General features: G+C 48.9%; 43 protein-coding genes and 1 tRNA gene (1 of these 44 running past the window's edge). 14 read left to right on the top strand and 30 right to left on the bottom strand.

Annotated elements, in window-relative coordinates:
- Nucleotides 1-1,592, bottom strand: the 5' portion of a protein-coding gene (locus tag QL223_RS19650) for a calcium-binding protein (protein WP_002541071.1). The gene continues 175 nt to the left of window position 1, outside the view; the window shows 1,592 of its 1,767 coding nt (coding positions 1-1,592); its start codon is at nt 1,590-1,592; its stop codon lies beyond the left edge, outside the window.
- Between the two features lie 438 nt (nt 1,593-2,030).
- On the opposite strand from QL223_RS19650, the gene QL223_RS19645 reads away from it, so the two are divergent.
- Nucleotides 2,031-2,315: a DUF1315 family protein gene (locus tag QL223_RS19645; protein WP_281545704.1), complete on the top strand. Its 285-nt coding sequence runs from the start codon at nt 2,031-2,033 to the stop codon at nt 2,313-2,315.
- 62 nt (nt 2,316-2,377) lie between these two features.
- Here the strand turns inward: QL223_RS19645 and QL223_RS19640 are convergent, their stop codons facing one another.
- From QL223_RS19640 to sppA, 3 genes are all read right to left on the bottom strand, one after another.
- Complete coding sequence (locus QL223_RS19640; protein WP_281545703.1) at nt 2,378-4,540, bottom strand: DUF4114 domain-containing protein; 2,163 nt, start codon at nt 4,538-4,540, stop codon at nt 2,378-2,380.
- A gap of 262 nt (nt 4,541-4,802) precedes the next feature.
- A complete protein-coding gene (gene ansA, locus QL223_RS19635) occupies nt 4,803-5,813 on the bottom strand; it encodes an asparaginase (RefSeq protein WP_002541077.1) in 1,011 nt (336 codons plus the stop codon).
- 95 nt (nt 5,814-5,908) lie between these two features.
- The gene (gene sppA / locus QL223_RS19630; RefSeq protein WP_281545702.1) at nt 5,909-7,765 is read right to left on the bottom strand and encodes a signal peptide peptidase SppA; all 1,857 of its coding nucleotides are present in this window, start codon (nt 7,763-7,765) and stop codon (nt 5,909-5,911) included.
- Between the two features lie 161 nt (nt 7,766-7,926).
- Between sppA and QL223_RS19625 the strand changes: the two genes are divergently transcribed.
- The 3 genes from QL223_RS19625 (at nt 7,927) to QL223_RS19615 (ending at nt 12,637) form a co-directional block, all read left to right on the top strand.
- Complete coding sequence (locus QL223_RS19625; protein WP_281545701.1) at nt 7,927-9,936, top strand: NADPH-dependent 2,4-dienoyl-CoA reductase; 2,010 nt, start codon at nt 7,927-7,929, stop codon at nt 9,934-9,936.
- Nucleotides 9,937-10,033: 97 nt separating this feature from the next.
- Entirely contained in the window at nt 10,034-10,582 is a 549-nt protein-coding gene (locus tag QL223_RS19620) for an NAD(P)H nitroreductase (RefSeq protein WP_002541081.1), read from the top strand.
- Nucleotides 10,583-10,693: 111 nt separating this feature from the next.
- Complete coding sequence (locus QL223_RS19615; protein WP_281545700.1) at nt 10,694-12,637, top strand: DNA topoisomerase III; 1,944 nt, start codon at nt 10,694-10,696, stop codon at nt 12,635-12,637.
- Here QL223_RS19615 and QL223_RS19610 read toward each other — a convergent pair.
- From QL223_RS19610 to QL223_RS19590, 5 genes are all read right to left on the bottom strand, one after another.
- Complete coding sequence (locus QL223_RS19610; RefSeq protein WP_281545699.1) at nt 12,619-14,214, bottom strand: diguanylate cyclase; 1,596 nt, start codon at nt 14,212-14,214, stop codon at nt 12,619-12,621. The genes QL223_RS19615 and QL223_RS19610 overlap by 19 nt on opposite strands.
- 218 nt (nt 14,215-14,432) lie before the next feature.
- Entirely contained in the window at nt 14,433-15,191 is a 759-nt protein-coding gene (locus QL223_RS19605) for a sulfite exporter TauE/SafE family protein (protein ID WP_281545698.1), read from the bottom strand.
- A gap of 96 nt (nt 15,192-15,287) precedes the next feature.
- Nucleotides 15,288-15,364 (bottom strand) — tRNA-Pro (locus QL223_RS19600).
- 116 nt (nt 15,365-15,480) lie between these two features.
- Nucleotides 15,481-17,355: a DUF3413 domain-containing protein gene (locus QL223_RS19595; protein ID WP_281545697.1), complete on the bottom strand. Its 1,875-nt coding sequence runs from the start codon at nt 17,353-17,355 to the stop codon at nt 15,481-15,483.
- A gap of 53 nt (nt 17,356-17,408) precedes the next feature.
- Nucleotides 17,409-17,627 (bottom strand): DUF1414 domain-containing protein, encoded by a 219-nt coding sequence (locus tag QL223_RS19590; protein WP_002541087.1) that lies wholly within the window; start codon nt 17,625-17,627, stop codon nt 17,409-17,411.
- 76 nt (nt 17,628-17,703) lie between these two features.
- On the opposite strand from QL223_RS19590, the gene yejK reads away from it, so the two are divergent.
- From yejK to QL223_RS19555, 7 genes are all read left to right on the top strand, one after another.
- Nucleotides 17,704-18,717 carry a nucleoid-associated protein YejK gene (yejK, locus tag QL223_RS19585; RefSeq protein WP_002541089.1) on the top strand — a complete coding sequence of 338 codons (1,014 nt, stop codon included), beginning with the start codon at nt 17,704-17,706 and terminating at the stop codon, nt 18,715-18,717.
- A 184-nt stretch (nt 18,718-18,901) separates the two neighbouring features.
- Entirely contained in the window at nt 18,902-20,200 is a 1,299-nt protein-coding gene (locus QL223_RS19580) for an Hpt domain-containing protein (protein WP_281545696.1), read from the top strand.
- A 42-nt stretch (nt 20,201-20,242) separates the two neighbouring features.
- On the top strand, nt 20,243-22,705 hold the full coding sequence (locus QL223_RS19575; RefSeq protein ID WP_281545695.1) for an ATP-binding protein: 2,463 nt from the start codon (nt 20,243-20,245) through the stop codon (nt 22,703-22,705).
- A gap of 133 nt (nt 22,706-22,838) precedes the next feature.
- On the top strand, nt 22,839-23,162 hold the full coding sequence (locus tag QL223_RS19570) for a nitrous oxide-stimulated promoter family protein (protein WP_039850388.1): 324 nt from the start codon (nt 22,839-22,841) through the stop codon (nt 23,160-23,162).
- A 298-nt stretch (nt 23,163-23,460) separates the two neighbouring features.
- Nucleotides 23,461-24,447, top strand: a complete 987-nt coding sequence (locus QL223_RS19565; protein WP_002541093.1) for a TRAP transporter substrate-binding protein — start codon at nt 23,461-23,463, stop codon at nt 24,445-24,447.
- Between the two features lie 55 nt (nt 24,448-24,502).
- Complete coding sequence (locus tag QL223_RS19560; RefSeq protein WP_002541094.1) at nt 24,503-25,060, top strand: TRAP transporter small permease; 558 nt, start codon at nt 24,503-24,505, stop codon at nt 25,058-25,060.
- Nucleotides 25,057-26,460, top strand: coding sequence for a TRAP transporter large permease subunit (locus QL223_RS19555; RefSeq protein WP_281545694.1), 1,404 nt, complete (start codon nt 25,057-25,059; stop codon nt 26,458-26,460). Before QL223_RS19560 ends, QL223_RS19555 begins: the two co-directional genes overlap by 4 nt.
- A 74-nt stretch (nt 26,461-26,534) precedes the next feature.
- Here the strand turns inward: QL223_RS19555 and QL223_RS19550 are convergent, their stop codons facing one another.
- From QL223_RS19550 to nhaC, 4 genes are all read right to left on the bottom strand, one after another.
- The gene (locus QL223_RS19550; RefSeq protein WP_281545693.1) at nt 26,535-27,659 is read right to left on the bottom strand and encodes a M20 family metallopeptidase; all 1,125 of its coding nucleotides are present in this window, start codon (nt 27,657-27,659) and stop codon (nt 26,535-26,537) included.
- 73 nt (nt 27,660-27,732) lie between these two features.
- Nucleotides 27,733-28,194, bottom strand: a complete 462-nt coding sequence (locus tag QL223_RS19545) for a YjiG family protein (RefSeq protein WP_002541098.1) — start codon at nt 28,192-28,194, stop codon at nt 27,733-27,735.
- Nucleotides 28,194-28,919, bottom strand: coding sequence for a nucleoside recognition domain-containing protein (locus QL223_RS19540; RefSeq protein WP_281545692.1), 726 nt, complete (start codon nt 28,917-28,919; stop codon nt 28,194-28,196). Before QL223_RS19540 ends, QL223_RS19545 begins: the two co-directional genes overlap by 1 nt.
- Before the next feature lie 299 nt (nt 28,920-29,218).
- Complete coding sequence (nhaC, locus tag QL223_RS19535) at nt 29,219-30,661, bottom strand: Na+/H+ antiporter NhaC (protein WP_281545691.1); 1,443 nt, start codon at nt 30,659-30,661, stop codon at nt 29,219-29,221.
- A 577-nt stretch (nt 30,662-31,238) separates the two neighbouring features.
- Between nhaC and asd the strand changes: the two genes are divergently transcribed.
- Nucleotides 31,239-32,357 (top strand): aspartate-semialdehyde dehydrogenase, encoded by a 1,119-nt coding sequence (gene asd, locus QL223_RS19530; protein ID WP_039850385.1) that lies wholly within the window; start codon nt 31,239-31,241, stop codon nt 32,355-32,357.
- Nucleotides 32,358-32,485: 128 nt separating this feature from the next.
- On the opposite strand, the gene sodB is transcribed toward asd, so the two are convergent.
- Nucleotides 32,486-33,070, bottom strand: a complete 585-nt coding sequence (gene sodB, locus QL223_RS19525) for a superoxide dismutase [Fe] (protein WP_002541102.1) — start codon at nt 33,068-33,070, stop codon at nt 32,486-32,488.
- A gap of 261 nt (nt 33,071-33,331) precedes the next feature.
- Here sodB and QL223_RS19520 point away from each other — a divergent pair, with 261 nt between their 5' ends.
- Nucleotides 33,332-33,670, top strand: a complete 339-nt coding sequence (locus tag QL223_RS19520) for a Grx4 family monothiol glutaredoxin (protein WP_046302831.1) — start codon at nt 33,332-33,334, stop codon at nt 33,668-33,670.
- Nucleotides 33,671-33,734: 64 nt separating this feature from the next.
- Here the strand turns inward: QL223_RS19520 and QL223_RS19515 are convergent, their stop codons facing one another.
- From QL223_RS19515 to rnt, 5 genes are all read right to left on the bottom strand, one after another.
- On the bottom strand, nt 33,735-35,057 hold the full coding sequence (locus QL223_RS19515) for a Na+/H+ antiporter family protein (RefSeq protein ID WP_281545690.1): 1,323 nt from the start codon (nt 35,055-35,057) through the stop codon (nt 33,735-33,737).
- A gap of 167 nt (nt 35,058-35,224) precedes the next feature.
- A complete protein-coding gene (locus QL223_RS19510; protein WP_281545689.1) occupies nt 35,225-37,528 on the bottom strand; it encodes a VolA/Pla-1 family phospholipase in 2,304 nt (767 codons plus the stop codon).
- Nucleotides 37,529-37,563: 35 nt separating this feature from the next.
- Nucleotides 37,564-38,814, bottom strand: a complete 1,251-nt coding sequence (locus QL223_RS19505) for an outer membrane protein transport protein (protein ID WP_281545688.1) — start codon at nt 38,812-38,814, stop codon at nt 37,564-37,566.
- A 443-nt stretch (nt 38,815-39,257) separates the two neighbouring features.
- Entirely contained in the window at nt 39,258-40,574 is a 1,317-nt protein-coding gene (locus tag QL223_RS19500; protein WP_002541107.1) for a porin, read from the bottom strand.
- A gap of 291 nt (nt 40,575-40,865) precedes the next feature.
- Nucleotides 40,866-41,534 carry a ribonuclease T gene (gene rnt / locus QL223_RS19495; protein ID WP_281545687.1) on the bottom strand — a complete coding sequence of 223 codons (669 nt, stop codon included), beginning with the start codon at nt 41,532-41,534 and terminating at the stop codon, nt 40,866-40,868.
- A 164-nt stretch (nt 41,535-41,698) separates the two neighbouring features.
- Between rnt and QL223_RS19490 the strand changes: the two genes are divergently transcribed.
- Nucleotides 41,699-42,577 (top strand): OmpA family protein, encoded by an 879-nt coding sequence (locus QL223_RS19490; protein WP_046302836.1) that lies wholly within the window; start codon nt 41,699-41,701, stop codon nt 42,575-42,577.
- Between the two features lie 61 nt (nt 42,578-42,638).
- Here the strand turns inward: QL223_RS19490 and QL223_RS19485 are convergent, their stop codons facing one another.
- The 11 genes from QL223_RS19485 to rsxA all read right to left on the bottom strand — a co-directional run bounded on the left by QL223_RS19485 (nt 42,639) and on the right by rsxA (nt 57,373).
- The gene (locus QL223_RS19485) at nt 42,639-45,536 is read right to left on the bottom strand and encodes an HD domain-containing phosphohydrolase (protein ID WP_281545686.1); all 2,898 of its coding nucleotides are present in this window, start codon (nt 45,534-45,536) and stop codon (nt 42,639-42,641) included.
- Between the two features lie 138 nt (nt 45,537-45,674).
- Nucleotides 45,675-48,578: an HD domain-containing phosphohydrolase gene (locus QL223_RS19480; RefSeq protein WP_281545685.1), complete on the bottom strand. Its 2,904-nt coding sequence runs from the start codon at nt 48,576-48,578 to the stop codon at nt 45,675-45,677.
- 150 nt (nt 48,579-48,728) lie between these two features.
- Nucleotides 48,729-49,145, bottom strand: a complete 417-nt coding sequence (gene gloA, locus QL223_RS19475) for a lactoylglutathione lyase (RefSeq protein WP_281545684.1) — start codon at nt 49,143-49,145, stop codon at nt 48,729-48,731.
- A gap of 91 nt (nt 49,146-49,236) precedes the next feature.
- A complete protein-coding gene (locus tag QL223_RS19470) occupies nt 49,237-50,151 on the bottom strand; it encodes a LysR substrate-binding domain-containing protein (RefSeq protein WP_281545683.1) in 915 nt (304 codons plus the stop codon).
- 320 nt (nt 50,152-50,471) lie between these two features.
- Nucleotides 50,472-51,113, bottom strand: a complete 642-nt coding sequence (nth, locus tag QL223_RS19465; protein WP_002541119.1) for an endonuclease III — start codon at nt 51,111-51,113, stop codon at nt 50,472-50,474.
- A 25-nt stretch (nt 51,114-51,138) separates the two neighbouring features.
- Complete coding sequence (locus QL223_RS19460; protein ID WP_002541120.1) at nt 51,139-51,831, bottom strand: electron transport complex subunit E; 693 nt, start codon at nt 51,829-51,831, stop codon at nt 51,139-51,141.
- Nucleotides 51,828-52,460 carry an electron transport complex subunit RsxG gene (gene rsxG / locus QL223_RS19455; protein WP_281545682.1) on the bottom strand — a complete coding sequence of 211 codons (633 nt, stop codon included), beginning with the start codon at nt 52,458-52,460 and terminating at the stop codon, nt 51,828-51,830. The genes QL223_RS19460 and rsxG overlap by 4 nt, the downstream gene beginning before the upstream one ends.
- Nucleotides 52,457-53,518: an electron transport complex subunit RsxD gene (gene rsxD, locus QL223_RS19450; RefSeq protein ID WP_281545681.1), complete on the bottom strand. Its 1,062-nt coding sequence runs from the start codon at nt 53,516-53,518 to the stop codon at nt 52,457-52,459. Before rsxD ends, rsxG begins: the two co-directional genes overlap by 4 nt.
- 5 nt (nt 53,519-53,523) lie before the next feature.
- Complete coding sequence (rsxC, locus tag QL223_RS19445; protein WP_281545680.1) at nt 53,524-56,211, bottom strand: electron transport complex subunit RsxC; 2,688 nt, start codon at nt 56,209-56,211, stop codon at nt 53,524-53,526.
- Nucleotides 56,208-56,792, bottom strand: coding sequence for an electron transport complex subunit RsxB (gene rsxB / locus QL223_RS19440; protein WP_046302845.1), 585 nt, complete (start codon nt 56,790-56,792; stop codon nt 56,208-56,210). The genes rsxC and rsxB overlap by 4 nt, the downstream gene beginning before the upstream one ends.
- Nucleotides 56,792-57,373 (bottom strand): electron transport complex subunit RsxA, encoded by a 582-nt coding sequence (gene rsxA, locus QL223_RS19435; RefSeq protein ID WP_002541126.1) that lies wholly within the window; start codon nt 57,371-57,373, stop codon nt 56,792-56,794. Before rsxA ends, rsxB begins: the two co-directional genes overlap by 1 nt.
- Between the last annotated feature and the right edge of the window lie 298 nt (nt 57,374-57,671).

Raw genomic sequence — 57,671 nt, 5'->3', positions numbered from 1 at the left:
GCTTCGTACTGCCAATGCACCCCAGTGAGATTCAGGGTGTCGTCACCTTCTCCCAGCCAAGCCACAAAACCCTGCCAATCGTCCCGATCGGTGGTGTCTGACTGCGCATCAGTCTCATGGATATTAATGGTAACAGTTTGGTTGCCATTGCCACCAATAGCGGCTTCAACACCGGCGATGACGTTACCCGTCACACCGGGTGTGGTTTGGTAGGCAGCACCCGTAAAATCGGCATGCACTGAGCCTGAAATCTTCAAGACATCAAAGCCTGTTGCGGCATCATAGATGTGCTTGTTGACTTCTTTTCCGTTAGAAAGCGTGCGGATTTGTCCTTGGAAATCATTAACATCGAAAATCAAGGTGTCGGAATTGGTTCCGCCCCTCAGAATATCTTCGCCGACGCCACCATCCAGTACATTGTCGAAGCTGTTCCAGCCAGAAAACAGATAGTCGTTGCCTTCACGGCCAAGTAGGGTGTTACTGCCCAAGTTGCCGTAGAGGGTGTCATTACCGACGCCACCGTCTAGATAGTCATTCCCACCATTACCGCGCAGGAAGTCATCGCCTTCTTCGCCGTAGATGACATCATTGCCACCATTTCCTCGAAGGTCATCATTGCCTGTGGCACCATAGATTTCATCGTCACCGTTACCGCCAAAAATCTGGTCGTCACCGGTTCCGCCGTCGATGTAATCGGCACCTTCATCGGCACGAATAGTGTCGTTTCCTGCATCGCCCCAAATTTCGTCGTCACCACTGCCGCCGCGGATATAGTCGTCACCATTTTCACCAAAGACGAGGTCAGCGCCTTCACCTGCCAATAACTCGTCGTTACCCTGACCACCATACAGCGTGTCATCACCTGCACCGCCTTCCAGTTTGTCGGTGCCATTTTGTCCGCGTAACGTATCATTACCGTTGCCACCGTGAAGATGGTCATCATCATTTCCACCCCAAAGGGTGTCGTTACCATCGCCACCGGAAAGTACGTCATTACCGTCAGCGCCAACGAGAAAATCATCGCCACCTTCGCCAAACAGGCGATCATCACCTTCATAGCCATACAGGCTGTCATTGCCATGCGTACTGGTGTCGCTGCTGATTTCTTCAACTTCGATGGTGACGCTTGATGATGGGATGTTGGTGTCTACGTCATTAAGGTCGAGTGGGCGCCATTCAAAGTTGTTTAATTGACTGGCAGGCATGGTGAAGAAAACCAGTGCTGCGCCACCAGGTACGTTGATATCGAGCGCCGAGCCGCGCTCCGCCAAGCTGACATAATCTACAATGATGTCACGGCTGATGATGGTTCCGGATGCGTCCAAAATGGCGTAGCCCAAGCTTTTCTCTTCACCAGCTGGGAAGCTAAATTGTGACAAAGTCACGCTGATGAATGTCTCTTCTTGAATGGCATATGAACCATTAGCGTCTGGAGATAGGGTGGCGATATCTTCAGGCGATGAGTCGCCATAAGCCTTATCGTTACCCTCATAACCACGCAGGGTGTCGTTACCTAGTAGACCGTATATTTCGTCATCGTCGCTGGTGCCGACGAGATTGTCATTTGTATTTGTGCCAGAAATGGATGCCATGTGGCGTACCTTGCTCGAAATTAAGTATTTTCTTGCGACCACGGATACGGCTTCGTGTGTCGGTGTATTAAACGGGCGGGACAGATTTCACGACATGGTGTCTGGTTTTTTGTTCAATTGGTTTTAGTGAAACCAGTTTCTGTTGGCCGAGCGTCGTCACATAAAGTGGCAAAAGGTCTGCGATCTCTCAAGCTGCGAGGTGCGTATTCAGATTAAAATCAGTACTATTGCGGGCGTAGTAAAATAGGAATTCGCACTAAAGTGCTATAAAAAACTGAAAATCAGCATGGGAAATGACTGATTTCTTGGCTTGTTTGCCTTTTCAGTCAAGGTATCTCAGTGTGTTAGACACACGAGCATCTTTGGTCGAAAACCGGCGTTTTTACTCTCTGATTGTGTTGTGGCACCTTTGGGTGACCAAAGAAGAAAGGAAGTATCATGGATATCGAGCAGTTGCTGTCCACCATCACCCCAGACGCTTATGAACGCTTGTTGTATGCGGTAGAAACCGGTAAATGGCCTGAAGGCACGACACTGACACCGGAGCAACGCGACAATGCTGTCCAGGTTGTGATGCTCTATCAATCTCGCCACAACACGGAGCCGCAACATATGACGGTTGCGGCAGGTGGTGATATTACAATGAAGTCGAAAGCGCAGTTAAAACGAGAGTTTGCGCCGAATCAGGAAACGATTGTTCAGACCAAGCTGAGCGAAGAATAAAAAAGCGCCGACGTGAAGTCGGCGTTTTTCTTTAGGTTATTTGGAAGACCGAGAGCACCTCTTTAGAAGATGTCATTACCTGCCTGAGTGATGTTTTCTGCATCTGTCCAAAGGGTGATTTGCTCACCAGAGATGTCAGACGAGAACACATAAGCCTTAAGTGTCGAGGCTTGGTCTTCCGTTAATCCCATTTGCTGGATCATTGCCGGTGTGAGTTCTGCATTCGCTGTTGCATCTGCTTCATAAGTCCAGCGAGGGCCGGCAAAGTCAAAGGTATCGTCACCACCACCTAAATAAGCAACAAATCCATCCCAATCACCACGTTCTGTATCGTCTGATTGCGCCAAGATTGAATGCTCTTTTATCGTCACCGTTTGATTGCCATCATCACCGACAATTGCCTCAACGCCTGCGATCACATTGCCGTTAACTGTGGTGTCAGATTGATAAGCCGCACCTGTGAAGTCAACATGCACATCGCCGGACACTTCCAAAACATCAAATCCCGTTGCTGCATTGTAGACTTGGTCATTTACAACGCGTCCATTAGAGAGTGTTTTGGTTTCACCAGCAAAATCTTCAATGTCGAATACCAGAATGTCGGAGCCGATGCCGCCTGTGTAGGTATCTATGCCTTCCCCGCCATCCAGTCGGTTATTTGTACCGTTACCGGCGTAAAGCTCATCGTTACCCGCTCCACCAAGAAGGGTGTTGCTACCTGCGTTGCCGAAAAGCTTGTCGTTACCCGCGCCGCCGTCAAGCGTATCGTTCCCTGCTTTGCCATAGAGCACGTCGTCGCCTTCACCACCGTGCACGGTGTCGTTGCCGTGACCACCTCGAATGTCATCGGCACCTTCATCGCCGTAAAGAGTGTCGTCACCCTTTCCGCCAAAGATTTTGTCATCACCTTCACCGCCGTGAACGATATCTGCATCATCCCCAGCATGGATCGTGTCGTTACCGGTTCCACCGTCAATCGTATCTTTGTCACTGACTTCTTTTTCTGCGGTGACTTCGACAGTGAATACCGTGTCATTGAAATCTTTATCGCCCAGACCGCGTAGGTCTTCCCAAGCTGAAATATCGCCTGAGTTTCTCTCGTGATCCAGATTCCCAGTATTTTCAGTGGCCTGCGATACAAAAACATCGCTGGTTACTGAGCCTTGTGACACTGTTGGTGTGCCATCAAGAGTGAGGATGACTTCGCCTTTATCAAATCCTGCACGATCACCATCGGGGATCAGGAAAAGGCCCATTTTCTCGCCGCCTGTGGTGTCGATGTCGATCTTCAGCGAAGACACATGCTTAACGTTGTCGGCGACGATAACAGCGCGAATCACGTTTCCGTTACTGTCGAGAATGTAGTAGCCCAAGCTGTTATTGTATGCGGCACTATGGCTGAAGCTGCTTAAATCCAAACGCGCCTTTTCAGTACCAGAAATATCAAACAGTGCATCAGAGTCACGGCCAATCTGCACAGTTTCTTTGCTGATTCGACCGCCGAAAATCAGGTCATCGCCTGCACCACCGTTGATGGTGTCGTCGCCTTCATCACCGAAAATAGTGTCGTTGTCTGGGAGTTTGGAGCGAGGTTGGGTCACGTTGATTTGGAACGTGGTGTCATTGAAATCATTGTCACCTCCGCCCCAGAGATCTTCCCACTTGCTGGTAGAGCCGCTTTCACGCTCATGGTCGATACCATCTCCGTTCTCACTTTTCTGAGAAGTGAAGACTGCCGCTGAGCTTGAACCTTGGGTAACTGTCGCAGAGTTGGTTGAAAGGTCGAGATTCACTTCGCCTTTGTCAAAACCTTTGCGATCGCCATCAGGGATAAGGAAGAGTCCTAGTTTTGCTCCTCCCTCAGTCGCTATATCGTCAAGGTTAATGGCGCTGACATTTTTCACGTTGTCTGCAACGATGACAGCTTTCAGGACACTGCCATCTTCATCAAGAATGTAGTAGCCAAGACTGTTGTTATAGGCTGCGCTATGGGTGAAGTGTGAAAAATCGAGAGAGACAGCATCACCACCACTGATGTCAAAAGTACCATCAGCCGAGCGAGACAAAGAAATATCACTAGTAAAACCAGATGAACCGCCACCATTAAGGATATCGTTACCTGCACCACCTTTTATCATGTCGTTACCTTCGTAACCGAAGATGGTGTCATTACCACTTGTGCCATTTAATTTGTCATTCGCATAGGTGCCGGTAAACGTTGCCATCGTACTACTCCCTGATCTTAAGTCTTTGCTTATTTAGCGCTTTCTACTGAGGTGTAAATTTATTTAACAGTGTCAATACACTATTCAACTAAGCACTAATCACAAGACAGTCAGTAGGTTTTCAGTTGAATATCAGGGGTGGGAATGAGTTTTTTGGGTTTGAATGGCCAGAAAAGTATGAGGGATTGTTCAGTGGAAGTATGACCAAAAACAACAAAGGCCAGCGTATGCCGGCCTTCTACATTGTCTGTTTTTCTGAATATCAGAGCGACAATTCGCCGCGGAGGTCTTGTTGAAGTTGGGTGCGAATGGCATCCATTGGCAAGTCCTGACTCAGAAGAAAGTGCAGTTTCGCCAGTGCTGCTTCCGGGGTCATGTCATAACCGCTAAGAACGCCTGCTTCTGCCAGCGCACAACCTGTAGCGTAACCGCCCATATTGACTTTACCTGCCAGACACTGGGTCAGATTCAACACCACAACGCCGCGATCAGTCGCTTCGCGAAGCAGGCCTAGCAGCTCTTGATTCTGAGGTGCGTTGCCCACACCAAAGGTCAGCAGGATCATCGCATTCACTGGTTGTTTCAGCGCATTGCGGATCACTTCCGGCGAAATCCCCGGATACATCATGATAATGGCAACAGGCTGTTCGGTAATCGTGTGAACTTTGAAAGCACCTTCCGGCTTCTTATCGATTTCTGCACCGTGGAGCTGGATGTTAATACCCGCTTCCAACAGAGGCGGCAGATTTGGCGACGTAAAAGCATTGAAACCATCTGCATGGGATTTGGTGCTACGGTTACCGCGAAGAAGCTGATTGTTGAAGAACAAGGTCACTTCGTTGATGGGGTAATTCGCAGCGATATGCAGTGCGTTTAGCAGATTCGCCTGACCATCAGAACGCAGTTCTGCCAACGGGATTTGTGATCCTGTCACGATGACGGGTTTATCCAGGTTCTCCAGCATAAAGGAGAGCGCAGAGGCGGTGTATGCCATGGTGTCTGTACCATGGAGAATCACGAAGCCATCGTACTTATCGTAGTTGTCACGAATATCGTCAGCAATGCGTTGCCACTCTGCAGGGGTCATGTCGGCGGAGTCGATCAGCGGGCTGTATTCATGAATAGTGAATTCAGGCATCTCAGGGCGATGGAATTCCGGCATTTGTTGGAGTTGTTGTTGCATGAAGCCAGACACAGGAATGTAGCCCTGCTCTGATTTCAGCATGCCGATTGTGCCGCCAGTGTAGGCGATATAAATGTGTTTTCTTTCCATCTTCACAACTTAAATGTAGCCGAGGTAGTGCGCGCATTATACGGAGTGGATGCACGAAAAAAACCCCGGATTTCGCCGGGGGTTGTTGAGAGGTCTCAGTTTTCGTAATAACTACAATTCGGACAGAGCGCGTATTGTCCGTTTGGATCATTGAAGTTATTCAGGTTGTTTATTTCAGTAACGGCGTGGTTAGCAAACTGTTGAACTCCATCAGGCAGTTTGACGGTTTCGTTCAATCCGAGCGTTACCATCGCCTGGTTCATGAACTCATAGATGAATTGCTGTGCTGGGGTGAGCGGCTCTTCCATCCAGTTCAATGAATAATCGGTTACTTGAGCCAGTTCTGCTGCAACGGTAATGGCATCGTCAAAGTCGCCCATTTGGTCAACCAAGCCACGTTTCATCGCATCGTAACCCGTCCATACACGGCCTTGTGCCACTTGATCGACATCTTGGAGTGATAGGTTACGTTGGCTGGCGACTAGGCCAATAAAGCGCTGGTAACCATTTTCAATCCCAAGCTGCATGATGTTGCTGATTTCTTCTGGCAACGCTCGTGTGACCCCGACACCCGCAAATGGTGTGGTGCCGATACCGTCGTTATAAACACCGTACTTCGCCAGCACATCTTCGAAGGTGGTCAGAATACCGAAGATACCGATAGACCCTGTGATGGTAGTTGGCTGCGCGAGTATGCGGTCCGCGCTTGAGGATATCCAATAACCGCCGGACGCTGCTACGCTAGACATGGATACGACGACGGGCTTGCCCGCCTGTTTCAGCGCATCCACTTCGTTGCGGATCACTTCAGAGGCAAAGGCGCTGCCGCCTGGGCTGTCTACACGCAAAACCACCGCTTTAATTGAATCGTTCAGGCGTGCATCACGTAGTAGGCCAGCAGTGGTATCACCACCGATAGTGCCTTCTGATTCAAAGCCATCCACGATGGCACCGCTTGCAACGACCACGGCAATTTGGTCTGCCTTAGGCAATTCAAAGTTCAGCGGCGCGTAATCATAGAAGCTCACATAGTTGAAGCTGTCTTCCCCATCGCTGCCAAATACTTCTGCCAGACGGGTACGGATTTGTTGGCGGGTCATCAGTTCATCGACCAAGCCCATGTTGTAGGCTAATTTTGCGAAATCACCGTTTGCTGCCTTGAGGTTGGCAATCAGAGTGTCAGCATCCGGTGAGAGGGTTGAAACCTCGATGTTACGGTTGGTGGCAATGTCATCGACAAATGCGCCCCAAAGCTGATTCAGCCAAACAGAGTTTGCTTCGCGCGCTTCCTCAGACATGCCCGTGCGTGTGTATGGTTCAACAAATGATTTGTAAGTTCCGACGCGGAAAACGTGCGTAGTGATATCTAGGTTTTCCAGCAGGTCTTTGAAGTAGAGGTTATAGGTGCCATAGCCACGCAACAGCACTGCGCCGTCCGGTGCCATGAAAATCTCGTCGGCATAGCTGGCGAGGTAATATTGGCTCTGGTTGTAGTGCCCACCAATAGCAACCACAGGTTTGCCAGTGGCTTTGAATTCATTAATTGCTTTAGCGATGTAGCGAAGCTTGGTCAGGCTGGTTTCCGACATGTCGGACAGGCTGAGTACCATGCCGTTGATTTTGTCGTCTTTTGCGCCAGCTCGGATTTGCTCGACGATATCGTAAAGCACGTTTTCAAACTGCATTTGCTGACCGAAAAGATTGCGTGTCGCGAAATCATAAGGATCGACGCGGCGCTGCTTTTCAACGATTGGCCCAGAAATATCAACCAGAAGCGCCCGCTCTGGTTGCTCAATCGGTTTAGTCGGTGCGGCATGCTCCATCGTAAACAGAAAATAGATCCCCACCAACATGGCAATGAACAGAATATTCAGGATCAACTGACGGGTAAAACTGAGGGCTTTCCAAAACCACTTCAGTAAGGTGCCGATAAATTTAAAAAGCGTTTTCATTTGGTTATCCAGCTTCTTTTATTACTGGTAATCGTAACGAATCCTGTCCGATTAGAATAGAGGTGATTAATGTTGTAAAAATGTAAACAAACGTTTGAAACTTTTGTTTGAGTGGCTTATCTTGGTCTGACCAGAACTAATAATAACCATGGAAGCGCATCATGAATTCGCCTTACCCACACCTACTCGCGCCGTTGGATCTTGGCTTTACGCAGTTGAAAAACCGCGTACTGATGGGGTCTATGCATACTGGACTGGAAGAATCGAATGACGGGTTTAAGAAGCTCGCTGCTTTCTACGCCGAAAGGGCAAAGGGTGGTGTCGGCCTGATTGTTACAGGTGGCTTTTCTCCGAACTTCCGTGGTCGTCTCCACCCTTTAAGTGCGCAATTCAGCAGCGGTCGAGCGGCCCGCGCGCACCGTACCATCACTGATGCAGTGCATGAAAATGGCGGTAAAATTGCGCTACAGCTTTTGCACGCAGGCCGTTATGCGATGCATCCTTTCGCTCTTAGTGCGTCTGATACGCGTTCGCCTATCTCTAAATTCGCGCCTTCTGCCATGAGCGAACGCCAAATCCTGAATACCATCAAAGACTTTGGTAAGAGTGCGGAACTTGCCCGTGAAGCGGGTTATGACGGCGTGGAAATCATGGGTTCAGAAGGTTATCTGATTAATCAGTTCATCTGTGCGCGTTCCAATACCCGTTATGATCGCTGGGGTGGCAGCTATGAAAACCGTATCCGTTTGGCTGTAGAAGTGGTGAAAGCAGTGCGCGAACGTGCGGGTCAAGATTTCATCATCATTTTCCGACTGTCGATGTTGGATCTGGTGGAGCAGGGTAGCACGCATGATGAAGTGGTTGAGCTTGCGAAAGCGCTGGAACAAGCTGGTGTTACCATCATCAATACTGGTATTGGCTGGCATGAAGCCCGTATTCCTACCATCGCCACTCAGGTTCCGCGCGCAGCGTTCGCGTGGGTTACCGAGCGTCTAAAAGGTGAGGTCAATGTGCCTTTGGTCACCTGTAACCGCATCAATACGCCGGAAATCGCCGAGGAGATCCTGTCGTCGGGGCAGGCAGATATGGTTTCCATGGCGCGCCCATTTCTGGCAGATGCGGAATTTGTGGCGAAAGCTGAGCAAGATCGCTCTGACGACATTAACACCTGTATTGCCTGTAATCAGGCCTGTCTTGACCATGTGTTCAAAGGGAAACGCGCCAGTTGCTTGGTGAACCCTCAGGCGTGTTACGAAACAGAGTTGGTCGTCACACCGGCTTCCAACAAACGCCGTGTTGCGGTTATCGGTGGTGGTATGGCAGGCATGTCTTTCGCGACCACAGCTGCAGAGCGTGGCTTTGATGTAGTGTTGTTTGAGAAGCGCGATACCCTTGGCGGTCAATTCAATCTCGCCATGCAAATTCCCGGTAAGGAAGAATTCAAAGAATCTATCCGTTACTTCACCCGTAAGGTAGAGCAATCCGGCATTGAAGTCCGTCTGAATACGGAAGTTGATGCGGATACCCTGAAAGATTTTGATGAAGTGGTAGTGGCAACGGGTGTTAAACCTCGCATTCCATCTATTCCGGGTATCGACCATCCAAAAGCCATTGATTACCAGACGTTCATCCGTGAGCAACCTGAACTTGGTGGGCGAGTGGCCATTATTGGTGCCGGTGGTATCGGCATTGATGTCGCTACCATGATTACTGAGCCAGAAAATCACACGCTGGATGACTGGCTAAAAGATTGGGGTATCGACAAAACTATCTCGTATGAAGGCGGGTTACACCCTCAACCTCACTATGTCGCACAGCGTCAGGTATGGTTACTGCAACGTAAAGCAGGTCGCGTAGGCAAAGGACCGGGTAAAACAACGGGCTGGATCCATAAGAAAACGCTGGAAAAACGAGGTGTAGAACTCCTTGGTGGTGTGGCATACGAGAAGATCGATGACGCAGGTTTGCATATCACCCTTGAAGGTCAGCACCACATTCTGCCAGCAGATCATGTGATCGTTTGTGCCGGTCAGGAGTCAGTGAATGGTTTGGTATCTGCACTCGAAGCGCAAGGCATCAAAGCCCATGTGATTGGCGGTGCTGAGCATGCCGGCGAGTTGGATGCTAAACGCGCGATTCGCCAAGGGGTGAAGTTAGCCATATCACTTTAAGCCAGTAGTTTGAAAAACCACAAAACCCGAGTGGAGTCGCCTCTCGGGTTTTGTGTTATTTTGGGAAAGTGATTTTTAATTCTTTTCGGGACGATATATGGACGCGATAACTCTTCTTACCCAGCGCCGCTCAATTCCTCGTTTACTGGCTCCGGCCCCGACTGGTGAAGCATTGGACAACATGCTGGCTGCTGGCCTTAGAGCACCTGACCACGGCGCACTGACGCCTTGGGAGTTTGTCGTCGCGACAGGGGAAGGACTGGATAAGCTTTCTGCCATTTTGAAAAGCGCGGCAGAAGCCGACAACGAAGAAGACGCGGTGGTTGAGAAAGCAACCAAGTCACCTTATCGCGCGCCTATGGTCATCACTGTGATTGCCCGCACCAAGCAACATGACAAAGTACCTGTGATTGAGCAGCACATCTCTGCAGGCTGCGCGGCACAGGCAATGCAGATGGCAGCAGTTGCGCAAGGTTTTCAGGGCTTCTGGCGTACCGGGAAATGGGCCTATCATTCTGTTGTTCGTGAAGCGTTTAACGTGTCAGGTGACGACGAGATCGTAGGGTTCCTCTACGTAGGCACACCGGATTGCACACCGGCTGGCGTGCCAAAGCGTGATACTGCAAAGTACGTGACGTACCTGTAAAACCTGACTTCGTTCCATTTGACAATTAACTGGATGTATATCCAGTTAATTGTTGTTAACTTCCCTGAATTTCGATAAATTGTGGGTTCATCGTCCGAGACTTCCAACGATATGACCAGACTCTTTATCGCCGAAAAACCCAGCCTAGGCCGCGCGATTGTCGCAGCACTTCCCAAGCCCCACAAAAATCATGAAGGCTATGTTGTTGCTGGAAATGGCGACACGGTGACATGGTGTATCGGCCATTTGCTCGAGCAGGCAGAGCCTGAGGCTTATGACGAAAAATATAAAACCTGGCGACTCGACGATCTTCCTATTCTTCCTCAGCAATGGATTTTAAAACCGCGTAAATCTGCCGCCAAACAGCTGGGTGTGGTGAAAAAACTGCTCAAGCAGTTTGATGAAATCGTGCATGCAGGTGACCCGGATCGCGAAGGTCAACTGCTGGTGGATGAAGTGTTCAGCCACGCCAAGCTTTCTGAAGCCAAGAAAAAACGAATCCAGCGTCTGCTGATTAATGACCTGAACACCTCGGCGGTGAAAAAGGCATTGTCAGCCCTGCGCAGCAATATGGAGTTTGTGCCGCTTTCGGTGTCAGCACTGGCGCGCTCAAGAGCGGATTGGCTCTATGGCATGAACATGTCCCGCGCTTACACTTTACTTGGAAAACAGGCGGGGTATCAGGGGGTGCTTTCCGTCGGTCGCGTGCAAACACCGGTATTGGGGCTGGTGGTTCGCCGTGATCGCGAAATCGAAGCCTTTATCCCCAAGCCTTTCTATCAATTGGATGCAGTTATCCCCTACCAAGGTAGCGATATTCTTGCCCGTTGGCAGCCGAGTGAAGCCTGCCAGCCATGGCAGGATGAAGAAGGGCGGGTATTAGCGAGGAATCTGGTCGAAAACGTCGCGCGTCGTATTGAAGGTCAGCCTGCAACGGTGACCAAATCAGAGCGCAAGACCACCAAACAGTCACCGCCGTTACCTTACAGTCTGTCTGCGCTGCAAATTGATGCGGCCAAGCGTTTTAATATGAGCGCCGCAGATGTACTGGCCTGTTGTCAGTCCTTGTACGAGAAGCATAAGGTGATCACCTATCCGCGCTCAGATTGCCGCTATCTCCCTAAAGGCCACTTCAAAGAAGCACAAAGCGTCTCTACCGCGATAGCGAAAACGACTGATGCGTTATCTACTGCGGTCAGCAATGCCAACCTTTCCCTTAAATCGAAGGCTTGGAATGACAGCAAAGTCGAAGCTCACCACGCGATTATCCCTACGTCGAAAAGCAGCAGCGCATTGAGTGGGCGCGAACGTGATGTGTATGAGCTCATCGCCCGCCAATACCTGATGCAGTTTTACCCCGCAGCGGAGTACGCCGAAGCCAAACTGGACTTTGAGATTGCGGGTGGTCTTTTCATCGCAAAAGGGAAAAAGCTAATGTCTCCGGGGTGGCGAACACTGCTGTCCCGAGATAAGTCAGCGCAGAACGAAGATATCGAAAGTTTGGTACCACCGCTGGATAAAGGCACTGTATTGACCTGCGCTCGCGGCAATATTAAAGATTGCATGACGGAGCCTCCGCGTTATTTTACTGAAGCGACGTTGCTGCAAGCGATGACTGGGATTGCCCGATTTGTAAAAGACCCATCGCTTAAGAAAATCCTTCGAGATACAGACGGATTGGGAACTGAAGCAACCCGGGCTGGGATTCTCGATTTGCTGTTCAAACGTAGTCTTCTCTCTCGGGAAGGAAAGCAGATCCGCTCAACTGCTTCTGGAAAAGGCTTGATTGATGCGTTGCCTGAGAAAGCAGCCTATCCGGATATGACGGCGCAATGGGAACGACAGCTTCATGACATGGCAGAAAAGAAAGGAGCTTATCAACCTTTTATGACTGCATTGGAGTCCGAGCTAAATGTGCTGATGCAAACCGTCAGACATGGCTCAGTGCCTGATAGCCTTCGTTCGCTGCCAGCACAGCCTAACCGGTTCAAGAAAGGAAGAGGTGGGAAAAGCAGGGCACCTGCCAAGAAGCGCCGTTATAAAACAAAGGCCTGATTTTTCCCTGCGTTCTTCGCCTCATAGAGCGCGACATCGGCGTCAATGAACAGCTGTTGCTGGTTGTTCGGCTTTTCTGGAATGGTGGTTTTGCCGCCCGCGCTGATGGTGACTATCGGCGCGACGGGTGAATCACCGTGCGGTATCTCTAGCTTGCGCACGGCTTCCAGTGCGCGATTAGCCACAGATATTGCATTCTCTCGGTTACTGCCTGGTAACAGGAAGACAAACTCTTCACCACCAAATCTTGCCAATAGTGCGCCAGCACGTCGTTCGACCTGGCTGAGCGCTTCGGCCACTTTCGTCAAACATTGGTCGCCCAAGGCATGGCCATATTTGTCGTTGTATTGCTTAAAGTGGTCGATATCGACAATCAAAATGGTCAGTGGAGTTTGGTAGCGAAGGGCGCGACGCCATTCCTCTTCCAGTCGCTCATCCAGCATCCGGCGATTTGGCACTTGTGTCAGACTGTCTTCTCGGGATATCTGATTCAAGCGCTTATTGGCTTCTTCCAGCTGCGCTGTACGCTCTGCCACACGGTGTTCCAGTGACAGGTTGAGGGCTTTCAGATCATCTTGTGCACGACGTTGGATGAGGTGCTGTGACATAGTGACCCCAAGGAGCTTCAGAAGCTCGCTGTGGTAACTTTTCAGTGGCGTTCCAGAGATCAGGTTGTCACAGGCAATCCAACCAATTGGATCGTCACCATCCCATAGCGAAATGGTGGCATTCCAACCCGTCCCAACGACTTTGTTGTCATGATAGAGCTCACAGCCTTCATTGATGGTGATATGGCGCTTCTTATCAAGTGTGGTTTTGGCGTGGTAGTGCTCATGAATCGCCGTGCAATACCATTGCTCATTGGTCACGGTTCCGTTGATATCTGTTCCATAGGTCCCGCGCAACAAACCAGTATGGCTATTGAGAAGGAAAATCGCCATGCGGTCAAAATCGAGAGCATGAATACACTCATAAACCGCAGTATGAAGCATGTTATCCAGAGAATGGGCGTGCCAGAGTCGTAACGAGATTTTATGTAGGATATGGAGTTGTTCTAAAAGTCCCTTTTGTGAGCAGACTTCTTGCACCAGTTTCTTTTCGGTTTTTTTATGATTGGCTTTTTCAAAAGCTAGGAACTGGCGTTGCAGGTGACTGTCGAGTACACCTGAAAGCATCAATGCCAATAGTGTTTTAGCTTTGGCATCAACATGAATTTCTTTTTTGGTTGAAAGCAGCAAACCAGCCGATTGTGTGCCACGAATATTGAGTGGGAGTACCCAGTGATACTGCCCCTGTTGCTGCAAAGGCGCGTCAGTGTCCAATAGGTTGAAGAGAAGGGATTGATCCTCTTCGTTTAATGCCATGGCAGGTGAAGAGATTTGATGGTGATCGGCGCGAATATCTGCGATCTGGCTCCAGTTTGCGCTTTCAGTGTCTTTGAGAAGAACTTGGCAGCGGACATCGTCAGCAAGGAGGCATAAAGTCTGGCCCAGGGCTGCACAGAATGCATCCAGATTTTCTTGCGGACAAATCGCTTCGCCTGCTTTCAGGCAGAATGCGTAATCCAAAGCAATCATGCCCATGACTCCCTTATGACTGGCTACTGACGAAAAATGTGATTTTAGTTCTAATCTTTAGATGGCCAGTATGACAGTAATCGCCATTAGCAATGTCTAAATTTCCCTCATCTTCGACAGACTTCACAAGGGAGTTTAAGGGTCTGTGATGCCCGTAATGTGTTTGTTCTCTGTATGGTTATTTGTTTGATATAACGGCAAAAACTCTTGGTTTTTTGTTAGCTCGAGTACGCAAAAATAACGCCAGCAAGTGTCATCAAAAACAGGAACCACTTGAGGAGTTTAGGGTCTGCTTTAATGGCAAACTTCACGGCCAACCAAGCACCAAACATGGATCCCAACGCAAGCAGCAAGCCGGGTAACCAGAGAATTAAATCCTGCCAGATGAAGATAGCGAGCGAGACGGAAGTAAACGCTAACGTACAGACGAGCTTTAAGGCGTTACCGCGCACGAGATCATAGCGAAGCGTCCCACACAGCGCAGCTATAAGCACAAACCCGACACCCGCTTGAACAAATCCACCGTAGAAACCTGCAATGGCAAGTCCAACCCAGGCTGCTGGTGTGTCCTTCACTTTACGTGCAAGCTCTCCTTCATCGGGCATGACTGCCTGAGGTTTTACCAGCATGATAAATGCCATTAAGAGCATGGTGCCGAGAAGGAGTGGTTTGATGATTGAAGAGGGCAGCCAGGCCGCCGCTCCAGCACCTACTGCACCACCAATCAGGGTTGGGATAAGAATAGGTAGCAGGTCATGGCCATCCAGACGCTTATGATGGCGAAATCCTGCAACGCCAGAAACACTTTGCATAAAAACGCCGACACGGTTGGTGGCATTGGCCACTTCCGCTGGCATGCCCAGCACGATTAACGCAGGAATGGTGAGGTTTGAGCCACCGCCAGCCAGTGTATTGATAATGCCTGCAACAAAGCCAAGCACAACCAGCAAAGCGCCAAACTCGATAGAGACGTCCATTTCGCTATCCAGATAATTTCAATAGGGAAATGAATACTAACCAAGAACATGGCTACGAAAAAGCCCGCAGCTAAAAAAGCTGCGGGCTCATATAGATGGTCGGTCTGAGAGGATTTGAACCTCCGACCCCTGACACCCCATGACAGTGCGCTACCAAGCTGCGCTACAGACCGACACTATGGATTCATGGTACGAACACAGTATTTAGCTGTCAATCGCCTTTCTTTATTAAATCCGCGAATTTCAATCGTTTGGCTAAAAAGAAGCCAGCTTATCGCTGGCTGCTCTGTTAGTTTTCTTCGGGATGATAGAAGCGCTTCAACTCGTGCATCACCTGCATCAGTACAGAAAGCTGAGGTTTGCCTTCCGGTTGCAGCTTGTAGTTGCTGTCATACACGCGATAGTTTCCGAACTTGTCCACCACCGTGGTTTTGTCAGGCTGAACCACGACGATGTCACGACTGTCACCAGCGATTACCCATTTTCTTGGCTTATCGGAAAGCTCGAATAGGTTCATGCCACTGGTATAGTTGGTCGAAGGGCTGTCAACCGCCAGCATGGACTCCATCAATGTTGGAACGATATCCAAATGCGAGCTGTAAACATCGACTTGGCGGGGTTCCTGATTTGGCCAGTGCATGATCAGAGGAACCTGCAGCTGATACTTACTGTAGTTGGTGTTTGCGCCCCAGCTGTTGGATCCGGTTTCGTTAAATTCAGTGCCGTGGTTAGATGTAATGATCACCACGGTGTTATCGAGCTGGCCGTTTGCTTCTAAAGTGTCGAGCATTTCACCCAACAAGGTATCCACGTAATAAGCGGCATTGTTATAGCTGTTTTTCAGCACCAGCGAGGTTTGTTCGCCTACGCTTGCCATATCGTTGTCGAGTGATGGCTGAAACGGACGCTCATAATCACCACCTTGTTCGTAATCAGTGACACTTTTGAGTTCCAGATAAGCGAACCAAGGTTGTTTCACATCACCGGCTTTGATCCACTCGTCGAGATTGTCTGCGGCAATATGGTCAGCCACCCAGGTTTCCGACGCTTTGACATTTGACGCTTGCTCAAGGTGCTTACCAAAAATGCTCTGATAATAGATCGGGTTGTCGAAGTTATCAGCGCTGAAAAGACCGAAACGGTAGTTGCGCTTATCCATCGTATCAATCAGCAATGGACTTAAACCTTCCGTTCGCGCGCTTTGTGCATAGCTGCCAGGCAAGCCGTAAAATAGGCCAAAAATTCCTGCCATCGCATCATTGCTGGAACTGTAGTGATGGGTATATTTCAGATTGCTGTTAGCAAACTGATTCAGGTTTGGCATCACAACCGGGTCAAGCATGTCTGCTCGCAAACTTTCCACCATCACTACAAGCAGGTTAGGGCTAAAGCTTTGTGCGTTGGCGGAAAACGAGAGTTTCTCCAACGGATAGCGAATCACTTCGCTTTCCTGATCGCCAATGGCATCTTTGCGGCGTTGATATTCTTGACGGTCAAGCAGCCCGTACTTCTCCATGAAGGTTTTCGCCGTCATTGGATAGGAAACTGGGAAATTGGAGCGTTGCGCAGTCACCGGGCTGTAAATGAAAGCATCTGCCCAGATATGGATGAGGTGGCTGCCGATAAAGCAGATCGCGAACACGCTGGCGATAGGCACACCGACGCGTTTGCGGGAAAGTTTACGGAGTTTTCGCCAGACCCATTCCGAAATAATGAGTTCCAGCAGGAAGATAGCGGGCACGACCACAAACAGGTATTGCCAGTGGGCGTTCATGTCCGTTTTTTCGCCGCTGAGCAATAACTCCCACACCAACGGATTCAGGTGAAGGTGCATTGTCTCATAGGCGTAGATGTCCAACAGCAGGACGGTCATACCTGCCGTGGCAACCAGAACAGCAAATAGCCTCATCAACCGCTGGGAAGGGATAATGAAGCTAGCTGGGAAGATAACCAGTATATAGAGGGCGAAAACCAGAAAACCGAAGTGACCGATCCATGTCAGCAATTGATAGGTTTGACCTAGCAAAGTCTCTGGCCAGCCTGACTGAGCGATATAGCGAGTGCCCAGCAACATGGCTGCGATAATGTTGAAAAAGCTGAACCAGTGCCCCCAGCTCACGAGCTGGGAGACTTTATCCCTGTAGGTGTTTCCGCTGTCTACCATATATGGTTAATTCTTCTCTTTATTCTACTGCACGTCATTTTTGACGCGGCTTATTACTCTGTATCGATTGAAGACAGCAGAGCTTGAGCAAATTTTTCAGCGATCAGTTGACGCTGAGCCGCTGGCAAGTTGTTGTTAATGATGTTGGTAGCAATATTACCAACAACCATCAGCGACAGATCAGTAGATACTTTGTGCTTTTCAAGAACATTGACCACATCGTTCAGGATCTGTTCAACGTTTTTATCTTGATATTTAGAAGTAACAGGCATAGAAACTCTTGTCTTGTGTCAGGAGAAGCCGCGTATAATACCCCACACTCTAGTCCGACGAAAAATGTTTTCAATTATGAGCCTCACGCTTTCAAACGTTATTCTTCATCAAATCAAAAAAGAGGGTGAAGACACGCTGGTTGTTCAACTGAGAGATCAACTGTTAACTCATTCACCTTCCACGGAAAATCTTATCAGCGAAATCCATCGCGTGTACAACGCGAAGGCAGGAAAAGGTTTCGGTCAGTTTGCTGAAGAAAGTGAGTTTTGTGGCTGGTTGAAGGCCAGTCGCAAGCAAGAAATGGACTTTCTGACGTTTTCTTCCCAGTCTGCCGAGCGTCTGAAAACCGAATTGTCGAAGTATCCTTTTGCCGAAGAAGGGGTTCTGGTGATCGCTGAGTACCGCTCTCTGGCGACAGAATATCTCTTTATCGGATTGTTAGAATCAAAATCCAGTATGAAAGTCACTGATGATTTGGAAATCAGCAGCACAGATTATCTGGATGTCGCCAAGATGGATATCGCCGCACGTATTGACCTCTCGACCTGGGAGAGTGACGCAGAATCTAATCGCTACCTGACCTATGTAAAAGGACGAGTTGGCCGCAAGGTTGCCGACTTTTTCCTTGATTTTATGCAGGCCGAAGTCGGCATGGATACCAAGCAGCAAAATCTGGTACTGATGCAGGCGGTGGAAGATTACTGTGCGGATTCTCGTCTGGATAAAGAAGAGAAGCAGCAATATCGTAAGCAAGTTTATGACTACTGTAACGGCCAGCTGCAATCTGGTGACGAAGTGGTTGTGAAAGAGTTGGCGGGTGAACTGCCACAAAACGATCAAGGCGTGGACTTCTACCAGTTTGCCTCCGAACAAGGCTATGAACTGGAAGAGAGTTTTCCAGCAGACCGCACGTCGATGCGCAAACTGACCAAGTTTGTGGGCGGCGGCGGCGGCTTGTCGATCAACTTTGACAGCATGCTTTTAGGCGAACGTGTTTTCTACGATCAAGAAACCGACACGCTGACGATCAAAGGAACGCCACCGAATCTGCGTGACCAGTTAACCCGCCGACTGAACGTCGACGAATAAGCCAGATGAGCGTCATGGTGCAATGGAATTTGCGCCATGGCGTTTTTGGCACTGCAAGTTTGCAAGTCTTTGTTTGCAAACCAAGACAAATTGCCTAACTTATAAGAAACTGCAGTAAATACTTAAAATGACATGACTTTCGTTCCTGCTGTTGGGAAACGCATTGCAAGACAAAGGATTGATTGTGACATCACTGCCCGAAAGACTTCTGCAAACTAAATCTTCTCTATTTTCAGGCAACCTTTTCGCTGGTCATAAATGGCTGTCGATCCTACTTTGGATTGGTTTCGGAGTGTCATTGGCCTATGCCTTGATCTCTTATTCAGACATGAACCACACTCGGGACCACGCAGGACATGTGGTTAAGCTTAATAATGCGGCCCAGCAACTGAGACAAACCGTTTCTGCCTCAATGATCAACCAAAGTGATGAGTTGGTTCAGTTGGAAAAAGAGGTTCAGCACTTTCGTTATCTGTTGCTTCGTACTAAATCCCACACCATTGAAGACAGCTGGGAAGATATTCAAAACACCTTGCTTGAAGCCGATGCGTTTGTTGAAGACGTTGATAACTTGCTCGCCTCGATTTACTCGATTTCTTCTGTCACCAAACAACTCAAACAACTTCACGATGGAACCAGAACGCCAGAGTTAAAGCGCCTTCTCCAAAGGATAAGTAGCTACTTATTGTTTGAACTCCATGGCCTGAATGATTCACTGGAGCGCAATAGAATCGCCCGTTTCAACGGGTACATCAGACAGTTGGAGTCAGAGTTTTCGAAAATGCCCGAAGGGATGACGCGTAGCGAACTATTCACGCTGTACACGGGTCTTGAGCGACTGAACCGTCAGCTAGAGAGTGTGGATGCGGTGATCAATCACAAGTTTGTGCGTTCCATTACCCAGCTGCAAAGTTACTGGACGACCCGCACGCTCTTGCTTCTGGACAACACAATGACGGCGATGTTCGTTGGATTTGGTTTTCTCGTCGGACTCATTTTGCTCAGTGCCCGGAAAGAAGAGAGCAGCGTCGCGAATGGAGCGGTGAATCCTTCTAAATCCAAAAAAGTGAAAGCCGACAAAAAACCATCTGAAGGGGCGGGCTTGTTCACCTTTGTTGAACCCGATGAGCCACTTTTCGAACCTGCGGTGTTGAAAGAACAACTGGATGAAGACGAAGACGCTATTGAAGCCGTACTCACCATGTTTGTTGCCGAGCACCAAAACGACGGAAAAACCTTACGCAAGCACTTTGAAGCCAAAGAACTGGCCCGGGCCCGCACTCTTATTCATAACGTGAAAGGGGTGTCAGGCAATATTGGTGCGATAGCGCTGCAGGCATTCTGTACTCATGCTGATTCCCGTCTGCGTAAGGGCGAGTGGATTGATGAGAACGAAGTGAAGCATTTTGAAAAGCTCCTGAGTATCACCATTCAATCGGTTCTCAAAGAGATGGAAAACGCTCACCGAACCACGGCATCTTGAGGAAGCAGCGTGTTTACAAAGGACGTACCCTGGTACAAAACTATGAGCTTCAAAGCCCTGGGCATTTTGGGCATGATGCTGACCGTCGTGGTCATTACCATCGTATATGTGCTCGATACCACAGGTAACAGCATGGTGCGCGACAGTGCTAACCAGCGTGTAGAGGCGCAGGTTGAAACCGTCGCGCAAAGTCTGGGGCAACTTTCAAACAGCGTCGGCACTGTCGCCCTCTCTCTGGCAAATACGCTCTCGCTGCAAGATTCAGATACCGTCATCGAGCAGAAGCTCGCCAATATGTTCAGAAACCCACACATCCGCGATATGGTCGCCAGTGGTGGCTTTTGGCCTGAGCCTTATCTCTATGATCCGGAAAAGGTGAAATCGTCAGTGTTCATCGTGATCGATGATGATGGTTCTTTCCGCCGAATCAACGACTACAACGAAGAAGACGCGACGCCTTACCAACTCTCGGAATGGTACGCGCCAGCGAGATACGCCAAAGAAAAGGCGTATTGGTCAAGAGCGTATATCGATCCCTACACCAATGAGCCCATGGTGACCTGTACGGTACCGATTTTTAGCCAAAATTTGTTCGTTGGTGTTGTGACGATTGATGTCAGATTGGAGCGGCTGCAAGCATTTCTGACCCGAAGTGGTGAGAAACTCGGGGGTTATATGCTGATGTTTGACCGTGGTGGTGCCATGATGTCATTCCCGGATGCAAAGTACTCGCATGACCCGTCGCTGACACCTTTGCCCAGTGTGAAAGAGATTGCCAGCCATGAACCCGATTTTGCGGAACTGGCTTTGGTGATTAGTCAGGCAACACAAGGTGAGCGTTTACTTCGCCAAAGCAATCCAAATGTTATGGATTTGGCCAAAGCGATTGTTGCCTCATCACCGGAAGTTGATTTGGGTTACGCAGTCTCTGTCGCTTCAGACCTGATGCCGGATCTTTCTCTGTTCAGCAGCACTGAGCGCTTATTCATCCACTATCTTGAGACTGACCCGATTCTGGATGAGACAACGTTAGTATTTGGCCGGACCTTGCCTGATACCAACTGGACCTTGGTCGGTGCATTACCGGAACGGCTGCTGCTGGTGGAAGCCACTCAACTGAAAAACGACCTTTTCTTCGCGATGGCGTTGGTGTCTATTTTGTTGGTGTGTATCACCTATGTCGCGATTCACCTGCAGATTGTTCGCCCGATGGCGAAAGTCAGGAATGCGCTGGTTCAGCAAAAAGGCGATGCACCATTTGCTCCGATTGATTATCCAGAAAAAGACGAGCTCGGTATGTTGGTCTCTGAGTTTAATCAGCTGAGCTCAAATCTGGTGGAAACCCGTGAGCGTGCAATTGAAGCCGCTCGGACGAAACAGCTTTTCCTTGCCAATATCAGCCATGAAATCCGAACGCCAATGAACGGGATATTGGGTGCTGCTTCTTTGATGCAGGATGAACCTATGTCTGGCAAGCAGGCTGAATACTTGTCAGTGATCGCTCACTCTTCCCGTGGCTTGATGTCTTTGATCAACAATATTCTTGATTTCAGCAAGATGGAATCCAATCACCTGAAACTGGAAGAAGCGCCGTTCGACTTGGAAAAACTCGGGCGATACGTGCGAGATCTCATGCTGCCAACCATTAAGAATAAACCGCAGTTAGCGTTTGAATTCAGCTATCAGGAAGCTTGCCCAAGACGGTTTGTGGGTGATGCCCACCGTATTGAGCAGGTGATGTTGAATTTGGTTTCCAATGCGTTGAAGTTTACCGAAAACGGGCTCGTCCGCCTTAGTGTATCGATGAACACAGAGAAAGGTGGCTACACAGGCGTATACGTCAGGGTTAAAGACACTGGTGTCGGTATCCCAGCAGAAAAACACAAAGTTATCTTTGATGAATTCCAACAGGCCGATACCTCGACGACCAGAAAATTTGGTGGCTCGGGATTGGGGCTGGCTATCACCAAACAGTTGATAGATTTGATGGGCGGTTCTATTTCTGTCTTCAGTGAGCCAGGACATGGCGCGGAGTTTGAAGTCTTCCTTCCCCTTCAAATTGAAAAAGATGGCAGTGATGTGAAGGGAAGGGAGCTTCTCAGACAAAACAATGGTGCATTTAGAGGCAAGCATTGCCTATTGGTGGAAGACAATGCCATCAATTTGATGATTGCGGAGAAGATGCTGGCAAAGTTTGGTTTCACGGTGGATAAGGCAACAGACGGTATTTCCGCGGTCGATAAAGCCACGATTCGTGGCTACGACATCATCTTTATGGATATTCAGATGCCGATGATGGATGGGCTTGAAGCCACACGTCAGATTCGAGGGTCCAACAACTTCAACCAGCAGACCCCAATTGTTGCGATGACAGCGAATGTGTTGAAAGACGATATCTGGCGCTGTATCAGCAATGGCATGCAAGGTCACATTGGTAAACCATTACGAGAAAACGATATTTACACTGCATGTGTGAAGGCGTTGTCTGCAGAAATCGAAGCGTGAGTGTTTGATCCAAACGTGCTGAAACTGGATATCAGCGATTTGTTTGAATGAAAATGTAACAGTGGTTGGTTCTTCATCAAAGCTTGATCTTGGTCAAGGGATTTTAGATCTGGCTGAGGAAAATAGCGCGGCTATGAAAACTCAACCCACACAGTCTGCGCCAACACGACAGCCGTTATGGCTTGTTCGCGCCATGACAACGCTTTATTGCAAACACATTCATCGCGGCAGCCAACTCTGCACGCAATGTTCAGACTTAATTGCGTTCGAAACACAACGCGCACAGCAGTGTTGTCGTGACAGTGGTACCTTGTCATGCCGCGAGTGCCACCGACAGTGTTATCCGGATGCCAAGCGTTTGGAGATCAATCATATTGTCCGCTGGGCAGAGCCTAAAATGCGCTGGCGCAAGCCTATCTTGATTGCGCGCTATTATGTCCAATCTCTATTAAATTGAATCGTGTAGCGACCTCTCTCTACATCAATACAAACGCTTCTCCCGCTTCTCCCGCTTCTCCCCGCACTTGAGTGTGGGGAATTACATTTCTTCTGGGTTACCGCATCATCACACTTTTTTGAACCATGGGTGGATTCATACCCATTTGCTTCTCTACAACTCTCACTTTTGTTGGATAGTTGTTAAATAATTGTTTTCTCACCGCGGCTTTTCTTTTTCCTCAACTAGACCTTAAAAGGCAAATGTTCCCAATGATGTGTTTGGGACATAACGACACAAGGAATGAAGAGGAAAAGCTATGAAAAAGCTAACGACGATGTTTTCAGTGTTGGCGCTATGCGCAGGTATGAGCGCAGGCGTGCAGGCAGCACCGGATACCATCAAGTTTTCACATGTGGTGGCTGAAAATACGCCAAAAGGCCAAATGGCGCTGAAGTTCCGCGATCTGGTTGCAGAGCGTATCGGCGACAAGTATGTGGTTGAGGTTTACCCTAACTCTCAGCTTTTCGGCGACGGTAAAGAAATGGAAGCGCTGCTGCTTGGAGATGTTCAATTTATTGCCCCTTCTCTCTCCAAGTTCTCGAAATACACCAAAAAACTGCAGGTTTACGATCTGCCATTCCTGTTTAAGGACATGGAAGCGGTGGACCGTTTCCAACAAAGCCCAGCGGGTCAGGCACTGCTTTCTTCGGTGAACAGCAAGGGTCTGATTGGTCTTGGCTATCTGCACAACGGTTTGAAGCAACTGTCTGCTAACGATCCTCTGCGCGTGCCGGCGGATGCAGACGGTAAGAAATTCCGCATCATGAGTTCAGATGTGCTGGCAGCCCAGTTTGAGGCAGTTGAAGCTGTGCCGCTGAAGAAACCTTTCTCAGAAGTCTTTACCCTGCTGCAAACCCGCGCGATTGATGGACAGGAAAATACCTGGTCAAACATCTACTCCAAGAAGTTCTTCGAAGTGCAACCATACATCACCGAATCTAATCACGGCGTGTTGGATTACATGGTGACGACTTCGATGGAGTTCTGGAATGATTTGCCAGATGGCGACCGAGCGGTACTGAAAAAAGCACTGGACGAAGCGGTTGCACACGGTAACGCCATTGCCAACGATAAAGCCATGAAAGACCGCCAGAATATTCTGGATTCAGGCCGCAGCGAAATCATTACCCTGACAGATGCTGAACGTCAGCAGTGGGTTGAAGTCATGAAGCCTGTATGGACAGAATTCCAGGATGAAATTGGTCCAGAGGTGATTGAAGCCGCTGTTGCTTCAAACCAGTAAATTGCAGTAGCCCGGTCGTTTAAGCGTTCCGGGCTTTTTTATTCGGGAGTTCCAAATGGTTAAGTTGTTACACCGTTTCGAAGAAGGAGCGATTGGCCTGCTTCTGGTGACAATGACACTGCTGGTGTTTTTTGAAGTGATTCTTCGCTTCTTTTTCAACGAGGGTTTGCTCTGGGCTCAAGAGCTGACGCTGTATCTGTCAGCTTGGCTGGTTTTGATGGGCGCATCCTGGGGGTTGCGTGAAGGCGCACATATTGGTGTGGATGCTGCCATCAAACACCTTTCACCCAGCATGCAAAAAATGGTCACGCTGGTGGCACTGGCGTTTTGCTTGGTTTACTGCGGACTGTTTATTTATGGGTCGTGGGTTTATCTCAGCAAAATGAAAATGATTGGCATTGAAATGGAAGACTTGCCGATTGAGAAATGGAAAGCCATGTCTTGCTTGATGTTGGGTTTTGGACTGTTGACGTTACGTGTCCTGACCATTGGCTATGAAGTGATGACAGGTACTCGTGCGGGATTTGGTTTGGTCGACGAAGCAAAAGAGAGCATGCACCTTGCTGAAGAGGTGACGAGGGAAATGGAAAGCCGAGAGGAGCAAAACAAATGACCATCGCCGTATTATTTGGGTTGCTATTCCTCTGCATGTTCATGGGCATGCCTATCGCGATTGCGCTGGGTTTGTCGAGCGTCGCAACCATTCTGATGTTTTCCAATGACTCGCTGGCATCCATTGCGCTAAAGCTGTTTGAAGCAACCAGCGAACACTACACCCTGTTGGCTATCCCATTTTTCATCCTTTCCTCCGCGTTCCTGTCGACAGGTGGTGTCGCACGCAGGCTGATCAATTTTGCGATTGATTCCGTCGGTCATATCCGTGGCGGTCTGGCCATGGCGTCTGTGATGGCCTGTATGCTGTTTGCGGCGGTATCCGGCAGTTCTCCTGCTACGGTAGCTGCGATTGGTTCGATCGTTATCGTGGGTATGGTGAAAGCGGGCTATCCAAAAGCGTTCGCGGCAGGTGTTATTGCCAACGCGGGTACGCTAGGTATTTTGATCCCGCCCTCCATCGTGATGCTGGTTTATGCGGCTGCGACTGAGGTGTCGGCGTCTCGCATGTTTATGGCAGGTTTTATTCCTGGCCTGATGATGGGCGGCATTTTGATGATTGCGATTTATATCGTCGCGCGCATCAAAGGGTTGCCAGCACAACCGTTCCCCGGTGTGTTTGCACTGTCACGCTCTTTCCTGCATGCACTGGGCGGACTGATGCTGATCATCATCGTGTTGGGGTCAATATACGGCGGTGTCGCGAGTCCGACCGAAGCGGCGTCTGTGGCAGCGGTATACGCCTGGTTGGTGAGTGTTTGGGGCTACCGTGATATTGGTCCGCTGAAAAACACGCCTTGGCGTAAGGAAGGTGAAAGCACCGTTTCCATGTTGCTGCGTAACTTTGCTGCATTGCCTTTGGTGATGGTGAAATCATTCACCGACAAGGAAGTGAACCATGTGGTGCGCGATGCGGCGAAAGTCAGCATTATGCTGCTGTTTATCATCGCCAATGCCATGTTGTTTGCCCATGTGCTGACGACGGAGCGTATTCCACATACGATTGCAGAAACTATCGTGGCGTGGGGGTTACCGGCATGGGGCTTCCTGATTGTGGTGAATATCCTGCTGCTGATTGCGGGCAACTTTATGGAGCCATCCGCTATCTTGTTGATCATGGCGCCTATTCTGTTTCCGATTGCTATGCAGCTGGGTATCGACCCCATTCACCTTGGCATCATCATGGTGGTTAACATGGAGATTGGGATGCTGACGCCACCGGTAGGACTCAACCTGTTTGTGACAGCGGGGATCACAGGAGAGAGTATGGGATGGGCGATCAAGGCTGCACTGCCTTGGTTAGGTCTGCTTCTGTTCTTCTTGATTTTGATCACCTACATTCCGCAGATCTCGCTGTTCCTGCCAGACTATCTCGATTCGCTAAGGGGCTATAAATCCTGACAATCGATACGACAAGAAAAGGGGCGTTAACGCCCCTTTATTCTCTCCAAAATTTATTGTTTCTAAAACGCGTATCAGCCTGCCAGTTTGGTGATCACGCGCTTAAGCAGTTCGATACGTGGTTCAATGGAATTCAGAACCAGATATTCTTCATCACTATGGAAGCCCGCGCCAATAGGGCCCAGACCATCCAGTGTAGGAACACCCAGCACTGCCGTTAGGTTGGCATCTGATCCGCCACCGACTGCTTGCCAGGTAATCTCCATGCCCAGTTCACGGCCAGTTTCCTCAACCATTGCCATCAGACTTTCTGTTTTTTCGCTTGGCACCATAGAAGGCTTGTAAGCTTGGCGATCAAGCTCAACCAATACACCTTCGATGAAAGGGCTCTCGGTCAGAGCACTGATTTTTTTGTCGACATCGGCGTACTCGTCGTTATCCCAGAAACGGACGTCGACAATCGCTTCTGCGTGTTCTGGAACGATGTTTGCACCAGCGCCGCCGTTAACCACGCCCACGTTCAATGTGGTGCCAGATTCAAAATTGGTCATCGCATTGATAGCCAGAATCCAGTGCGCCATTTCTGAAATCGCGCTGCGGCCGTTTTGCGGTTCGTTACCCGCGTGTGCCGCTTTGCCTTTGAAAGTTATTTTGTAGCGCGCCATGCCTTTGCGTGCTTTTACCAACGAGCCGTCAGCGCGGGCAGCTTCTGCAACCAGCACGGTACGCGCATCTTTCGCGACCGACTTGAGCCAGGTTTCAGAGTGCAGTGAGCCGATTTCCTCATCAGGGTTCATGCAAACGCAAATCGACATTTTGTCGAGAACGGCTTTATCGAGCGAGCGCAGGGCATAGACCACATTGAGCAAACCTGATTTCATGTCAGACACGCCTGGGCCGTATGCGCGTTGTTCATCAACACTCATTGGGCGGGCAGCGGCGGTGCCAACTGGAAATACCGTGTCCATGTGGCCAATCAGCATCAGATCAATCACGTCGTTTTCTGGCTTGTTACGGATTTCCAGGCCAGAACCCGCCTTGCCACAATCAACACGTTTAATGTGCCAGCCACCCATTTCTTCGTATTTTTCGGCCATGATGTCAGCCACTTTTTCGATGCCTTCGACCGTTAAAGTACCGCAATCGAGATTGATTAGTGGGCGCAGCTCTTCCAGATACGCATTCAAATCGAAACTCATAAAATCTCCCGCTTTCCTGGGGGCAAAAGACCCAAATGAAAAAGGCACAGCGAATGCTGTGCCTGAAAAGTCGTTAAACCAGAATGTTCATGACGAACATTGCGCCGAATGCGTTGATCACAGAGATGAAGATCATCACTGGAATGTAGCGGCCTTCAGTACCGATTGGGCCAAGGATACGGCCGAGGTACTGAACCTGTGAACCCATCAGGTAGATAGCTGGCGCTAGAATCGCGATGTGTTCGCCGTTCAAGATGCCTTGGTCGAACAGGGTGATAACCACGCCCACAGCGCCGCCCATCGACATCCATGCACCAATCAACACCGCGGCGGCTTCACCCGGCAGACCAAAGATTGCCATGATGGGTGAAAACAGGGTACCCATGGCATCCAGCGCACCGGTAATTTGCAACGCTTTGATGATCACGAAAGCCATCAGAACGTTTGGCACTGTGGACATGGTCGCGATGGTCCAGCCTTTCTTTGCGCCTTCAACGAAAATGTCAGTTACCATCGGCTTCTTTGCAACGCTCATTATGCTTTCTCCTCGGTCATCGCTTGTTCTGCTTTATCTCCTTTGCCTTCAGTGATGTTCAGGTAAACGCGGAAAAGGTTTGCGCCGACGATTTTGAAAATGAACATCACGCCGACAGCGAGGCCAATTGAAGAGGTGACGGCCATAGAGCCATCAGCCAGCGTTAAGGTGAAGAGAACGGCACCGGAAGAGAAAAAGTTAACGATGGTGGCACCCGCAGAGAACTGGAACATGGTGAAGATATCGGTTTCGCGTTTGGTGAGCTGACCTTCATCTTTGAGCTGACGGGTCATGGCTGCACCCGCGTCAGTGCTTTGCAGGGAAGCAATCAGTGCCAGACCGGTATTGCCTGGAATATTCATGAGTGGGCGGAGAAGTGGGGTTAGGAGCTTGCGTGCAGCATCCAGTGCACCGTAGTGCTCCAGCACGTTAATCATGCCCAGTGCGAACATCACAGTTGGGATAAGCGTCAACGCGAACAGGAAACCATCACGTGCACCGCTACCGCCTTTACCACGCAGAGACGTGGTCGCTGCTTCCACGCCTTCAGCAGTTTCATTCACATCATAAACCACGCTACCGAATGAGCCATTCAGCGTGGTGAAGTCAAAGATGCCATACCATTGGTTGGACTGAAGCAGGCCCGAAAAGAATACGACGGCAAAGGCGAGGGCAATGTAGCTGCCGACGGTGACTTTGCGCGCCTGTTGCGCAGGAGTGGACATGATGTTTCCCCAAAAAATTTGAAATAAAAGAACGTATTGATTTTGCTTGCGCGGGGGAGGGGAAACTTGATTGGAATCAATCCGTGCTACAGAAAATATAGGACGCTGGTAGTTTTGCAGTGATATGAGATCTGAGTCAGGTTTTGGTGTTGCGAACCTGTTTTACTGCCGTTATCGGTAGATTTCTATTTTGGGAAAACATTTATCGCCGATATGAAATGCGGTGGGAAATCCGTCTTACAACCGTACTCATAGATAAATAAGGTGCCCCGAAAGGCACCTTATAAAATCATTCAGAATCAGGCTTTCTGCGCAACAGCGTCACGACTGTCTTCGCTTGCTGGTTCTGATGCTTCGGTGGTTGGTGGGCAGCGGTCAACGAACCAGCCCATATAAGAGGTCAGAATGGTGACGATAATGCACACGAAACTCAGCCACATGAACGGCGCGTAGGAAAGCGTCGCTACACCCAGAATGCTTGCCATATAGATACCGTTGTCGCTCCAAGGCACCATGCCCGAGGTCAGCGTGCCGCCGAACTCGGCGTTACGTGACAGATTCTTGCGTTGGTAACCGAGGCGATCGTAGTTCTTGGCGCAGATTTTAGGGGTCAGGATCAGTGATACATACATGGCAGAGCCAAACACGTTACCCAGGAACGCAGTACCGATAGTGGATGTTGCCAGACTGCCTGCAGATTCTACCTTCCGCTCGAACAGTTTGGCGATGGTTTCCAGCACGCCTACTTTATCTAGAAGACCACCGAAACCTAAACCAAACACAATCACCGCTACAGAACCGAGCATGGATTCCATACCACCGCGGTTCAAAATCGCATCAATGAAAGAGACGCCAGACTCAATCGAGAAAGGTGCCCAAGCAGTGTTCATCGCTGTCAGTGGGTTCATGTCCTGAACCACGATGGCCCAGACAATACCAAGCACAGAGCCCAGAGAAATTACGGGGAATGAGGGTAAGCGCATCGCCAGCAATACCAGTACGATCGCCACAGGCACAAAACTCAACGGGGTGATCACGAACTGCTGTTCCATCGCTAGAATCACATCGTTCACCTGAGCCATATCGACATTGCCCGCGTAGTGCAGACCCAGCGTTGTAAAGAGAATGCCAGTGATGATGTAGCTGATAAGCGCGATAGGTAGCATGCCTTTGATGTGCTCGACGATTTCAACGCCTGACATGGAAGACGCGAGGATCACGGAATCAGAAAGTGGTGACAGCTTGTCACCAAAGTAACAGCCTGAAAGCACAGCGCCTGCTGTCACTGGTGCGGGAACGCCCAAGCCCTGTCCAATCCCCATCATCGCAATGCCTGCGGTACCTGCAGCGCCCCAGGACGTGCCGGTTGCCAATGCAGTCAGCGAACAGATAATCATGGTCGCGGCGAGGAAAATAGAAGGGTGAATCGCCTTTAAACCGTAGTAAATGATAGTTGGAACGATACCGCCAGCTATCCAGGTGCCGACCAGAGCGCCAACTGCCAACAAGATCAAAACAGCACCGAGACCATTAGCTATGCCTTGGGTGGCCGCCTGTTCCAGCTCCTTGTAGCTGTGTCCCAGCTTGATGCCGAGTCCGATGATCACGAACCAGCCAATGTAGAGAGCAAGCTGGATAGGCAGGTCTAGTTGGGCGGTAAAAGAAAACGCCATTAACAGGAACAGACCTAACGCTGCGAATACTTGGAATACAGAAGGAAGTCGCACCGGGTGTCTTTGCATAGTTCAAACCTTTTTTGAGTTTGGCCCTGTGGCTCCTGCCTGAGATACCTATTGCCTGTTGGCAGAGGGTAGTGAAGTGAACACTGGCTATGGGCTTGAAAGCTACCTTCCTGGCGGCGGCGGGTACTTTATCGAAAGAGGGTGAGTACGGGGAACAAGTATTTTAGTTTCTGTGACCTTTGCGCACGGGATGTTATCGCAGGTGACGGGACGTTATTTGGGTGTGATTTTTCTGTTGGCGGGATTGGCGTGCTACTGTTTGGTTCTCGTTTTACTGATGTTTGTATATTTGTTACATTGATCACCTTGGCATGACGCGATAGCGTTAATATTCCGTCACGGCGAGATGCCCTCACTGAAGACACATTGTTCTGATCCCTCCGCTGTCTAAAAACGCTTTAAGGATCTCTCTGTTCGCTTGCAGTGCGTCGCATTATCGTGGCCCGTTGTGCCCTTTGTCCGTTACGATTTATTTTTAGTTCTTTGCCGATACAAATATGCGCAGTTTTTGCTTGTTATTTGTGTTGTGACTTTTCAATATAGGCGGAGAATTTTATTACAAGGAGTGTGAGTGCGAATGAAAAGAGTAGGTTTAGTCGGCTGGCGCGGTATGGTCGGATCCGTACTGATGCAACGCATGGTAGAAGAAGGTGATTTCGACGTTATCGAGCCAGTATTCTACAGTACCTCTCAAGTAGGCATCCCTGCGCCAAATTACGGCAAAGATGCGGGAATGCTGCAAGATGCATTCGATATCGAAAGCCTGAAAACGCTGGATATCGTCATTACCTGTCAGGGTGGCAGCTACACCGAAGCGGTATATCCAAAACTGCTGGCGGCCGGCTGGAAAGGTTTCTGGATTGATGCGGCCTCTACGTTGCGTATGAAAGATGACGCGATCATCACACTGGATCCAGTGAACTTCAAACAAATTCAAGAAGGCATTCACAAAGGCACCAAAGCCTATGTGGGTGGTAACTGTACTGTCAGCCTGATGTTGATGGCAGTAGGTGGTCTGTACCAAGAAGGCTTGGTTGAGTGGATGACTGCGCAAACGTATCAAGCGGCGTCGGGTGCAGGCGCGAAAAACATGCGTGAGCTTATCTCCCAGATGGGCACCATCAACGACGCTGTCAGCATGGATCTGGCAAACCCTGCGACATCTATTCTGGATATCGACCGCAAGGTTGCTGAAACAATGCGTTCTGGTGATTTCCCAACGTCTGAGTTCGGCGCTCCGCTGGCAGGTTCACTGATCCCTTGGATTGACGTGAAACGTGAAAACGGTCAGAGCAAAGAAGAGTGGAAAGGGACGGTTGAGACCAACAAGATCCTTGGCATTCAAGACAGCCCAGTACCTATCGACGGTACTTGTGTGCGTATCGGTGCGATGCGCTGTCACAGCCAGGCACTGACACTGAAGCTGAAGAAAGATGTACCAATGGATGAAATTGAAAGCATCATCGCGTCACACAACGATTGGGTAAAAGTGATCCCGAACGAGCGTGATATCACGGTGCAAGAGCTTTCTCCAACCAAAGTGACCGGTACACTGTCTGTTCCTGTTGGCCGTCTGCGTAAGATGGCGATGGGTAACGACTTCCTCAATGCATTCACCGTGGGTGACCAATTGCTTTGGGGTGCAGCTGAGCCGCTGCGTCGTACACTGCGTATCATCCTTTCTGAAGTAGCATAAACACTACTTAGCCAACGAACAAAAGCCGCTGATTATTATCAGCGGTTTTTTTGTGCCCCTAGTAAACACGCAAAAAAATACCCCGCCGAGGCGAGGTATCTATCAACACTTAAGCGCTTAACTTGGAATTAAGCAGCCAGGTTCTGTGCTACGAATTCCCAGTTAACCAGTGCCCAGAACGCATTCATGTAGTCTGGACGCAGGTTGCGGTAATCGATGTAGTAAGCGTGTTCCCACAGGTCAACAGTCAGCAGTGGAGTTACACCGTCTTCAGTCAGTGGAGTTGCTGCGTTTGAAGTGTTAACGATATCCAGAGAACCGTCAGCTTTTTTCACCAACCAAGTCCAAGAAGAACCGAAGTTGTTGATTGCTGAATCAGTGAACTTCGCTTTGAATTCTTCGAAAGAACCGAAAGATTTAGCGATTGCATCTGCAACATCACCAGTAGGCTCGCCGCCACCATTTGGGCTCAGGCAGTGCCAGTAGAAAGTGTGGTTCCAGATTTGCGCTGCGTTGTTGAAAACACCGCCAGTAGAAGTCTTAACGATCTCTTCCAGAGATTTGTTCTCAAGCTCAGTACCTTCGATCAGGCCGTTAAGCTTAACAACGTAAGTGTTGTGGTGTTTACCGTGGTGGAATTCCAGAGTCTCTTGAGAGATGTGTGGCTCAAGCGCGTTTTTCTCGTAAGGAAGAGCTGGTAGTTGAAATGCCATTACTCGATTCTCCATGATAGGCGGGGTCGCCCCCTGACATTATTGCTTCCTGTAGATTTGTCGTACACTCTAGGTAGTACCCATAAGTGAACGAATCTACTTATAGACCGACTGCGAAACAGTTTAGCAAGTTTTTACTTTATTAAAAGAATAATTTTAAAAAAAGCGGCGGAATTTGACCCTAGAGATTTTAGGCGTTTTTTTCCATCGCTAACACAGTTAGAATCGTTGTCATCATCACACTTGGTGTTCGAGGAAGTAATGGAAACTATTGATAAAATCAAACAGCAGATTGAAGAGAACGCAATCCTGCTTTACATGAAAGGCTCGCCGAAGCTGCCTAGCTGTGGCTTTTCTTCTCAGGCTAGCCAAGCGCTGATGGCGTGTGGTGAGAAATTTGCGTACGTCGATATCCTGCAAAACCCGGATATCCGTGCTGAGCTGCCAATCTACGCGCAGTGGCCAACTTTCCCACAACTGTGGATTGATGGTGAGCTGATCGGCGGTTGTGACATCATCCTGGAAATGTTCCAGAAGGGTGAGCTTCAGCCTTTGATCAAAAACGCAGCGACGCGCCGCGACGCAGAAGAAAACAGCTAAGCGTTTTCCTTCTTATAAAAAAGCCGCTGACAAAACAGCGGCTTTTTTGTATCTGTCGTTCTGGTTACAGCGTCATCGCTGCAATCCAACCAAACGCAATCAGCGGCAGGTTGTAGTGGATAAAGGTTGGCACCACGGTATCCCAGATGTGCTCGTGCTGACCATCGGCGTTCAGGCCTGAAGTCGGGCCCAAGGTTGAATCGGAAGCGGGAGAGCCTGCATCACCCAACGCCGCCGCAGTACCTACCAAGGCAATGGTCGCCATCGGTGAGAAGCCAAACGCCAACGCCAGTGGCACGTAAATGGTGGCGATAATCGGAATTGTTGAAAACGAAGAACCGATACCCATAGTCACCAGAAGGCCAACGACCAACATCAACAGTGCTGCCAGCGGTTTGTTGTCACCAATGGTGGATGCCAGAGAAGCAACCAGTGTTTCTACACCGCCAGTCGCTTTCATCACGGCCGCGAAACCTGCTGCAGAGATCATGATAAAGCCTATCATCGCCATCATGTGAACGCCGCGGGTAAACACATCTTGCGTGTCTTTCCACTTAATCACACCACCAAAGGTAAATACCATAAAGCCAGCCAGTGCACCGACAATCATAGAGCCTGTGGTGAGCTGTACACCCAGTGCAGCGGCGATAGCAATTACAGCAACCAAAATATTCTGCGGTTTGAACTCTGCTTTTTCAGGCTCTGCAGCCAGAATTTTCTCCTCAGAATAGTGGCGAGGCTTGCGGTAGCTGATAAAGGCTGCAACCAACACACCAAACAACATACCAGCCGCTGGCAGTAACATGGCTTGCGGCACCTGACTGCCGACGACATCCAAACCGTTATCGTGCAAATTCTTAAGCAGAATGTTGTTCAAGAAAATGCCGCCGAAACCTACTGGCAACACCATATAAGGTGTGATCAAGCCAAAGGTCAGCACACAGGCCACCAATCGACGGTCAAGATTCAGCTTGGCAAACACATGTAGCAAAGGAGGGATCACTATAGGGATAAATGCGATGTGTACGGGAATCACGTTCTGGGACGAGATTGCCAACAGGCCAAGAGCCACAAGCACCATGTATTTCAGCGCCGCGGAGGCATTTTGGTTCTCATTGCCGTTCAGCTTTTTAACAACGGATTGCGCCAAAAGGTCCGTGATGCCGGAGCGGCTAATCGCTACTGCAAAGGTGCCCAACATGGCATAACTCAGCGCGATGGTTGCTCCACCACCTAAGCCACCTTCAAACGCAGAAATGGTTTCGGGCAGTGTTAGACCACTGACCATGCCGCCCAAGACGGCACTAAATGTTAGCGCAACCACCACGTTGACCCTTAAAAGTGCCAACGCCAGCATCACGCAAACAGCAATAACAACTGGATTCATTACTTCCTATCCCTACAAATACCCAACGGGGCAAAATCTATCCCAAAAAGACGAAGATCACAGTTTGCTGATATTTTTTGCATTGTCGAGGGGAATTTGAAAGGAATTGGATTGGAGAGGAGAAAGGCCAGCGGGTGCTGGCCTATTGGGACAATCAAAAGATAGTGTTATTCGAGCACACTAGCGTCATTCACACTAAAGTTCACGTCAGCACCACTCAAGAATTGAACTAATTCAGATTGCATTTCCTGAGTGTAAGTTATGTCACTGAAGTCCTCGTTCTGAGGGGCGATGACAGAGCTGTGTTGGCCCACGCTGCCAAACTTGGTGAAGTTACGGCCGTCTTTAGTTGTTTGCGATTGGCTGTTAACAACGTTTAAACCAATCAGTGAAGCAAGAGGAATTGTTCCTGCCAATGGACGATCTTCAACAGAGTTTGGGACTGTGGCGTCATTTTTCACTTGTTGCATGTAGATTGGTAGTCCAGCAAGGACGTTTGTTCCATTAAGGTCAGACTCGTAGACTAAGTTGATTGGATCTGTCGGATCGATAACAGTTTGTGCTGCAGATGCAAAAAGAGAGAGTACACCTGCTTGTTCTGACTCAGGAATACCAGCTGTCACAAGCGAAGTCACTAGAGGGCCAAACGCTTCCGACCCGATGAGTAAATCCACTATTTGGCCACCGGTATTCGCAGCGGCAATGCGCGAGAATTTAAACAAGCTATCGCCAGCCGCATCATTCAACGTGCTATTTGCGGTGGTTACCGTTCCAAAACCTGTAATTCCGCCAAGGGAATGCCCGAAAAGTGAAGGTGGAGTGGTAGCTGTGTTATCAAGTGTTGCCAAAGGTGTGCCCGTGAATAGACCCGCAGCTTGCGACACAGTTAGCGCTGCACGAAGACCCACATTATCCAATATGCTTTGACGCAGGTTGTCTCTTCCCACTGGCAGATAGGCCAAGTTTAGGTAATTTGTAGGATCTGCGTTTGCAGAGCGCGTCGCATCCAAGCTGCGTTCACCATGAATTGGCTGGTCAATGGCGAGTATAGCAATGTCTTTCCCTAGCAGCTTTGCTCCATTTATTAAGTTTGCTGCAAAAACATAAGCACTTTCTTTCGCAGATGTAATGCCATGTTGATAGATGACTAATTCCATTGCACCAGATGTGGTTGTTGGTGTGAACAAAAGGAACGGTACATCGTCTAACGACTTAACCTGGGGGATTGGACTGTAACGAGTTATAACTCTCTCCGCATCCAATTGATTTCCATTTGCATCATTTAGTGTCACACCGACGAGTTTCAACTGCTCAGACGCGTCTGAAGCAAGTTTGGTGACATCAATTGCCTGTCCTACAAGTTGTTGTGCGACTACGGATGCATTTTCAGTACTGTTCAATGCGTTTGAAATGATAGCCAGGCTTGGCATACCAGATTCAAATGGGGTTTTGTTCCATGTGCTTGAGTCTTTCTCCAGAAAGTATGGAAGCTTAACGGTACCTCTGGTTACTGTAACGCTATTAGCAGCGTAAGAGTTTAGTAGTGCTGGTTCAACAGTACCATCGGGATCTATGTATGTGTCAAAGCTAGTGTCTGACTGAATAGCTGTCGCGAAGTCCTGCCCTGACGCTGGAACGGTCATTATATAGGCCTGTGACATATCAACACTATTTGGATTTGCTGAACCTTTCCAGATTGCATTGAAATTGTTACCCAGTCCAACCGCAGTCGCAATTGCGCCTTTTGTAGCGTAAAGCGTGTCACCAACAGATTGTGTTGCAAACCAAGTAGAGAAGACAATCTTACGAGAATCTATTCCTTCTTTACTAAACTCGGCTTCAACTTGTTGGGTGATGTCTTTTGCCGGTAAAAGTGCTTCCGAGCCAGCGGGAATAGGTATAGAGCCTTTTAAAACCGAGTATGTTGTGGAGGAATCTACGCCACTTCCATTTACATCTTTCAAGTCGTTGGTAATTGCAAACATATAGTTGCTAGCCGACTTTAATGGCTTAATAAACCGAACGACCAATGTTGTGCCTTCAGCAGTAACTGTGTAGTCCTGATCGACCGTCAGTTTCTTTCTGGTAGAAGTGGAAAAATCCGCAGAGGTAGGGTCACCGCTTTCTATGATGTGGAAGCCTTGGGGAGCTGATGATGCATCAAGTGCGTTACCTTGGAAGTTTATTAAGAAAGGTGCGGTGGTTCCCCAGCCATCACTTTTACCTAGAGCAACAGCAGGATCAGAAATATCAGTTGAATAACTGGATGAACCTAAAAAACCGTCAGAGGCTAGCGTACCATCAGTGCTATCCATTGACAGGAAGCTTGGAGATACAGGTGCTAAGTTATCTGGGTCTAGATTGAAATCGACTGTTGTTTGTGCTTTTGTCGGCTCGCCAGAAATACCTGAGTCATTACATGCTGACAGGAGCGCGGCTGACACCAAGATTGTTAGTAGTTTTGTTTTCATAAAATCCCTCGTTACTGCTTTGTCATCCGCTGAGATTAAAATTGGTAGTTTGCTTGCAGGGCATAGATGAGAGCGTTACCAGTGCTACTAAAGTTTTCGTTATCTTCAACGAATGAATTCGATTTACTATTAATGAAAGTAAATCCAGCATCGAATGTAAGATCACTCGTGTACTTGTAGGTGGCTCCAGCTGAATACCAATAGCGATCGGTATCAGGAATACTCAAGGTTGGTTCTCCTGCTTGTTCATCAAATGCGAATCCGGCTCGAACCAGCCATTGGTCATTGAGTGTGTGAGTCGCTCCTATTGACCAACGAATAGCATCTTCATAATGCTCCTCTTTTAAGAAACATACCCCAGCCCCATCTGCAGAATTACATTGGCTATTAGTTGCTCGAAGTTCTTTGAATTTACTCCACTCTGTCCACAGAATACTGTAATGAACTGCCCATGTGTCATCTAGCTGATGGAAACCCGAAGCTTCAATTGTGGCTGGAAGAATTGCCTCTAAATCTCCCTTTACGGTAGTACCAGGAGCTAGGTTGGCTGCGGCGCCTGTGTGATCTGTAAAGTCACCCTCAAAATCAAGGGTCACTTGAGAGCGGTATGCCAGACCCCATCTGTTGCTCTCATCCATTTGAAAGAGTGCACCGATATTCCAGCCAAAAGCATACGTTGTGCCTTCCATAGTGATTAGCTTGTCAGACGCATTACCGTTTGCACCGTTGAACGAGAGTAAACCTTTGTGGCGATTGAGTTCAGCAACGCCATAGACAGCATTAAGACCAGCACCAAGGCTTAGATTCTCACTCGCTTTCCATGCGATGCTTGGGTTCAACGTAACTGTTGTAAGTGCAGTATCACCGGCTGAGCGACCGAGACTAAAGTCGTCAGGATAATCTGTCGCAACACCATAAGTGGTGAATAATCCAATTCCCCATGAGAGCCTGTCGTTAATTGGTGAAATCATGTAGGAGGCGGGAACGATGGCGAATGGCGCCACGTCTTCAGCTTTTTGGTTTCGAGATGGTCCTTCATGGGTTACATCTACATTTGGATCGATAAGGCTCAGTGCACCAGAAACACTGGTTCTTTCGAACATAGTCATGGCTGCGGGGTTACGTGCCAGCACTGAAGCGTTATCGGCGACTGCTGCCTCGCCAGAGAATGCGCGTCCTAGTCCGCTTGCTGAGTGTTCAGCAACTTGATAACCCGCGCTCCAAGCACTTGGGGCGGTGAGAGCAATGGCGACCGCAAGGGCGCTTCTTGATAGTTTTTTTGACATACTGCCTCTCGTCCTAATTGAGTTGTTGGTCATTAAGTGACCAATTTCCAATGCTTTCAATAAGTTGGAAAAACGTTGCAGCCTATAATAAATGTGCATGGCTACTGGTCGGATCTTTACGATGCTTAATATGTCACGATGCGCGGGAATGTTAAACAGGTGTTAAAATCGAGGTGAGTGTCTGAAATTTCGGTATTTTATGCCCAGTTTTAAAACTGATGTTTTAAGTAAATACACTAATTAAAGGTTGTTCATTCAGAAGTGCCTGTAATTGTTCATTAACGATTAGAAACAATCTGGTTGTGATTTGAGCGACTGTTTGAATTTTGTAGGTAAGGTACTGAATAGCAGGTCACAGCTGCTTCGATTGAATTTCACTTTTGTGACTGGAAACAAAAAAGCCGATTGTAAAAATCGGCTTTTCTCATTTTTGAAACAATAACTTAGAAGGTGTAGTTTGCGCCGACAGCGAAGATGTAAGCGTCGCCGCCAGCAGTAAATTCATAAGTTGCTGAGTTATTGCCAGGAAGAGCTTCAACCTCCGTTCCTTTGACATCATCACCATTCAGGTAGGCAAAACCTGCATCGATAGACCAATTGCTGCCTGAGTCATAGGTTGCACCAAGAGAGTACCAATGACGTTCTGTATCAGGAATGCTAAGAGTACGGTGTGAATCAGGAACTGGGCTCTCATCTATCGCATAGCCTGCGCGAAGCGTCCAGTTGTTGTTCAGGAAGTAGGTCGCACCGATAGCGTAGCGCCAGCTGTCTTCCCACTTCTCATCTTTTTGAAGACATACACCCGGTTCAATACCAAGTCGCGAACAGTCAGCCGCTGATGATGTTGCTCTAAGCTCTTGGAAGCTGCTCCATCCAATGCGCATGACGCTGTAGTGAAGCGCCCATTGGTCGAAGCCATGGTATCCAGAGAACTCGAAAATGTCAGGTAAGTTCAGCTCCAATTCACCAGGGACTGTTTGTCCTGTTTTGCCCACAAATGCGGTAGATGAGCCACGGTAATCGCCCTCGAGCGTGATGTCGACTGCTGAGCGATATCCAACACCCAAACGGTTTTTATCATCAAACTCCCAAAGGCCGCCCACATTCCAGCCAAAGCCCCATCCATCACCGGCAAGATATGCTAGCTCATCAGACGGAGAAGAAGCGCCTAGGCTGGTGTAAAGCCCACCATACTGTCTCTTCAATTCAGCGTCTGCATAAATTGCGTTTACACCCAGCCCTAGGCTTAACTGCTCTGAAATTTTATAAGCAAAGTTACCCGCAAAATTGATGGTGACTAGCTCAGTTTGTCCACCAATAGCGGCACCTACTGAATCGGTAGGATATTCCGTTGAAAGGCCAAAGTTTGAAAATACTGAGACGCCCCAGGCCATCTTGTCATTGATAGGATCGACATAGTGCGCATAAGGGACAATTGCATCTGGCGCTACGTCGCTATGTTCTGATGTGGTGTTTGGAACAGCTGAACCTGGATTTCCGTTTAGTGAGTCAACGGATGCATCCACGTCCGGCTGGATAAACGAAAGACCACCTGACACTTGTGCCGAATCAAACATCGTCATCGCTGCTGGGTTACGGACAGCGACTGCGGCGTTGTCTGCAATGGCTGCTTCGCCAGCAAATGCGCGACCTAGACCGCTGGTGGAATGTTCGCTGATTTGGAAGCCTGCGCCGTGGGCCTGAAAAGCGGCCAGCGCAATCGCTGTGGAAAGTAGGGTACGCTGTGTTACACGTTTCATATTAATTTGCCTCTCTGTCACTGCCTTTTATTATTGTCGTCTTCAACGTGAAGTGTCCGAATCTAAGCGGCACGAGCGTTGAATCGTTCTAAGTCAGTATAAGTAGCAAATTGAGATTTGTTGTGGTTTTGTTATCAATAGTTTGCGCAGGATCTGCGCAACGAAACCTTCGTTTTTGAGGGTGATTTCAATCTAGCGTTTAAAACTATTTGGCGTTTATGAAAAGAAAACGGCCGCAGGCCTTGTTTTATCTGGCGTGCAGCCGGTTCTTTTGCCAAGGTTCTGATTGTATTAATCAGAATCTTGTTCGGATTCTTCCTCAGCTGCCATGACTGGCCAGCCGCCTAATTTCTTCCATTTGTTAACGATCTCACAGAACAGTTCTGCGGTGCGCTCGGTATCGTAGAGCGCTGAGTGTGCTTCTCGGTTATCGAAAGGGATCCCGGCGGTTTGGCATGCTTTTGCCAAAACGGTTTGTCCAAAGGCCAAGCCACTCAGTGCTGCTGTGTCGAAAGTGGCAAACGGATGGAAAGGATTGCGTTTTAGATGACTGCGCTCCGAGGCTTCCATGACGAAGCTGTGATCGAAGTTGGCATTATGAGCCACCATGATCGAGCGCTGACAGCCTGCCGCCTTTTGTTCTTTGCGGATAAGTTTAAAGATCTCTTTCAGTGCGTGCTCTTCTTCTACCGCACCACGGAGTGGGCTGAAAGGGTCTTTAATGCCGTTGAATTCCAGCGCTTCTTTAACCAGATTAGCGCCTTCGAACGGAGAAACATGAAAGTGAATGGTTTTATCAGGGGAAAGCCAACCGTCTTCATCCATCTTCAGAGTGACCGCACAGATTTCAAGCAGTGCATCAGTCTTTGAGTTAAAACCTGCCGTTTCTACGTCGATAACAACAGGAAAATAGCCGCGGAATCTTGCTTTTAGCGTATTCAGGTTGGTTTCTTGGGTCATGTCTCGGATAACTTGTAAAAATGAGGCGTGCATTATGTCAGATGCTGGCTGGATTTTCATTTTCTAGTTTTGGCATGAAGAATTAAAATAAGACTAAAGATAAGGGACTGGCTTCCGATAAGATAAGCAATACCTTTCCACTGATTCACAGGAACCGGCACAGTATGAAGAAAGCATCGCTGTTGACATTATGCATTGCTGCAAGCCTTGCACCGCTCTCGGTGTCTGCGAGCAAGTATTACGGAGCGAAGCCGACAGAATCTGTGTGGAAGGTGACAGTAGATACACCGATCGAGTGTCGTATTGAACACATGATCCCGAACTATGGCATGGCGACATTTACTTCCCGAGCCAGCAAGAAAATCAACTTGGATTTTGAGCTGGAGATGCGTCGCCCGATGGGTGAAACGCAGAATGTCTCTCTCGTCTCTATGCCGCCAGTTTGGTTCGCTGGTGAGCCTGCGGAATATATCGACCGTCTGCGTTTCTACAAACAGTTTAACGGTTATGTTGACGGGCAAACGGCTTGGAGTATGTTGTCTGAGCTGGAAAATGGCCGCTATCCGACTTTTAGCTTCAAAGAGTGGCAAAGCAAGGGAAAACGTGTCGATATCGCATTGTCTTCTGTGTCGTTCCAACAGCCTTACAATGAATTCAGCAGCTGTGTTGCACGCTTGCTGCCTTACGCCTTTGATGACATCGCTTTCACCGTGCTCCATTACAATGAAAATGGTGATGAGTTAAACAAGGCATCCATGGCGAGGCTGGCACAAATTGCAGAGTTCGTGCGATACAGCCCAGACATCGATTTAGTGTTGATGGCGACTTACACAGATGGTCGTGGTGCAAAGGCGGCGAACCAGAGAATGTCTGAAATCCGCGCCGAAAAACTGGAACAGTACTTTATGTCGCTCGGCTTGCCGAAAGACAGGATTCAGGTTGAAGCTTATGGCGAGCGTCGCCCAATTGCAGAAAATGAAAGCCCGATAGGTCGTAACAAGAACCGTCGTGTCGTGATCTCTTTGGGTAGAACGATTATCTAACCAGACATGTTTCTCTGAAAGATAAAGAAAGCCCCGCTCGTTGTTGCGGGGCTTTTCAGTTTTAGGCGGTTTCTGTTTCCTTTTCGGGCTTAGGCGTGATGATTGCCAACAGGGCGTCTTCATTGACCTCATCATGTTGTTCTTTAGGAAGGAACTGTTCGGCGTAACGAAGATAGATTTTCTCCTCGATAAAGAGCCGGAACAGTTGCTCATCGACATGCTTGTCTTTCGCCATAAAGGCAAGAATTTTAAGCGCTTCGCTGAGTGTCTTCGCTTTCTTATAGGGACGATCGCTGGCGGTGAGTGCTTCGAAAATATCCGCTACTGCCATGATACGTGCATCGACAGACAACGAGCTTTCGTCCAACCCATAAGGGTACCCTTTGCCGTCCAACTTCTCGTGGTGTCCCCCGGCGATTTCCGGCACACGTTTCAGATGCTTAGGATAAGGCAGCTTACGAAGCATATTAATGGTCTGTATGATGTGGTCATTGATGATGAAGCGCTCTTCATCCGTCAGCGTTCCGCGCTGAATGGACAGGTTATAGAGTTCACCGCGATTATATTGAAGCGGTGGAACCGGCAGTTTGAACTCCCAGTTTTCAAAGGTTTTCAGCTGTTGAGGGAGCCAAGGGATCATCTGATCAACAGTATCAGATAGGATTTGTTCTTTGCATGGTAGAAGGAAACTGCCACGTGCTGAACGTCTTGCTTCTTCTTCCCAAGATAATCCTTGGACATCGTCGATTGTGCGCATCCAGGTCCGCTGAGCTATCTTCTCAAGTTTTTCGATATTGCTGGCATCCATAAACTCACCGCCCACATTGCACTTAGCCACAAAAGCGAACTCCTGATCGAGTGTTTTGTGCTCTTCCGCCAACCAAGCATCAAGTTCTTCAACCTTTTCGCCTTCAAGCCGTTTTTGCCAGTACGTAATTTCTGCATCGCGCTTCAATACTTCAAAGCGGGTGCGGACTTCGTGGATGCGGTTGTATATGGTTTCGAGTTTGGTGGCTTTATCCACCACGAATTCTGGTGTGGTGACTTTTCCGCAATCATGTAACCAAGCCGCGAAATAGAGCGCTTCACGAGATTGATCGTTGAGCGAGAACTCGGGGAAGCGTTTTTCATCTTTACTGGCCGCTTCTGCCAGCATAAAGGTCAATTCCGGTACACGTTGGCAATGACCGCCCGTATAGGGGGATTTGGTATCGATGGCGGATGCCATCATCTCGATGAATGATTTAAACAGTTGCTTTTGTGCTGCTACACGGTCCCAGTTCTCTTTAATAAGGGAAGCGAAGCCCAGGAACTGGCGGATAAACTGTAGTTTGTCATTCTGATCGTTCCCCGGACACGCATCAAATCCCATAAAGACGTAGCCCACACACTCTTTTTCACGGTTGTAGAGAGGCACGAGCCAAGCGTGCTTAAGTGATTGAGGGAGTAGTCCACGTTCAATATCGGTCGAACAGGGTTTAAAACTGAAGAAATGCTGGCCTTGGAGTGCCTTCTTCATCTGTGGGGAATCAGCCAACAACTTCTGCAGATCTACTTGCTTACCTTCTGTTTGAAGGGGATATTGGGCAGTCAGCGTGAGTTTTTCCCTGTCTTCTGCTGAATTGGTCCAGAGCATCACGTATTCCGCGCCGGAAGTTTGCTGGCAGTGAAGCGCAATGTCGGCCATCAGAGAGTCGAAATTTGAACTGTTGGAGACTCGGTGAAGTGTCTGAAGAAAGTTCTGAATCGTCTCAGACATCATGTGGACGGATTCGGAAAGCTCCCTGACTTCGACAATTTTAGAGCTTGGCGTTGAGACGCTGGAGAAATCCAGACGGCGGATTTTTTGGGTTTCCTCTACCAACACTTTCAGTGGATTGGCGATACGCTTAGAAGCCCAAAGTACCATCACGGTGCCAATCAAAAGACCAAAGATACTGATGGTAATCTGGTTGTTTCTGGCTTCTATCGCGCTTTGGATCAGTAACCTCTCAGGCACAGCTTTAGCCAGCCATAACCCTCGTTCTCCCCCGAAGCTGATCCTGACAAGGTTGAGAGACCAGTTTTCACCCTGATGGAGGATGGTTTTGTTCGATTCGTGCCAATCACTGGTCTTGAAAAGATGATTGAACGGAGATGCAGACATCGCTTCAAGGTACATCCGCTGGTTAACACCAGAGGATGATTCTGGAAGGAAGCCTGTATGTGCGAAAACACTTTTGTTATCGTCCAGGAGCATCAACTGGGTTTCTTCTGTATCAACCAGTGAGTAGAGAAACTTGTTCAAAGAATCGAGAGTGATGTCGACTGCCAGTACGCCATTAATATCTTTAAACTGCCGGGTGAGAGTGATACCCATCCGCTGGATAAACATGTAGAAATACGGGTCAGTGACATAAATACTGCCGTCATCCGGTGCGGCTTTGTACCAGGGGCGTGCTGTTGGCTTGTACTTAATTCTATCGGTATCTGCGCGAATATGTTTCAGGGTGTCATCATAGTAGGTACGTATTTGATTTCCCGTCTTGTTGTTGATGTCTACCATGATGTGGCTGTTTTCAGGTGCTGAAAACTGCTCTTTCATAAAATCCGCTTTTGTTGAACGGATAAACGCCGAACTTTCGTTCGGATAGCCAACATATACAGCCACTACTTCTGGGTTTCTTTCCATGATGGCATTCATGCTGGAAAGCCATTCAGTGTCATAAGATGCATAGAGACTATGACCAAAATCGGAAGCTGCAAGCGCATCCATGGCAGTGATGACCGGGGATGTCAGGTTCTGAAAGGAGAGCTTAATACGTTCCGCATTTTGCGAAGTGCGCTCGATGGCGAGTTGTTGATTGAGCTCTTTTGAGTTCTGATAACTCAATACAATGAGAAGGACTGAAAGCAGGGATACAACAATAAAAAAGATACCTGCGATATGAATTTGAAGTGTATAGCGGCGTCTTGCCATGATAATCCATTATCTTAATTATGAGACACTCGATTAAGACTATCAGACAGTGATGGGTTACCAATTTTTTTAATGAGGGCTTTGAATTAAATCACGAATATTCATCGCAAATAAATAAGTTGCTTTAACGTAAAGCGGTTATGAGTGATGCGCTTTTTCGTCTACCGGTTTTTTAGGGAACACAATGTCCAACAGGTAGGCTTCGTTGACCTCGTCCCATTGGCTCTCGGGGAGAAAATCCTGAGCATATTTTAGGTAAATCCTCTGCTCGATAAATATTTTGAACAATCGGGCATCAACATGTTTGTCTTTCGCCATGAAAGCGAGGATTTTAAGCGCTTCACTTAGCTTTTTCGCTTTCTTGTAGGGCCTATCGCTGGCAGTCAGTGCTTCGAAAATATCGGCGATGGCCATAATTCTCGCGTCCACCGGAAGATTGGTATCTGATAATCCTAGTGGGTAACCCTTTCCATCTAATTTTTCGTGATGGCCTCCAGCAATCTCTGGAATTCTCTTCAGATGCTCTGGGTAAGGGAGTTTCTGCAACATGATGATAGTCTGAATAATATGATCATTGATCGCGAAGCGCTCTTCCTCAGTGAGCGTGCCTCGCTTAATGCCCAGATTATAGAGTTCGCCCAAGTCAAATCTGTGTTCAGGAGCCATGATATTGAAGGGCCAGTTTTCGAACTTTTTGAGCTGCTGTTCTGTCCAGAGGATCTTGTGGTCAAGTCGATTATCGAGAAGGTGTTCTTTGCATGGCAGTTTATCTTCTCCTCTGCGATTTCTGCGTAATTCCTCCTCCCAGGATAATCCTAACGTGTCATCTATCGTGCGGATCCAGGTTCTTGAGGCGATTTTTTTGAGCTTTTCTTCACTGCCATCATCCAGAAACTCTCCGCCTATGTTGGTTTTGGCAACAAACGCAAATTCGTTATCTAGTTCCTGTTTTTGTTTGAGCATTGTGGCTCTGGCATCCTCGGCAGAAGCTCCTTCGCTAATTTGCTTCCAACACTCGATCTCTGCGTCGCGTTTGAGTATTTCGAAGCGCATCCGAATTTCATGGATTCGGTTATAAATGGTTTCAAGCTTGGTGGCCTTGTCCACGACGTATTCTGGTGTTGTTACCTTGCCGCAATCATGCAGCCAGGCTGCGAAATACAGTGCCTCGCGGGACTTTTCGTCCAGCGTAAATTCCGGGAAATGATTCTGATCTTCATTGACGGCCTCGGCCAACATAAAGGTGAGTTCAGGCACGCGTTGACAGTGTCCACCGGTATACGGTGACTTGGTATCGATAGCCGATGCGAACATTTCAACAAAGGATTTGAACAGATTTTTTTGTGCCGTGATGTGGTCCCAGTTCTCTTTGATCAGCGAGGCAAAACCTAGAAACTCTTGAATAAATCCAAGCTTCTCCTCCTGTTCAGGTGATATCACGTGATTAAACCCAACGAATACAAAGCCGACTCGTTCATTTTCTCTGTTGTGCAAGGGAAGCACCCAGGCCCTCACTAATTCGTCAGGGAGATGACCGCTTACTGAAGGATGTTCGTCTGGTGTAAAAGTAAAAAAGCAGTGATTATCGACCGCTTCTTCCATCTCGGGGAGGTCAACGAGAAGTTGGTTAAAGTCTATCTGGGTTTCACTTATGGCCTCAGGATAGTGCGCTGCGAGCGAGAGGTTATTTCTATCCTCCATGTCGGTCGCCCACATCAGGACATAGTCTGCATCGGATGTTTTGTAGCAGTGCTCTACCATGTCAGAGAGCAAGGACTCAAAATTTGAATTATTAGATACCCGATGTAAGGTATTTAAAAAGTCACCAATGGTTTCAGACATCATACAAATGGAGTCAGAAAGCTCTCGAACCTCGACAATATTGGAGTCGGGCGTTTTTACGCTATGGAAGTCGAGGTTTCTTATTTTATGGGAAGCTTTGTTCAGTAGCTTCAGTGGGGTCGCGATTTTCGCTGAGGCCCACATAATCAGCAGCATACCTACGCCTAAGATAATGAAGCTGATAGTTATTTGATTGTTTCTTGCTTCAATTGCACTGCCAATCAATGTGCGCTCAGGGATCGCTTTGGCTAGCCATAATCCCTTCCTGTTACCAAAGCTTATGTGCATCAGGTTAAGCCGCCAGTCTTCTTCCTCGAACTTGACGGTATGTGATGTTTCTTGCCAGTCATCTTTTTCAAGCAGGGAAACCAAAGGGGAGTGTTGTGCAGCCTCAAGGTAGGTGTCTTGCGTTGTGTTTAGTGGTGCTTCAGGAAGGACTCCTGTCTGGCCAAGAATGGTCTTGTTGTCGTCGAACAGCATAATTTTGGCCTCTTCTGAATGGGGAAGAGATTTCAAAAATGCATTAATGGACGAAAGGGTAATATCGGCTGCCAATACACCACCGTTGGCAGGGATGCGTTTTGAAATGGTGATGCCCATTCGCTTGATGAAGAGATAGAAATAGGGGTCTGTAATAAATATGTCGCCATTGTGCGGGGTGTCCTTATACCAAGGACGTGTTGTTGGCTTGTAGGAGATGGTGTCCGTTGTTTCGCTAATGTATTGCAGGTTTTTATCGTAGAACGTCCGGGTCTGCTCACCGTTACTCAGATTGATGTCGACCATGATGTGAGAGTTGTCCGGCGTTGAAAACTGTTCTCGCATAAATGCAGGTACCGTGGAACGGATAAAGGCTGAACTTTCGTCCTCGTAGCCTACATAGACGGCAAGCACATCCGGTGTCACTTTCATGATGGCCTCAACGGAAGCAAGCCAGTTTGGATCGTTGGAAGCATGAATATCATGCCCGTAATTGGATGCGGCAAGTGTCTCTAATGCAGCGAGGACGGGGACTACTTTCTTCTGAAATGCGAGTTTGACCTGCTCAGCATTCTGGGTCATTCGCTCGTCAGCCAATTGTTCGTTGAGCGATTTAGAGTTCTGGTAGCTCAAGACGATCAGCAAAACGGAGAGCATAGAAACAACGATGAAAAATATGCTGGCAATATGAAGCTGCAGCGTACTCTTTTTCCACAACATGCTGACTTTCTTATCAATGAGACATTAATAAAAGCCTATCAGAATTTTTGCAGAGGTGAGGTTTAAGATTGGTGACGTTTTTAATGCACTGATAAATCGAAGTGATTAGCACTACACCTCTAAGGAGAGGTGTAGTAAATCAATGAAGTGCTAGTTACCTAAGCCTGCAGAAGCACTCTTGTTTTGGATCAGCTCTATTTTGTAGCCGTCTGGGTCTTCAACAAATGCGATCTCAGTGGTGCCGCCTTTTACAGGGCCTGGCTCACGGGTGATGTTTGCGCCCACTTCACGCAGTTTGTCACAAGTCGCGTAGATATCGTCTACACCAATTGCAATGTGGCCAAAAGCAGAGCCGTGCTCATATTCAGACGTGCCCCAGTTATAGGTCAGCTCAATCACTGCGCCCTGTGATTCATCACCGTAGCCAACAAAAGCCAGTGTGTACTCGTACTGCTCATTTTCGCTTTTACGCAAAAGCTGCATGCCCATCACGTCGGTATAGAAGGCAATTGAACGATCCAAATCGCCAACGCGGATCATGGTATGCAGAATACGACCAGTGCTCATGACATTCTCCTTAATTGTATTGTCGCGCCCAGTTTACCAACAAATTTTTCGTAACCCCAAGAGCCTTAAGCAAACGGATCTTCTGAAGGTTTCAGCGATATTGTGATTGCTCTAACTCGCGAAACAGCCAGTTTCGAAATGCTTCAATGCGCGGAAGCCTTGAAGATGCGCCGTCATACAACAAACTAAACTGCATGCCGGGCGTCAGCCCAATATCAAAAGGTTTGACCAGAAGACCTTGATCGATAAGTGCTTTCGACAAACTTTCCGTTCCCAGACATACACCGTGGCCCGCAATCACTGCATTGAGCGCCATATCGAATGTAGGTACTTCCATCCATCTCAGCGCGCCGTTGTCGAACTTCACACCAGCTTTTTCAAACCACTTTGACCAAACTATCTCTTTAGAATTCACGCCATGTATCAACCAACACCGCTTGAGCTTTTCCGGAGAATCAAACTGTATAGAACGGGCAAGTTCGGCGGAGCAAAGCGGGTAAACCTCCTCTTGATAAAGATGTTCGCAACGAATGCTACCCGCTATGTCACTCTCTGTGATTTTCCCCTGCCGGATGGCTAGATCAATATCGCTGTGTAGGATGGCTACCCGTTTGATATCGCTATGAATACGTATGGTGATGGTGGGGTTTTCTAACGTGAATCGCCATAGTCTCGGCATTAACCACAATGAGGCGAACGAGGGCGGGACGGTGACGGTCAACACGCCTTCCAGAGGCTCAGTCTGAATACGGTTTAAACCGACGATAATTTTTTCAAACCCTTCGGTAATAGGGGCAAGCAGCTGGTGGCCTTTATCGGTGAGCTGCATTTCCCGCCCATTTCTAAAAAACAGCTTACAGCCCAGGTTATCTTCCAGCCCCCTTAATTGTTGGCTGACGGCTGCCTGGGTCACATTCAACTCTTTTGCTGCTGCGCTGTAGCTTTTCAGTCTCGCGGCAGCTTCAAAGTAACGGAGTGCACTGAGATAGCGAAGTTGCTTGTCCATAAGTTCAGCTTATATCTGGTGTCAGATTTCATCGTTCGTGTTGAGTACAAAATACTAACAAAATGACATTAAACCATAACAACAGAGAACGAATGATGCGACCGTCAGCAAAGAGGGCTAGAAATATGATAATAGAAAAAGTGCTTAAAATAATTGGGTTAGGAAGTGGTTTCAGAGAGCGTAAAGTCGTGATTAAGAGCGATGGAATGAACTGCCACTTGAAGAAAGATATTGGAATCCATGATCCGCAATGTGGTCATGGTAACAACCAAAACTATCAGAAATATTTATAAAGAAGGCTGCCAATGGCAGCCTTCTTTTTATTCGTCTGGGTAAATCTTTTCTTTGAATTCGCAGAGGTCTTCAATGATACAACTGCCACAACGCGGTTTGCGAGCCACACAAGTGTAGCGGCCGTGCAGAATAAGCCAATGGTGAACATCGACCTTGAATTCCTTTGGCACGACTTTCAGTAGCTTTTCTTCTACCTGATCGACGTTTTTCCCCATCGCAAACTTGGTGCGGTTTGATACGCGAAAAATATGAGTGTCTACCGCAATGGTTGGCCAACCAAAGGCGGTGTTGAGCACGACATTGGCAGTCTTTCTACCTACGCCTGGTAGAGCTTCCAGCGCTTCGCGGTTTTCAGGCACTTCACCACCGTGTTGTTCAACGATGATGCGACAGGTCTTGATGACATTTTCTGCCTTGGAATTAAACAGGCCAATGGTTTTGATGTATTCCTTTACGCCATCAACCCCAAGGTCTAACAACGCCTGCGGCGTATTAGCCACCGGATAGAGCTTATCCGTCGCCTTGTTCACGCTTACATCTGTTGCCTGCGCTGATAGCAATACCGCAATCAGCAATTCAAACGGTGTACTCCAGTTCAGTTCAGTTTCCGGGTGAGGGTTTTCTGCTCTTAATCGCTCCAGTATCTGAACACGTTTTTCGTTATTCATTGCTCATCCATTGAATGCTTAACTTTTAATCTGTGGACGTGATTCGAACACGTTCGATCACGGCTTTCTCTTTTGGTTGTTTCTTCGCTTGTTTTTCGTCAATCACGTTCTTTATAGCGATGAGGAAACCCACAGCCAGGAAGGCACCCGGCGGTAGCATCGCCAACAGGAATGGACTATCAAACTGGAACACTTCTATACGAAGTCCTGCAGCCCAATCACCGAGCAGTCGGTCAGCACCGTCAAACAAAGTACCGTTACCCAGTACTTCGCGAATTGCACCCAGTACGACCAGCGCTGCAGTCATGCCCATGCCCATCCAGAAGCCATCCAACACCGAAGGTAATGGCGTATTCTTGGAGGCGAATGCCTCTGCGCGGCCGATGATGATGCAGTTGGTCACGATCAGGGGAATAAAGATACCCAGCGACTGATAAAGGCCGAATGCGTAGGCATTCATCAGTAGCTGAACACAGGTTACCAGTGACGCGATGATCATGACGAAGATGGGAATACGCACTTCTTTTGGTACATATTCGCGCACCAGTGAAACAGTCAGGTTCGAGCCCACAAGAACCAGCAGCGTTGCGATGCCAAGCCCTAATGCGTTGGTCACTGTCGCGGAAACTGCAAGCAGGGGACAAAGACCCAGAAGCTGCACCAGTGCGGGGTTATTGGCCCACATTCCGTTTGTCATTAACTCTTTATTCTGGCTCATGATGCAGCTCCACAATTCAGAGGTTGGCGGACAATAGTGTCTTTGTTCTGCATGGCATACCAAGCAGCATTTCTCGCTGCGTTAACGACGGCACGCGGTGTGATCGTGGCACCGGTGAACTGGTCAAACTGACCGCCATCTTTGTAAACCGCCCAGCGCTTATCGTCTTCACTTTCAATATTTTTACCATTGAAAGACAGCACCCAATCGGAGACATTTAGATCGATTTTATCGCCAAGACCCGGGGTTTCGTTGTGACTCAGCACGCGAACACCGAGCACAGTGTTATTGGTATCGACGCCCACCAAGACTTTGATAGCGCCGTTATAACCGTCCGGTGCAATGGCTTCGACTGCCATGGCTGTCGGCTCACCATTCTTGGTGGCAATGTAGATTGGCATTGGTTCACTGGTGCCAAGGTTTGGGCTGGTTACCAAAGTACAGGTTTTCGCCAACGCATTGTCATGCATGTCTTCTGGGATCACTTGATTGAGAACCCGTAAAAGCTGGATGCGTTGCTGCTCTGCGATGGTGTCTTTCGTCAGTGTATTGGTGACGGCGACTAAGCCCGTTGAAAGCAGTGCCGCCAGCGCAAGGATTGCGCCATTATTTCGCATCGCGCGGATCATTTGCTTTCCTTCCTGTAACCGTAAGTGGTTGGTTTGGTGTAGTAGTCAATCAGCGGTACGCACATGTTTGCGATAAGCACAGCAAACGCTACGCCATCAGGGAAGCCGCCAAAGGTACGGATCAGATAAACCAACGCGCCGATCATTGCACCAAAGATCAGTCGGCCTCGTGTAGTGGTTGAAGCGGAAACTGGGTCAGTGGCAATGAAGAACGCACCCAACATGGTGGCACCGGAGAAAAGGTGCATCAATGGCGAAGCCACGCCATCCGGGCTGATGGCATAACCTACCAAGCTGAACACAAAAAGAGATGCCAGCATAGCAACGGGGATTTGCCACTGGATAATCTTCTTCTTCAGCAGAATAAGACCGCCAGCAAGGAAGGCGACATTCACCCAGCCCCAACCGATACCTGCAAAACTGCCAAATACTGACTTCTCAACCGCCTCAGAGACAGTTTCACCAGCCAGCAAAGAGGTCTTAATGGTATCCAACGGCGTCGCCATGGTTGAACCATCCACGGCAATACGCAGTTGGTTCACGCTAAAGCCATCAGTGGTGAGGCCAGTAAAGATAGCGGCGAAGCTGTCAGTAAAGCCAAGTGGCTGAACCAACAATTCACTTGGTGGCAGCCAGGTGGTCATTTGAACCGGGAACGAAATCAGCAGTACGACATAAGCGACCATGGCAGGGTTGAACAGGTTCTGGCCCAGCCCACCATAGAGATGTTTAGCAATGACGATGGCGAAAAGTATACCGATAATCACTATCCACCATGGTGCGAACGGCGGAATGGCGATACCCAGAAGCACACCCGTCAGCAGGGCGGAGTGGTCTTTAATATAGCGTTTAGCAGGGCGGCCGCGCAGAGCCACAACAGCCGCCTCTGCAGCCACCGCAGTCAGTGCCGCCATAACGACCTGAAGTAAAACACCCCAACCGAAAAAGTAACAAAGCGCAGCGATGCCCGGCAAAGTACACAGTATCACTGTCATCATGATGTCGCTGGTGCTCTTGCGACTGTGGCTATGCGGGCTACTGGCGATAAAAAAGGCCACGATTACTATTCCTCATTCTTATTCTTCATTTGCGCTGCCTTTCTCGCTTTTGCGCGCGCAATGGCAGCAGCAACCGCTGCTTTCTTGGGATCTTCTTCAACGGGAGTATCTTCTACTGGAGCAGCCTCTGCAGTAGGCGCTTCAGCTTCTGCCTGTTGTGCGGCTTTACGTGCTTTGGCACGGGCAACGGCAGCAGCAACCGCTGCTTTCTTGGGATCTTCTTCAACGGGAGCTTCTTCCACTGGAGCAGAATCAGCAGCAGGCGTTTCAGCTTCTGCCTGTTGTGCGGCTCTGCGTGCTTTGGCACGGGCAACGGCAGCAGCGACAGCGGCTTTCTTCGGGTCGTCTTCAGCGGGAGCTTCTTCTACTGGAGCAGAATCAGCAGCAGGCGTTTCAGCTTCTTCCTGTTGTGCGGCTTTGCGCGCTTTAGCACGGGCAATCGCAGCAGCGACAGCAGCTTTCTTCGGTTCGTCTTCAGCGGGAGCTTCTTCTACCGGAGCAGAATCAGCAGCAGGTGTTGCTGCTTCTGCCTGTTGCGCTTCTTTGCGTGCTTTGGCACGGGCAATGGCAGCAGCGACAGCGGCTTTCTTCGGATCGTCTTCAACTGGTGCTTCTTCTGCTGATACAGATTCAGCATTAGGTGTTGCCGTGTCAGCTTGTTGTGCTTCTTTGCGTGCTTTAGCACGGGCAATAGCAGCAGCGACAGCAGCTTTCTTTGGATCGTCTTCAACAGGTGCTTTTTCTGCTGATTCAGATTCAGAAGCAGGGGTAGCCGCATCAGCTTGTTGCGCTTCTTTGCGCGCTTTGGCACGTGCAATGGCAGCAGCGACTGCGGCTTTCTTAGGATCTTCTCCAGCAGCGCTGTTATCAGAAGCGGGCTCAGACTCGCTTTGCTGAGCCGCTTTGCGTGCTTTAGCGCGGGCTATCGCCGCCGCAACAGCGTCTTTCTTGTCGTCTGCTGCGTTTTCAGTTTCGGATTCCGACGCCTTTTGTGCTTTACGTTCACGCGCCTGACGCTTGCGCTCTTCGCGCAGCTTTGCCATTTCACTGTTGTCTGGCTCTGCCTGCCCTTGTGCGGCAGCCTCAGCCTGTTTGGCTTTTGCTTTGGCAATAGCAGCAGCTACAGCTGGCTTCATTGCTGTGGCTGCAGATTCATTTTCTGATTTGGCTTTCACACGTGCAATGGCAGCGGCAATCGCGTCGCCATCGGCGGATTTTTCCATCGCTTTACGACGGTTTTCCGCAGCTTGCTTGTGGCGCTCTTCACGCGCTTTTTTGTCACGCTCCATACGCGCTTTTTTGGCTTCGAAGCGCTCTTTAGCTCGCTCGGCAGCTTGCTGCTCCGCATCGCGCGCGCGGATTTCAGATTTAGCCTGACGATAGTATTGCACCAGTGGAATTTCACTTGGGCAGACGAAGGCACAAGCACCACATTCGATACAATCGAAGAGGTTATACTCTTCGCACTTGTCGTAATCCTGATCTTTGGCGTACCACTGAAGTTGTTGTGGCAGCAGCGAAGCCGGGCAAGCTTCTGCACAGGCGCTGCATCGGATGCAGGCCATCTCGCCCTCTGACGGCGCAATTTCGCGACGTGAAGGCACCAACACACAGTTGGTGACTTTGGTGACGGGTACGTTAGGGTGCGGAATGGTGTAACCCATCATCGGGCCGCCAATTATCACGCGCTCTACTTTTTTGTCTGCTTCATACCCGTGCTTATCGAGCAAGAAACTGACTGGTGTGCCAAGCAGCGCCCAACGGTTCCGTTGTTCTTTCAACGTGGTACCTGTCAAGGTGACGACACGCTCAATCAGCGGCTCACCGTCGATGACAGCACGTTTAATTGCGAAGACTGTACCGACGTTTTGCATCATCACGCCGATTGCGGCAGGGATGGCTTTTGCAGGTACTTCTTTACCGGTGATGAGTTTGATGAGCTGCTTTTCACCGCCAGACGGGTATTTGGTCGGAACTACCTGAACGACGATGTCAGGTTTACCCTGTGTCGCCAATTTCAGGGCGTCAATCGCTTCTGGTTTGTTGTCTTCCAGCGCCATGACGGTGAGTTTCGGGCTCACGATATGTTGAAGGATCTCAATACCTTGAACAATTTCATCTGCGCGCTCTTGCATCAAACGGTCATCAGCGGTGATGTAAGGCTCACATTCAGCACCGTTGATGATCAGAATTTCTGTGCGCGCATGACCAGTTTGCAGCTTGCGGGCTGCTGGGAAACCTGCGCCACCCATGCCCGCGATACCCATCATGCGAACATGATCGATCAACGCCTCGTCAGAGACTTCGCGGAAATCAGCCAGTGCATTCTTCACTCCCCAGGCGTCTTCGAAATCCGGTTTGATCACAATGCAGTTATCGGTAAGGCCTGATGCGTGAGCGATAGTGCGAGGCTCAATGGCAACCACTTCACCGGAAGTTGGTGCATGAACCGGACAGCATTGCAGAACGTCTGACTTGGTCAGTGGTTGGCCCTTTAGGACTTTATCACCGACATTTACCAACAGTTGGCCAGCAGTGCCAATGTGCTGTTTGGTTGGCAACACAATTTCATTTGGGATATCTGCGGGCAAGATGGAAGTTTCGCTCGACTGGCGTTTGTTTTCTGGTGGGTGAATACCACCGTGAAAATCCCAGACATGTCCCTGTTTGATCTCTTCGATTAGGGTGATCATGCTTGTTTGACCCCTTTATCTTCATCGACAGAAAGTTGAACAACCGGAATTTGGTCAAGTTGCCATTTCCAGGTTTCAGGCGTGGTTTGAACAGGGATCATTTCAATACAGTCAGTCGGGCAAGGGGCGACACAAAGGTCACATCCGGTGCATTCATCTTTGATAATGGTGTGCATGGCTTTGGTGCTGCCAATGATGGCATCCACCGGACAAGCCTGAATACATTTGGTACAGCCAATACAATCGTCTTCGTGAATGAAGGCGACTTTTTTTACGCTCTTTTCTTCATCGTGCGCAGATTCTGTGGCTTCTACCCCCATGAGGTCAGCAAGCTTCTCGATAGTCGGCTGACCACCTGGAGGGCATTTATTAATGGCATCACCATTGGCAATGGCTTCTGCATAAGGGCGACAACCGGGGTAACCACATTGTCCGCACTGTGTTTGCGGAAGGATGGAGTCAATCTGATCGACGATCGGATCCGCTTCGACTTTAAAACGCACAGAAGCAAAGCCCAGCAAGATACCGAACACAGCTGCGAGGACAGCGATAGCAATAATCGCAATCAAAATTCCAGTCATTACAGTTTCACCAACCCTGTAAAGCCCATAAATGCCAATGACATTAGTCCAGCTGTGATCATAGCAATCGATGCACCGCGGAATGGTTGAGGAACATCAGCCGCGGCAATACGCTCGCGCATCGCGGCAAACAAAATCAATACGAGGGAGAAGCCAGCAGCAGCGCCAAAGCCATAAATGATGGACTCGATAAAGTTGTGGCGCTCATTGATATTCAGCAGAGCGACACCCAACACGGCGCAGTTTGTTGTGATTAGCGGCAGGAAGATGCCCAACAGACGGTAAAGTGTTGGGCTGGTTTTATGCACGACCATTTCAGTGAATTGCACGACGACCGCGATCACTAAGATAAAACTCAGTGTTCGGAGGTATTCAAGGCCCAATGGAGCCAAAATGTAAGTCTCGACCAGGTAAGCACTCACTGATGCGAGTGTCAGTACGAACGTGGTCGCAAGCCCCATCCCAATGGCGGTTTCAAGTTTTTTGGACACGCCCATAAATGGGCACAGGCCAAGAAACTTAACCAGCACAAAGTTGTTTACCAGGACGGTGCCGACAAGAAGCAATAAATACTCAGTCATGCCATTCTTCGAAAATTTTAAAGAGATCTTTGTATTATCGGCCTTTGAAGCGCCTATAACAACAGATAGGAGAAAGGGTTTTTCATCAAAATTGCTACAGCGGACAAACTTTGCCCGGATCTGGGCGATTGCTTACAGTCCAGATAATAGGTAGTAACAATTTCTGTGCGTCATATCCACAAAACAAATACAAAAAAACCCAGCGCTAGGCTGGGTTTTCGAAAGTGGCTCCCCCTGCTGGACTTGAACCAGCGACATACGGATTAACAGTCCGCCGTTCTACCGACTGAACTAAGGG

The sequence above is a fragment of the Grimontia sp. SpTr1 genome (assembly GCF_947387585.1).
Lineage (GTDB): Bacteria > Pseudomonadota > Gammaproteobacteria > Enterobacterales > Vibrionaceae > Enterovibrio > Enterovibrio indicus.
Note: the sequence above shows the minus strand (reverse complement) of the source record. Positions and strands in the feature narration are given on the sequence as shown.

What these genes read in the sequence shown, in the direction of transcription:
- QL223_RS19645 (WP_281545704.1), top strand. Translation starts at nt 2,031, where the DNA reads ATGGATATCGAGCAGTTGCTGTCCACCATCACCCCAGACGCTTATGAA.
- QL223_RS19640 (WP_281545703.1), bottom strand. Translation starts at nt 4,540, where the DNA reads ATGGCAACGTTTACCGGCACCTATGCGAATGACAAATTAAATGGCACA.
- ansA (WP_002541077.1), bottom strand. Translation starts at nt 5,813, where the DNA reads ATGGAAAGAAAACACATTTATATCGCCTACACTGGCGGCACAATCGGC.
- sppA (WP_281545702.1), bottom strand. Translation starts at nt 7,765, where the DNA reads ATGAAAACGCTTTTTAAATTTATCGGCACCTTACTGAAGTGGTTTTGG.
- QL223_RS19625 (WP_281545701.1), top strand. Translation starts at nt 7,927, where the DNA reads ATGAATTCGCCTTACCCACACCTACTCGCGCCGTTGGATCTTGGCTTT.
- QL223_RS19620 (WP_002541081.1), top strand. Translation starts at nt 10,034, where the DNA reads ATGGACGCGATAACTCTTCTTACCCAGCGCCGCTCAATTCCTCGTTTA.
- QL223_RS19615 (WP_281545700.1), top strand. Translation starts at nt 10,694, where the DNA reads ATGACCAGACTCTTTATCGCCGAAAAACCCAGCCTAGGCCGCGCGATT.
- QL223_RS19610 (WP_281545699.1), bottom strand. Translation starts at nt 14,214, where the DNA reads ATGATTGCTTTGGATTACGCATTCTGCCTGAAAGCAGGCGAAGCGATT.
- QL223_RS19605 (WP_281545698.1), bottom strand. Translation starts at nt 15,191, where the DNA reads ATGGACGTCTCTATCGAGTTTGGCGCTTTGCTGGTTGTGCTTGGCTTT.
- QL223_RS19595 (WP_281545697.1), bottom strand. Translation starts at nt 17,355, where the DNA reads ATGGTAGACAGCGGAAACACCTACAGGGATAAAGTCTCCCAGCTCGTG.
- QL223_RS19590 (WP_002541087.1), bottom strand. Translation starts at nt 17,627, where the DNA reads ATGCCTGTTACTTCTAAATATCAAGATAAAAACGTTGAACAGATCCTG.
- yejK (WP_002541089.1), top strand. Translation starts at nt 17,704, where the DNA reads ATGAGCCTCACGCTTTCAAACGTTATTCTTCATCAAATCAAAAAAGAG.
- QL223_RS19575 (WP_281545695.1), top strand. Translation starts at nt 20,243, where the DNA reads ATGAGCTTCAAAGCCCTGGGCATTTTGGGCATGATGCTGACCGTCGTG.
- QL223_RS19570 (WP_039850388.1), top strand. Translation starts at nt 22,839, where the DNA reads ATGAAAACTCAACCCACACAGTCTGCGCCAACACGACAGCCGTTATGG.
- QL223_RS19565 (WP_002541093.1), top strand. Translation starts at nt 23,461, where the DNA reads ATGAAAAAGCTAACGACGATGTTTTCAGTGTTGGCGCTATGCGCAGGT.
- QL223_RS19560 (WP_002541094.1), top strand. Translation starts at nt 24,503, where the DNA reads ATGGTTAAGTTGTTACACCGTTTCGAAGAAGGAGCGATTGGCCTGCTT.
- QL223_RS19555 (WP_281545694.1), top strand. Translation starts at nt 25,057, where the DNA reads ATGACCATCGCCGTATTATTTGGGTTGCTATTCCTCTGCATGTTCATG.
- QL223_RS19550 (WP_281545693.1), bottom strand. Translation starts at nt 27,659, where the DNA reads ATGAGTTTCGATTTGAATGCGTATCTGGAAGAGCTGCGCCCACTAATC.
- QL223_RS19545 (WP_002541098.1), bottom strand. Translation starts at nt 28,194, where the DNA reads ATGAGCGTTGCAAAGAAGCCGATGGTAACTGACATTTTCGTTGAAGGC.
- QL223_RS19540 (WP_281545692.1), bottom strand. Translation starts at nt 28,919, where the DNA reads ATGTCCACTCCTGCGCAACAGGCGCGCAAAGTCACCGTCGGCAGCTAC.
- nhaC (WP_281545691.1), bottom strand. Translation starts at nt 30,661, where the DNA reads ATGCAAAGACACCCGGTGCGACTTCCTTCTGTATTCCAAGTATTCGCA.
- asd (WP_039850385.1), top strand. Translation starts at nt 31,239, where the DNA reads ATGAAAAGAGTAGGTTTAGTCGGCTGGCGCGGTATGGTCGGATCCGTA.
- sodB (WP_002541102.1), bottom strand. Translation starts at nt 33,070, where the DNA reads ATGGCATTTCAACTACCAGCTCTTCCTTACGAGAAAAACGCGCTTGAG.
- QL223_RS19520 (WP_046302831.1), top strand. Translation starts at nt 33,332, where the DNA reads ATGGAAACTATTGATAAAATCAAACAGCAGATTGAAGAGAACGCAATC.
- QL223_RS19515 (WP_281545690.1), bottom strand. Translation starts at nt 35,057, where the DNA reads ATGAATCCAGTTGTTATTGCTGTTTGCGTGATGCTGGCGTTGGCACTT.
- QL223_RS19510 (WP_281545689.1), bottom strand. Translation starts at nt 37,528, where the DNA reads ATGAAAACAAAACTACTAACAATCTTGGTGTCAGCCGCGCTCCTGTCA.
- QL223_RS19505 (WP_281545688.1), bottom strand. Translation starts at nt 38,814, where the DNA reads ATGTCAAAAAAACTATCAAGAAGCGCCCTTGCGGTCGCCATTGCTCTC.
- QL223_RS19500 (WP_002541107.1), bottom strand. Translation starts at nt 40,574, where the DNA reads ATGAAACGTGTAACACAGCGTACCCTACTTTCCACAGCGATTGCGCTG.
- rnt (WP_281545687.1), bottom strand. Translation starts at nt 41,534, where the DNA reads ATGACCCAAGAAACCAACCTGAATACGCTAAAAGCAAGATTCCGCGGC.
- QL223_RS19490 (WP_046302836.1), top strand. Translation starts at nt 41,699, where the DNA reads ATGAAGAAAGCATCGCTGTTGACATTATGCATTGCTGCAAGCCTTGCA.
- QL223_RS19485 (WP_281545686.1), bottom strand. Translation starts at nt 45,536, where the DNA reads ATGGCAAGACGCCGCTATACACTTCAAATTCATATCGCAGGTATCTTT.
- QL223_RS19480 (WP_281545685.1), bottom strand. Translation starts at nt 48,578, where the DNA reads ATGTTGTGGAAAAAGAGTACGCTGCAGCTTCATATTGCCAGCATATTT.
- gloA (WP_281545684.1), bottom strand. Translation starts at nt 49,145, where the DNA reads ATGAGCACTGGTCGTATTCTGCATACCATGATCCGCGTTGGCGATTTG.
- QL223_RS19470 (WP_281545683.1), bottom strand. Translation starts at nt 50,151, where the DNA reads ATGGACAAGCAACTTCGCTATCTCAGTGCACTCCGTTACTTTGAAGCT.
- nth (WP_002541119.1), bottom strand. Translation starts at nt 51,113, where the DNA reads ATGAATAACGAAAAACGTGTTCAGATACTGGAGCGATTAAGAGCAGAA.
- QL223_RS19460 (WP_002541120.1), bottom strand. Translation starts at nt 51,831, where the DNA reads ATGAGCCAGAATAAAGAGTTAATGACAAACGGAATGTGGGCCAATAAC.
- rsxG (WP_281545682.1), bottom strand. Translation starts at nt 52,460, where the DNA reads ATGATCCGCGCGATGCGAAATAATGGCGCAATCCTTGCGCTGGCGGCA.
- rsxC (WP_281545680.1), bottom strand. Translation starts at nt 56,211, where the DNA reads ATGATCACCCTAATCGAAGAGATCAAACAGGGACATGTCTGGGATTTT.
- rsxB (WP_046302845.1), bottom strand. Translation starts at nt 56,792, where the DNA reads ATGACTGGAATTTTGATTGCGATTATTGCTATCGCTGTCCTCGCAGCT.
- rsxA (WP_002541126.1), bottom strand. Translation starts at nt 57,373, where the DNA reads ATGACTGAGTATTTATTGCTTCTTGTCGGCACCGTCCTGGTAAACAAC.